The sequence below is a fragment of the Devosia sp. WQ 349K1 genome, from assembly GCF_016595685.1.
Taxonomy (GTDB): Bacteria; Pseudomonadota; Alphaproteobacteria; order Rhizobiales; family Devosiaceae; genus Devosia.
Genome location: NZ_JAENGO010000006.1, coordinates 225,252 through 282,922, shown reverse-complemented (window position 1 = coordinate 282,922; position 57,671 = coordinate 225,252). Strand labels below are relative to the sequence as shown.

49 protein-coding genes, 1 tRNA gene and 1 pseudogene (2 of these 51 cut by a window edge) are annotated in these 57,671 nt (G+C 57.8%); 24 read left to right on the top strand and 27 right to left on the bottom strand.

Annotated elements, in window-relative coordinates:
- The 3 genes in view from JHL21_RS13720 to JHL21_RS13710 are tightly spaced (at most 57 nt apart) and all read left to right on the top strand, a layout consistent with a single transcriptional unit that may run on beyond the window.
- Window positions 1-318: the 3' portion of a hypothetical protein gene (locus tag JHL21_RS13720; protein ID WP_200214067.1), read on the top strand. It extends 231 nt beyond the left edge of the window; 318 of the gene's 549 nt are visible here — the last part of the coding sequence; the start codon falls outside the window, past its left edge; it ends in the stop codon at window positions 316-318.
- Between the two features lie 4 nt (window positions 319-322).
- Window positions 323-619: a hypothetical protein gene (locus JHL21_RS13715; protein WP_200214066.1), complete on the top strand. Its 297-nt coding sequence runs from the start codon at window positions 323-325 to the stop codon at window positions 617-619.
- A gap of 57 nt (window positions 620-676) precedes the next feature.
- A complete protein-coding gene (locus tag JHL21_RS13710; protein ID WP_200214065.1) occupies window positions 677-1,459 on the top strand; it encodes a succinate dehydrogenase iron-sulfur subunit in 783 nt (260 codons plus the stop codon).
- Window positions 1,460-1,532: 73 nt separating this feature from the next.
- Here the strand turns inward: JHL21_RS13710 and JHL21_RS13705 are convergent, their stop codons facing one another.
- The 4 genes from JHL21_RS13705 to JHL21_RS13690 form a co-directional block, all read right to left on the bottom strand.
- Window positions 1,533-2,873, bottom strand: a complete 1,341-nt coding sequence (locus JHL21_RS13705; protein WP_200214064.1) for a hypothetical protein — start codon at window positions 2,871-2,873, stop codon at window positions 1,533-1,535.
- Window positions 2,874-2,941: 68 nt separating this feature from the next.
- Window positions 2,942-3,883 (bottom strand): DMT family transporter, encoded by a 942-nt coding sequence (locus JHL21_RS13700; protein ID WP_200214063.1) that lies wholly within the window; start codon window positions 3,881-3,883, stop codon window positions 2,942-2,944.
- Window positions 3,884-3,944: 61 nt separating this feature from the next.
- Window positions 3,945-4,874 carry a tyrosine recombinase XerC gene (locus tag JHL21_RS13695; RefSeq protein ID WP_200214062.1) on the bottom strand — a complete coding sequence of 310 codons (930 nt, stop codon included), beginning with the start codon at window positions 4,872-4,874 and terminating at the stop codon, window positions 3,945-3,947.
- Window positions 4,875-4,915: 41 nt separating this feature from the next.
- Window positions 4,916-6,031 (bottom strand): FUSC family protein, encoded by a 1,116-nt coding sequence (locus JHL21_RS13690; protein ID WP_200214061.1) that lies wholly within the window; start codon window positions 6,029-6,031, stop codon window positions 4,916-4,918.
- A 247-nt stretch (window positions 6,032-6,278) separates the two neighbouring features.
- Between JHL21_RS13690 and JHL21_RS13685 the strand changes: the two genes are divergently transcribed.
- The 6 genes from JHL21_RS13685 (at window position 6,279) to JHL21_RS13660 (ending at window position 13,711) form a co-directional block, all read left to right on the top strand.
- A complete protein-coding gene (locus JHL21_RS13685; RefSeq protein ID WP_200214060.1) occupies window positions 6,279-8,447 on the top strand; it encodes a primosomal protein N' in 2,169 nt (722 codons plus the stop codon).
- A 282-nt stretch (window positions 8,448-8,729) separates the two neighbouring features.
- A complete protein-coding gene (locus JHL21_RS13680; RefSeq protein WP_169196526.1) occupies window positions 8,730-9,290 on the top strand; it encodes a F0F1 ATP synthase subunit delta in 561 nt (186 codons plus the stop codon).
- Entirely contained in the window at window positions 9,291-10,826 is a 1,536-nt protein-coding gene (gene atpA, locus JHL21_RS13675) for a F0F1 ATP synthase subunit alpha (RefSeq protein WP_169196525.1), read from the top strand.
- Window positions 10,827-10,847: 21 nt separating this feature from the next.
- Window positions 10,848-11,735: a F0F1 ATP synthase subunit gamma gene (locus tag JHL21_RS13670; RefSeq protein WP_169196524.1), complete on the top strand. Its 888-nt coding sequence runs from the start codon at window positions 10,848-10,850 to the stop codon at window positions 11,733-11,735.
- 21 nt (window positions 11,736-11,756) lie between these two features.
- Entirely contained in the window at window positions 11,757-13,196 is a 1,440-nt protein-coding gene (gene atpD, locus JHL21_RS13665) for a F0F1 ATP synthase subunit beta (RefSeq protein WP_169196523.1), read from the top strand.
- Window positions 13,197-13,288: 92 nt separating this feature from the next.
- Window positions 13,289-13,711 (top strand): F0F1 ATP synthase subunit epsilon, encoded by a 423-nt coding sequence (locus tag JHL21_RS13660; RefSeq protein ID WP_169196522.1) that lies wholly within the window; start codon window positions 13,289-13,291, stop codon window positions 13,709-13,711.
- 80 nt (window positions 13,712-13,791) lie between these two features.
- Here the strand turns inward: JHL21_RS13660 and JHL21_RS13655 are convergent, their stop codons facing one another.
- The 16 genes from JHL21_RS13655 to rplU all read right to left on the bottom strand — a co-directional run bounded on the left by JHL21_RS13655 (window position 13,792) and on the right by rplU (window position 27,037).
- Window positions 13,792-14,478 (bottom strand): aspartate/glutamate racemase family protein, encoded by a 687-nt coding sequence (locus JHL21_RS13655; protein ID WP_200214059.1) that lies wholly within the window; start codon window positions 14,476-14,478, stop codon window positions 13,792-13,794.
- On the bottom strand, window positions 14,475-15,008 hold the full coding sequence (locus JHL21_RS13650) for an RNA pyrophosphohydrolase (protein WP_200214058.1): 534 nt from the start codon (window positions 15,006-15,008) through the stop codon (window positions 14,475-14,477). Before JHL21_RS13650 ends, JHL21_RS13655 begins: the two co-directional genes overlap by 4 nt.
- A gap of 9 nt (window positions 15,009-15,017) precedes the next feature.
- Complete coding sequence (locus tag JHL21_RS13645) at window positions 15,018-16,172, bottom strand: divergent polysaccharide deacetylase family protein (protein ID WP_200214057.1); 1,155 nt, start codon at window positions 16,170-16,172, stop codon at window positions 15,018-15,020.
- Between the two features lie 86 nt (window positions 16,173-16,258).
- Window positions 16,259-17,671 carry a S41 family peptidase gene (locus tag JHL21_RS13640; RefSeq protein ID WP_199532602.1) on the bottom strand — a complete coding sequence of 471 codons (1,413 nt, stop codon included), beginning with the start codon at window positions 17,669-17,671 and terminating at the stop codon, window positions 16,259-16,261.
- Between the two features lie 8 nt (window positions 17,672-17,679).
- Entirely contained in the window at window positions 17,680-19,089 is a 1,410-nt protein-coding gene (locus JHL21_RS13635) for a murein hydrolase activator EnvC (protein WP_200214056.1), read from the bottom strand.
- A gap of 117 nt (window positions 19,090-19,206) precedes the next feature.
- Entirely contained in the window at window positions 19,207-19,692 is a 486-nt protein-coding gene (gene rlmH, locus JHL21_RS13630; RefSeq protein ID WP_169196516.1) for a 23S rRNA (pseudouridine(1915)-N(3))-methyltransferase RlmH, read from the bottom strand.
- 6 nt (window positions 19,693-19,698) lie between these two features.
- Complete coding sequence (gene rsfS / locus JHL21_RS13625) at window positions 19,699-20,088, bottom strand: ribosome silencing factor (RefSeq protein WP_248306085.1); 390 nt, start codon at window positions 20,086-20,088, stop codon at window positions 19,699-19,701.
- Between the two features lie 181 nt (window positions 20,089-20,269).
- Window positions 20,270-20,905 carry a nicotinate-nucleotide adenylyltransferase gene (locus JHL21_RS13620; RefSeq protein ID WP_367948194.1) on the bottom strand — a complete coding sequence of 212 codons (636 nt, stop codon included), beginning with the start codon at window positions 20,903-20,905 and terminating at the stop codon, window positions 20,270-20,272.
- A gap of 62 nt (window positions 20,906-20,967) precedes the next feature.
- Window positions 20,968-22,254, bottom strand: coding sequence for a glutamate-5-semialdehyde dehydrogenase (locus JHL21_RS13615; RefSeq protein ID WP_200214055.1), 1,287 nt, complete (start codon window positions 22,252-22,254; stop codon window positions 20,968-20,970).
- A complete protein-coding gene (gene proB / locus JHL21_RS13610; protein ID WP_200214054.1) occupies window positions 22,251-23,384 on the bottom strand; it encodes a glutamate 5-kinase in 1,134 nt (377 codons plus the stop codon). The genes JHL21_RS13615 and proB overlap by 4 nt, the downstream gene beginning before the upstream one ends.
- A 115-nt stretch (window positions 23,385-23,499) precedes the next feature.
- Window positions 23,500-24,537 carry a GTPase ObgE gene (obgE, locus tag JHL21_RS13605; protein ID WP_169196512.1) on the bottom strand — a complete coding sequence of 346 codons (1,038 nt, stop codon included), beginning with the start codon at window positions 24,535-24,537 and terminating at the stop codon, window positions 23,500-23,502.
- Complete coding sequence (locus JHL21_RS13600; protein ID WP_169196511.1) at window positions 24,534-25,061, bottom strand: GNAT family N-acetyltransferase; 528 nt, start codon at window positions 25,059-25,061, stop codon at window positions 24,534-24,536. Before JHL21_RS13600 ends, obgE begins: the two co-directional genes overlap by 4 nt.
- Window positions 25,062-25,066: 5 nt before the next feature.
- Window positions 25,067-25,621, bottom strand: coding sequence for a GNAT family N-acetyltransferase (locus tag JHL21_RS13595; RefSeq protein WP_200214053.1), 555 nt, complete (start codon window positions 25,619-25,621; stop codon window positions 25,067-25,069).
- Window positions 25,618-26,145: a GNAT family N-acetyltransferase gene (locus tag JHL21_RS13590; RefSeq protein ID WP_200214052.1), complete on the bottom strand. Its 528-nt coding sequence runs from the start codon at window positions 26,143-26,145 to the stop codon at window positions 25,618-25,620. The genes JHL21_RS13595 and JHL21_RS13590 overlap by 4 nt, the downstream gene beginning before the upstream one ends.
- Window positions 26,146-26,263: 118 nt before the next feature.
- Complete coding sequence (rpmA, locus tag JHL21_RS13585) at window positions 26,264-26,530, bottom strand: 50S ribosomal protein L27 (RefSeq protein ID WP_169196508.1); 267 nt, start codon at window positions 26,528-26,530, stop codon at window positions 26,264-26,266.
- A 12-nt stretch (window positions 26,531-26,542) separates the two neighbouring features.
- Window positions 26,543-27,037: a 50S ribosomal protein L21 gene (rplU, locus tag JHL21_RS13580; RefSeq protein WP_169196507.1), complete on the bottom strand. Its 495-nt coding sequence runs from the start codon at window positions 27,035-27,037 to the stop codon at window positions 26,543-26,545.
- A gap of 504 nt (window positions 27,038-27,541) precedes the next feature.
- Between rplU and JHL21_RS13575 the strand changes: the two genes are divergently transcribed.
- The 6 genes and pseudogenes from JHL21_RS13575 to JHL21_RS13555 all read left to right on the top strand — a co-directional run bounded on the left by JHL21_RS13575 (window position 27,542) and on the right by JHL21_RS13555 (window position 34,727).
- Window positions 27,542-27,631: transfer RNA gene (locus tag JHL21_RS13575), tRNA-Ser, on the top strand.
- Between the two features lie 11 nt (window positions 27,632-27,642).
- Window positions 27,643-27,909: pseudogene (locus JHL21_RS18045) on the top strand (DUF6538 domain-containing protein); the annotation flags it as partial.
- A gap of 69 nt (window positions 27,910-27,978) precedes the next feature.
- Window positions 27,979-29,403: a tyrosine-type recombinase/integrase gene (locus JHL21_RS13570; protein ID WP_200214051.1), complete on the top strand. Its 1,425-nt coding sequence runs from the start codon at window positions 27,979-27,981 to the stop codon at window positions 29,401-29,403.
- 685 nt (window positions 29,404-30,088) lie between these two features.
- Window positions 30,089-31,033, top strand: a complete 945-nt coding sequence (locus tag JHL21_RS13565) for a hypothetical protein (RefSeq protein WP_200214050.1) — start codon at window positions 30,089-30,091, stop codon at window positions 31,031-31,033.
- A gap of 370 nt (window positions 31,034-31,403) precedes the next feature.
- Window positions 31,404-32,678 carry a hypothetical protein gene (locus tag JHL21_RS13560; protein WP_200214049.1) on the top strand — a complete coding sequence of 425 codons (1,275 nt, stop codon included), beginning with the start codon at window positions 31,404-31,406 and terminating at the stop codon, window positions 32,676-32,678.
- 81 nt (window positions 32,679-32,759) lie between these two features.
- Window positions 32,760-34,727 carry an AAA family ATPase gene (locus JHL21_RS13555; protein ID WP_200214048.1) on the top strand — a complete coding sequence of 656 codons (1,968 nt, stop codon included), beginning with the start codon at window positions 32,760-32,762 and terminating at the stop codon, window positions 34,725-34,727.
- 575 nt (window positions 34,728-35,302) lie between these two features.
- Here the strand turns inward: JHL21_RS13555 and JHL21_RS13550 are convergent.
- The 4 genes from JHL21_RS13550 to JHL21_RS13535 all read right to left on the bottom strand — a co-directional run bounded on the left by JHL21_RS13550 (window position 35,303) and on the right by JHL21_RS13535 (window position 38,612).
- Entirely contained in the window at window positions 35,303-35,920 is a 618-nt protein-coding gene (locus JHL21_RS13550; protein ID WP_200214046.1) for a hypothetical protein, read from the bottom strand.
- Between the two features lie 8 nt (window positions 35,921-35,928).
- Window positions 35,929-36,687, bottom strand: a complete 759-nt coding sequence (locus JHL21_RS13545) for an ABC transporter substrate-binding protein (RefSeq protein ID WP_210338904.1) — start codon at window positions 36,685-36,687, stop codon at window positions 35,929-35,931.
- A 105-nt stretch (window positions 36,688-36,792) separates the two neighbouring features.
- Window positions 36,793-37,593 carry an ABC transporter permease gene (locus JHL21_RS13540; protein ID WP_200214044.1) on the bottom strand — a complete coding sequence of 267 codons (801 nt, stop codon included), beginning with the start codon at window positions 37,591-37,593 and terminating at the stop codon, window positions 36,793-36,795.
- 17 nt (window positions 37,594-37,610) lie between these two features.
- Window positions 37,611-38,612, bottom strand: a complete 1,002-nt coding sequence (locus tag JHL21_RS13535) for an ABC transporter ATP-binding protein (RefSeq protein ID WP_200214043.1) — start codon at window positions 38,610-38,612, stop codon at window positions 37,611-37,613.
- Window positions 38,613-38,914: 302 nt separating this feature from the next.
- Between JHL21_RS13535 and JHL21_RS17915 the strand changes: the two genes are divergently transcribed.
- The 9 genes from JHL21_RS17915 (at window position 38,915) to JHL21_RS13490 (ending at window position 53,948) form a co-directional block, all read left to right on the top strand.
- Window positions 38,915-39,340: a c-type cytochrome gene (locus JHL21_RS17915; RefSeq protein ID WP_367948196.1), complete on the top strand. Its 426-nt coding sequence runs from the start codon at window positions 38,915-38,917 to the stop codon at window positions 39,338-39,340.
- Window positions 39,341-39,400: 60 nt separating this feature from the next.
- Window positions 39,401-41,188, top strand: a complete 1,788-nt coding sequence (locus JHL21_RS13525; protein ID WP_200214039.1) for a PQQ-binding-like beta-propeller repeat protein — start codon at window positions 39,401-39,403, stop codon at window positions 41,186-41,188.
- A 90-nt stretch (window positions 41,189-41,278) separates the two neighbouring features.
- Window positions 41,279-42,118, top strand: a complete 840-nt coding sequence (locus JHL21_RS13520; RefSeq protein ID WP_200214038.1) for a transporter substrate-binding domain-containing protein — start codon at window positions 41,279-41,281, stop codon at window positions 42,116-42,118.
- On the top strand, window positions 42,087-43,562 hold the full coding sequence (locus tag JHL21_RS13515) for a hypothetical protein (RefSeq protein ID WP_200214037.1): 1,476 nt from the start codon (window positions 42,087-42,089) through the stop codon (window positions 43,560-43,562). The genes JHL21_RS13520 and JHL21_RS13515 overlap by 32 nt, the downstream gene beginning before the upstream one ends.
- Window positions 43,563-43,564: 2 nt before the next feature.
- Window positions 43,565-47,815, top strand: coding sequence for a VWA domain-containing protein (locus tag JHL21_RS13510; RefSeq protein WP_200214036.1), 4,251 nt, complete (start codon window positions 43,565-43,567; stop codon window positions 47,813-47,815).
- A 56-nt stretch (window positions 47,816-47,871) separates the two neighbouring features.
- Window positions 47,872-48,897 (top strand): MoxR family ATPase, encoded by a 1,026-nt coding sequence (locus JHL21_RS13505; RefSeq protein ID WP_200214035.1) that lies wholly within the window; start codon window positions 47,872-47,874, stop codon window positions 48,895-48,897.
- Window positions 48,894-49,772 (top strand): DUF58 domain-containing protein, encoded by an 879-nt coding sequence (locus tag JHL21_RS13500; RefSeq protein ID WP_200214034.1) that lies wholly within the window; start codon window positions 48,894-48,896, stop codon window positions 49,770-49,772. The genes JHL21_RS13505 and JHL21_RS13500 overlap by 4 nt, the downstream gene beginning before the upstream one ends.
- 278 nt (window positions 49,773-50,050) lie before the next feature.
- The gene (locus tag JHL21_RS13495) at window positions 50,051-51,979 is read left to right on the top strand and encodes an ATP-dependent endonuclease (RefSeq protein WP_200214033.1); all 1,929 of its coding nucleotides are present in this window, start codon (window positions 50,051-50,053) and stop codon (window positions 51,977-51,979) included.
- Window positions 51,963-53,948 carry a UvrD-helicase domain-containing protein gene (locus JHL21_RS13490; protein WP_200214032.1) on the top strand — a complete coding sequence of 662 codons (1,986 nt, stop codon included), beginning with the start codon at window positions 51,963-51,965 and terminating at the stop codon, window positions 53,946-53,948. The genes JHL21_RS13495 and JHL21_RS13490 overlap by 17 nt, the downstream gene beginning before the upstream one ends.
- A 144-nt stretch (window positions 53,949-54,092) precedes the next feature.
- Here the strand turns inward: JHL21_RS13490 and JHL21_RS13485 are convergent, their stop codons facing one another.
- The 3 genes from JHL21_RS13485 to JHL21_RS13475 all read right to left on the bottom strand — a co-directional run.
- Window positions 54,093-54,725 carry a tyrosine-type recombinase/integrase gene (locus JHL21_RS13485; RefSeq protein ID WP_200214031.1) on the bottom strand — a complete coding sequence of 211 codons (633 nt, stop codon included), beginning with the start codon at window positions 54,723-54,725 and terminating at the stop codon, window positions 54,093-54,095.
- A 168-nt stretch (window positions 54,726-54,893) separates the two neighbouring features.
- On the bottom strand, window positions 54,894-55,286 hold the full coding sequence (locus tag JHL21_RS13480; protein WP_200214029.1) for a hypothetical protein: 393 nt from the start codon (window positions 55,284-55,286) through the stop codon (window positions 54,894-54,896).
- Window positions 55,286-57,671, bottom strand: partial view of a hypothetical protein gene (locus JHL21_RS13475; protein ID WP_200214027.1) — the 3' portion only. It continues 791 nt past the right edge of the window; the window shows 2,386 of its 3,177 coding nt (coding positions 792-3,177); its start codon lies off the right edge, out of view — the gene reads right to left on this strand; the stop codon is at window positions 55,286-55,288. Before JHL21_RS13475 ends, JHL21_RS13480 begins: the two co-directional genes overlap by 1 nt.

Here is a 57,671-nt window from a genome sequence, read left to right as displayed (position 1 = left end):
AGCGATGGTTCGTCCTCGTCCTTGTTCGCGCCGATGGGTACTTGGTACATTCGCGACGAATTTGCCCGCAGCTGCCAGGTGTCGTTCGGCAATGGCTCCTTAAGCGGCAGTGCTGGTGCCAAGGTGCTCGATCAGACAGGTTTCTGTTCGAGTGACTTTAGCGATGCGCGCGGCTGGATGAGTGCAGGGACTGGCTTTGCGCTGACCAATGCGTCGGGACGGATTATTGGCCAGTTCGCCAGCGATGGTAACGACAGTTATGCGGGCACGATCGACTCCATGTTCGGTCCCCGTCCTGTAAAAATTACACGTAGGTAAGCGCATGAATAAGCTCACTATTGCAGGTGCCGTGTGCATGAGCCTCGCTTTGGCGGTTCCCGCTTATGCCGCCACTCCGACGGCCGCACAAAAGCAGGAGTTCTTCGAGGTGTGCTTAAACATCTCGAAGAACCAAGAGCTGTGTGCGTGCAAGGCCGATGCGGCCATGTCGTTGATTGATGAGCGCTTTATGGCTGTCGTGATTTCTTCGATGAAGGGCGGATCGCCCAAGTCTGAAGACTATGTCGCCTACAATGCCTACGTCGCCAAATCGAACCAAGTGTGCAAGCCGAACTACTAATCGGGCTTTTACGGTTTTCGCGCCGAGTTGAGCGGCGTGTCGAAAGGAAGTTGAGAAATGGCCGAACTGACCCTGCGCAAGGCAGACCAGCCGCAGAAGGGCAAAACCTGGCCCAAGCCTGAAGGCGCGACGCGTCTGCGCGAATATCATGTTTATCGCTATGACCCGGACAAAAACGAGAACCCGCGGATCGACACTTATTTCGTCGATCTCGACAATTGCGGCCCGATGGTTCTCGATGCGCTGCTCTATATCAAGAACAACACCGATCCCACGCTGACGCTGCGCCGCTCTTGCCGTGAAGGCATCTGTGGCTCGTGCTCGATGAATATCAACGGGCTCAATACGCTGGCCTGTACCAAGGGCATGGACGATTCCACCGGTCCGGTGAAAATCTACCCGCTGCCGCACATGCCAGTGGTCAAGGATCTGGTTCCCGATCTGACCAATTTCTATGCGCAGCACCGTGCCATTGAGCCTTGGCTCAAGACGACCTCGCCAACGCCGGAAAAAGAATGGAAGCAGTCGGTTGAAGACCGCTCCAAGCTCGATGGTCTTTACGAGTGCATTCTGTGTGCCTGCTGCTCGACCTCGTGCCCGAGCTATTGGTGGAATGGTGAGAAGTATCTTGGTCCGGCGGCGCTGCTGCAGGCCTATCGCTGGCTCATCGACAGCCGCGATGAAACCACCAATGCCCGTCTCGATAATCTTGAAGACCCGTTCAAGCTGTATCGCTGCCACACCATTATGAACTGCACCAAGGTTTGCCCCAAGGGTCTCAACCCCGCCAAGGCCATTGCGCAGATCAAGAAGATGATGGTCGAGCGTCAGGTCGCCTAATAGCGCAATCGCTATACTGAAATGAAAAACGGCGGGGTTTGACCCCGCCGTTTTTTGTTGGCTGCCAGAGAGATTACTCGGCGTCGATCAGCATTGCCTTGCCGGTCTCATAGGCCGACTTGCAGTCGGTGGCGTCGGCGCGTGTATCGCTTTCAAACACGGTGCCTGCGACCCCTGGCCCTTCAAAGCGCGGATCATCGCACTGGCCGTCATTGGCATAGCTTGAGGTGTCGTCACCAAAGTCGATCTCGCTGCTATCATAGGGCGCGCCGAGGGCATATTCGGGCGTGTAGACCGGCTTGATGGTGACACTGCCTGCGTTAAACTGCGCCTCGCAGTCGCTGGCGTCGCTCATAATGTCCTCGAACAGCATCTTCTTATTGAGCCCTGTCCCGGCAAAACGCGGGTCATCGCATTCCCCGTCATTGGCCCAACGCGAGCTATCGTCGCCAAAGTCAAAGGCGACGTTGAGCTGGTCGACTGTCTTGAACGAAACATCGCCTGCCAGAAACGCTGCGCGGCAGTCGCTCGCATCCGCCGACCGTGTCCCGCCATCCGTCAAATTCGACGCGCCAGGCCCGAAAAAGTCTGGGTCATCACATTCGCCGTCGTTGGCCCACTCGCCGCTATCGTCCCCAAAATCGATGCGTCGCGCGATGGCCTCAAGAGACGCAGTCGCCGCGGCGGATCGAACCGGCGTTGCCGCTTCGTCCTCGCCTTCGCCGACCAGGTGGATGGTCCCGTCTTCATAGGCTTCGCGGCAGTCAGAGGCGTCAGCCTTTTCGTCTTCCGGCAGCAGGGCGCTGTTCATGCCTGGACCGGCAAACCGTGGGTCATCGCATTCGAGGTCATTGGCCCACTGCGAAGAATCATCGCCAAAGTCGATGTCGTCGATGCTTGTGCGTTCGAGGCTAGCGTCGCCGCCGTCATCTGCGAGGGTGATGTCGCCGGCGTCAAACAACGCCTTACAATCCGTCGCGTCTTTTAGAGCATCTTCGGGAAGAAGCTCCGTCGCCATATTTGCGCCGGTGAAGCGAGGGTCATCGCATTCCCCGTCATTGGCCCATTGGGAGCTGTCGTCGCCAAAATCAATTTCAGCATCGGCGATAGCCTCTGCGCGTGCCACGGCTCCAGCAGCATCAGCTTCGTCTGCTGTTTCCGCGAGGGTGATCTTGCCCGCATCGAACAGTGTCTGGCAGTCGGTCGCGTCTTTTAGAGTGTCGGCGGCTTCCAGTTCCTCGGCCATGTTTTCGCCGGTGAAGCGAGGATCATCGCATTCCCCGTCATTGGCCCATTCGGAAGTGTCGTCGCCAAAATTTACCGACGTGTCTTGCGCTGATGCTGGCAATGTCAGGCCGGCCATCAGTGCTGCGATCAGGAGGGAAGAGCTCAGGCCCTTGCTTGATGTTCTCATAGTCGTCTTACCCCAGATGCACTTGAATTGGTTCCAAGCCTAAGGCCGTTTCGTATGGGAACCAAGCGTCATGCGCTTTTGATTTTGTACTGGCGCTCCTTTTTGGCAAAGAGCCATGAACCTGAAAGAACCAGTGCAGTGCCTAACGCGTGATAAGGGGTGAAGGCTTCACCTAAAATGACAACGGCGAGCAAAATCGTCACGATGGGTCCAAAACTGGCGGTCGACGAGGTGGCGCGGGCGCCAATCCGCGAGATTGCCGTGTTCAGCAAGAACGACGGCAGCACCGTGCCAAAAATCCCAAGCATGAACGCAAGAGACCAGATGTAGCTGTCATACTGGGCATAGGCAGCGACACCGTCGAGCACGGCAGATTGGCCGATGGCCAGCACAGCCGCTGTCGCCATGCCGATGCAGGTGAACAGCCCTGAGCCCAGAATCAGCATTTGGCGCTTGGCTAAGTGCTGGTAGAGCGCGAACGTCAGCGCAGACCCCAAGACCAAAAGCGTGCCCTGCAAAAGCCCATCGGGCGACACGGTGAGGTTCCAGACAAAGATCACCAGCAGTCCGGCATAGCTCACCAACATGGGCGGCACCAATTGCCAGATCATCCGGTCACCGAAAAACCAAACGCCAAAGAGCAGCACAAAGAACGGATAGGTGAACAGCACGAGCCGCTCATACTGGGCTGAAACGAAAGCCAGCCCTGCGAAATCGAGATAACTTGAGAGATAATAGCCCAGCGCCCCGACCGCCATTGAGGCCGCGAGTGTTTTTGGCGTCAGCAGCGCCTTCAGCTCCGGTCGGCGGGAGAGCAGCATCGCCAAAATCACGAGGTAGACGGGCAGGGCCACCAGCATGCGCAGCGCCAGCGTGCCCTCGGTTGTTACCCCAGCAGCAAAGGCGAGCTTGATGAAAACGCCCTTGGTCGAGAACAGTGCCGCCCCCGCAAAGGCAAGGCCATAGCCCAAAAGGTCACTGCGCGGCGCCGGGGAAATTTGTGTGGTCATGCAAGAAGCTTAGACGCTGATTTGGACAGCGCGAAAGCCCAAAGCCTGCAAATTCGTCCAATTAGCCGCGCGGGTGCGCCAGGGCGTAGCTTTCCAAAAGCCGCTCTGTGTCGACAGCCGTATAGATCTGCGTTGTCGATAGGCTGGCATGGCCCAATAGCTCTTGGATGGCACGCAGATCGCCCCCTTTGCCGAGCAAATGGGTTGCAAAAGAGTGGCGCAGCGCGTGCGGTGTTGCCGTTTGCGGCAGGCCAAGGGCCGAGCGCAACAATTCCATTCGCGCTTGGATTGGTCTGGGGCCCAGAACACCGCCGCGAATAGCGCGAAACATGGGTTCGTCTGTGTTCACTGCAAAAGGCAAAAGGCCAAGATAGCTGTCGATAAAAGCACGCACGGAGGCGATGAGGGGCACCATGCGAACCTTGCCGCCCTTGCCGGTGACGCGCAGTGTTGTGCTTTCCAAATCGGCTTTCCGCAGCGCCAAGGCTTCCGAAATACGCAAGCCCGCCCCGTAGCAGAGGGCAATCACCGCCATATCTCTTGCCGCGACCCACGGCCTGTCCTCAAGTTCGCCCGCCATGCTCACCGTTTCCTTGGCCTCAATAACAGTGAGGGCCTTTGGCAGTGTTCTGGGGATTTTGGGGCTGCGGATGACGTTGAGGGCTTCGGAGGTAACGATCCCCTCGCGCTCTAGGAATTGAAAATAGCTGCGCAGCGACGACAGGACCCGCGCCAGCGAGCGGGAGCCCAAGCTGTCATTGCGCCGCTCGGCCATAAAGGCGCGAATATCAGCGCCGCGCAGGTCTTTTAGAAAGGCGAGCGTCACCGCTCCGCCCATATGGCCAGACAAAAAGCTCATGAACTGGCCAATGTCGCGCCCATAGGCTTCCAGCGTTTTGGGGGCGAGACGCTTGATCGAGCCCAACTCTCTGAGCCAGTTCTCAACGCTATCGCGGACAAAAGGATCGGTGGCAAAGGCGCTATCGGTCATAGGGAGACCCTAGCGCCGTTGCATGAATAAACTCTAGCCGATTAGCTCTTGTTGCCCTTGGCAGCTTTATAGGCGGCCAACTCTAGGCGGTCTGGTTGTGATGAGAGCAATATGGCGAGCACCAATCCAATCGCCGCTCCGATCAGCGTGTCCCAGATACGCTCGCTCGCCATGTGAAATCCCGACACGCCCGGCATGCCGATCACTGTCATCAGCAGCGCCATGGGCGTTACCAGCATTTGCCCAAGCGCATAGTTCGAGCCGATGATGATTTCGGTGATGATCTGGAGCCCGACGATGAGCCCCATCATCTGCCAGACATTGGGTTCGAATATCAGAATCACGCCAGCAATGGCGGCCCCAATCACGACGCCCAAAAGGCGCTGAACCCCACGATGGAGCGCATGATAGAGGTGTGGCCCGGTCATTGCTGCCATCGCCCCCATTGCCGCCCACGAGGGGTGGGAAGCGCCGATCAGCTGGGAGGCCGCCGCTGCTAGAAACGTCGCGAGCGTAATAGAGAGCGCTACTTCAATGCGCCGCTTGCGGGGCAGGGCGGGCTCACCGGGCACGAAGGCCGATGGGTCGTTGCGGAATTTCTCCGTGAGAAAACAGATTGCCCAAGCGAGCAAACCAACGAGCATCACCGTCAGGCCACGTTCGATGATTTCGACAAAGCGCACGGGCGTGTCGAAGGATGCCCCTGCTGCAAATACCATCAAAAGCGCTCCCGGCGCGCCCATCTTGACCGTCTGTTGAACGAACATCAGTCCGCCGCAGCACAGCGCCAGCACGATCAGCATGACAAGGTTTGGGGCGCCCAGCCAAGCCGCGGTCGATGTGACCAGAACCACAGCGGTCTGCGACAGCATGCAATAGAGCAGCAACCAGTTCCTTCGTTGCGCGGGCGCAAAACGCCCATAAAGGGCGACAATAGAGCCAAGTGCGGCAAAGCTGAGGAGATGGGCGAAGGGCGAGATATAGATCAGCGGCATGGCAATCGCGCCGGTCATCGCCGCTTGTACCCCGGCCATTGCTGAGGCGCGAACATGCGGCTGAGGGGCTATCCTCATGCCGTCGCGAAGGGTGTGCGGGTGCAAAATATGTTTAGCGGCGTCGCGACGGCGCGGGCGGTCGCTCGTTGGCGGGGTGTCCATAGGCAGCAGACGTGAGTGAGGATGGGGCCATTGGGCCAGACGGTCCGACGGGACCGGATAAGTTCGCGTTCTTAAGGTATTCACTAGGGGCGGCGGAGCCCCGACTTTGGTTCTAGCTGCCCTGCGACAACGGCTGTGGATTGTAAACGAGGTCTTAACCTTCTAGAACATTGAGCGAACAAATTTCGCGCTGACAGCTTGGCCCTCGGCTCTTGTCACGCCTGCGCTCTCATGCACAAAAGGGCTCATGTTAGATCGCCCAGACATTGTCGCCGTCATGGTCGGGGTCGCCGTAGAGGGGCCCTATAGCTATCGCGTGCCTCACGGCATGAGCGTTGAGCGTGGCTCCATCGTGTCTGTGCCCTTGGGGCCGCGTTTGGTTTTGGGTGTTGTCTGGGGTGTGCCCAAAGACAGTTTTGCGCATAATCGTCTGCGCGATATCGCCCTGGCCTATGATGTTCCCCCGCTCTCTGACGAGCTGATGCGTCTGGTCGATTGGGTCGCACGCTATACGATTACCCCGCCGGGTCAGGTTTTGCGCGGCGTTCTGCGCTCCCCCGAAGCGTTGGATGCGCCCAAGCCGACAACTGCGTTCCGTCGCACCGGCGTTGTGCCTGATAAAATGACCAGCGCGCGGGAGCGCGTGCTTGAGATTTTGGCCGATGACATGGCTTGGCCCAAGCCTGCACTCATCGGCGCGGCCGGGGTGTCAGCCTCAGTGGTGGAGGGATTGGAAAAGGCGGGTGTGGTTGAGCGAATCGAATTGCCTGCCGCTCCCATCGTCCAAATTCCCGATCCTGATGCGGCGCCATCCACGCTCAGCCCGGAACAACAGAGTGCGCTCGATCAGATATTAGAGACGGGCGCCCACAATTTTGGCGTTGCTCTGCTCGATGGCGTCACTGGTGGCGGCAAAACCGAAGTTTTCTTTGAAGCGGTGGCCGATACTCTGCGTGCCGGGCGTCAGGCGGTGATTCTGCTGCCCGAAATCGCCCTCACCAACACTTTCATCGATCGCTTTACCCGTCGTTTTGGGACGCGCCCCGCAGAATGGCACTCGGATTTAACGCCGGCGCAACGCGCCAAGATCTGGCGTGGCGTCTTGGATGGCACGGTCCGGGCTGTCGTTGGCGCGCGTTCGGCCCTGTTTTTGCCCTTCCGCGAGCTGGGGCTGCTGGTGCTCGATGAAGAGCACGACGGCGCATATAAGCAATCAGAAGGCTTTACCTATCACGCCCGCGATATGGCGATCGTACGGGCTCAGTTTGCTAAGGCACGCGTCATCCTCTCCTCGGCCACCCCTTCGGTCGAATCGCGCAACAATGCCAACCAGGGGCGCTATGCCCATGTTCGGCTCACGTCGCGCTTTGCCGAGGCGGCCATGCCCAATATCACTGCGCTCGACATGCGCACCGATGGGCCGGAAAAAGGAGAGTGGATCGCGCCCACGCTGGCCCGCGAGATTTTTGCTGCCTTGGATCGGGGCGAACAGGCGCTTCTCTTTCTTAATCGTCGTGGCTACGCGCCGCTCACCCTCTGCCGCTCCTGCGGGCATCAATATAAATGCCCCGATTGCTCGGCGTGGATGGTGGAACACCGATTCCGTGGTGTCATCATGTGCCACCACTGCGGCCATGAGATGAAAACGCCCAAAGTCTGCGGCGAATGTGGGGATACCGAAAGCCTAACAGCCGTTGGGCCGGGCATTGAGCGCGTGGCTGAGGAGGCTGCGGTGCGATTCCCCGACGCGCGTCGCGTACTGCTCTCCACCGATATGGGCTCGCATACACAGTTGCGCGACCGATTCTCTGAGGTCGCGCGTGGCGAATTTGATCTCATCATCGGCACGCAGCTGGTGTCCAAAGGTCACCATTTCGAGAAGCTCTCTGTTGTTGGCGTGCTGGATGCCGATCTCGGGCTCGCTCACGGCGACCCCCGCGCCTCGGAGAAAACCTTCCAGATTCTCACGCAGGTTGCCGGCCGGGCAGGCCGAGCCTCTCAGCACGGCAAGGCGTTCTTGCAGACCTACCACCCCGATCATCCGGTGATGAAAGCCATGGTGAGCGGGGATCGAGAGGCCTTCTACGCTTCCGAGCTTCATGCTCGGGAAGCCGGTGGCATGCCGCCTTTCGGGCGTCTTGCGGCGCTAATCGTCTCCTCAGGCGAGCAGGCGCTGGCCATGGCTCATGCCCGTATGCTCCTCACCTCCGCGCCCATGGCCGATGGGGTCCGGCTCTTTGGGCCAGCGGACGCTCCTGTCTCTATGATAAGGGGGCGTCACCGCGTGCGTCTTCTCGCACAGTCTGGGCGAGACTTTGATTTGTCCGGTTATGTGCGGTTTTGGCTGGCGAGTGCAGAAAAAGCCAAGGGTGATTTGCGTGTCCAAATCGACATAGACCCCGTCAGCTTCATGTAAATTTCTGTCGGAGCAGATTTTCCCTGTGAAAAACCCGACCGTTCTCGGCGCGAAAAGCAAGTCGTGCTTGGAAATTTATCCCAATAAAAAGCGCAATCGGGCCTGCGACACTTTCGCAACGACTGAATCCCATGCGCAAGCCTTGCAGTGCCTGCTTTTCCTGTGTTAGAGCGGGCGCGAATTTAGGGGTCCGGCTCGTGGCCCGTTTCCGAGCACGTCCAAGCGTTCATATTCCGCCCCGGGTACCCATCCGGAGACGGCCAATTAGAGGGTGAAGCAGCATTGGCAGCGCAGAACTCAGTGCTTACCCAGATCGCGCGGCCATATGCGTCGGCGCTTTTTGACCTCGCCCGGAGCGAGAACCAGATGGCTCAGGTTGAAACTGGCCTGTCTGACGTCTCCCGGCTTATCGGTGAAAGCGAAGATTTTTCTCGCTATCTCCGTTCTCCAGTTCTCTCCAGCGATGTGAAAGCATCCGCGCTCAACGCTATTCTTGAGCGCGCGAAGGTCAATCAGACCGTTGCTAACTTCCTTCGCGTGGTGGCCCAGAATGGTCGCCTCTTTGCTCTCGATCAGATCATCACGGCTTTCCGTGAACTGGCCGCAGAAGCACGTGGCGAGACCACGGCAGACGTGACCTCTGCCGCTCCGCTGACCGCGGAACAAGCAGCAGCTTTGGCGGAAACGCTCAAGGCCAAGCTTGGCAAGACAGTCACGCTCAATCAATTCGTCGATCCCTCGCTCATCGGTGGCCTTCAGGTCAAAGTCGGTAGCCAGATGATCGACTCTTCGCTCAAGACAAAACTCGCCGCGATGAAAGTCGCCATGAAAGAGGTCGGATAAATGGACATCAAAGCCGCGGAAATTTCTGCGATCCTCAAGGACCAGATCAAGAATTTCGGCCAGGAAGCCCAGGTTTCCGAAGTTGGTCAGGTGCTCTCCGTCGGTGACGGTATTGCCCGCGTATACGGCCTCGACAACGTTCAGGCTGGTGAGCTCGTTGAATTCCCAGGTGGCGTTAAGGGCATGGCTCTTAACCTCGAAACCGACAACGTCGGTGTCGTGATCTTCGGTTCCGACCGTCAGATCAAGGAAGGCGACGTCGTTAAGCGTACCGGCGCCATCGTGGACACCCCAGTTGGTCCAGGCCTCTTGGGTCGCGTTGTCGACGGTCTGGGTAACCCGATCGACGGCAAGGGTCCAATCGACCACACCGAACGTCGTCGCGTTGACGTTAAGGCTCCTGGCATTCTGCCACGTAAGTCGGTTCACGAACCAATGTCGACCGGCCTCAAGGCTATCGACGCGCTGATCCCAATCGGCCGTGGCCAGCGTGAATTGATCATTGGCGACCGTCAGACCGGTAAGTCCGCGATCATTCTCGACACCTTCCTCAACCAGAAGCCAGCTCACGACGCAGGCGCTTCGGACACTGACAAGCTCTATTGCATCTACGTTGCAATCGGCCAGAAGCGTTCGACCGTTGCTCAGTTCGTGCGTCAGCTCGAAGAATCCGGCGCCCTGCCGTACTCGATCGTTATCGCTGCGACCGCTTCGGACCCAGCACCGCTCCAGTACATCGCACCGTTCACCGGTTGCGCGATTGGCGAATGGTTCCGTGACAATGGCAAGCATGCCGTTATCGCGTATGACGATTTGACCAAGCAGGCTGTTGCTTACCGCCAGATGTCGCTTCTTCTGCGTCGTCCACCAGGCCGTGAAGCTTACCCAGGCGACGTTTTCTACCTCCACAGCCGTCTTCTCGAACGCGCTGCGAAGATGAACGAAGCCAATGGTCTTGGCTCGCTGACTGCTCTGCCAGTTATCGAAACCCAGGCAAACGACGTTTCGGCTTACATCCCGACCAACGTGATCTCGATCACCGACGGCCAGATCTTCCTCGAAACCAACCTCTTCTTCCAGGGTATCCGCCCAGCCGTTAACGTCGGTCTGTCGGTTTCCCGCGTTGGTGGTTCGGCTCAGATCAAGGCGATGAAGCAGGTTGCTGGTTCGCTTAAGGGTGAACTCTCCCAGTACCGCGAAATGGCTGCATTTGCTCAGTTCGGTTCCGACCTTGACGCTGCAACCCAGCGCCTTCTGAACCGTGGTGCGCGTCTGACTGAGCTGCTCAAGCAGCCACAGTTCAGCCCGCTCAAGACTGAAGAGCAGGTTGCGGTGATCTTCGCTGGTGCGAACGGCTACCTCGACTCGATCCCAGTTTCGCAGGTGATGGATTTTGAACAGCACACCCTGTCCGCTCTGCGCGGCAAGTATGCTGACATTCTCGCCACCATCGCGAAGGACAAGGCTCTGAGCGACGACACCCGTGCAAAGCTCAAGTCGGCTCTTGATGATATCAAGAAGACCTACGCGGCCTAAGCCCGAAGGAGACGACAGGCTATGCCGTCGCTAAAGGACCTAAAAAACCGGATCGACTCGGTCAAATCGACCCAGAAGATCACCAAAGCCATGCAGATGGTCGCGGCCGCAAAATTGCGCCGCGCACAAGAAGCGGCTGTCGCTGCCCGTCCATACGCTGAGCGTATGGGCGCGGTGCTCTCCTCCCTGGCCGCCGTTTATGACGGCCAGGCAGATGCTCCGGTGTTGCTCGCTGGTAACGGCCGCGACCAGGTTCATCTGCTGGTGGTTGCCACTGGTGAGCGCGGCTTGGCTGGTGCTTTCAACTCGTCGATCGCACGTCTTGCGCGCGATCACGTCTTGAAGCTTCAGGCTGAAGGTAAGACCGTCAAAATTCTTACCGTCGGTCGCAAGGGCCACGACATTCTGCGTCGTCAGTTCGCTGATCTGATCGTTGATACGGTCAGCTATCGCGAAGTGAAGACCGTTGGTTTTGCTCAGGCGTCTGAGATCTCTCAGCGTCTGCAGACCATGTTCGCAGCTGGTGAATTCGATATCGCCACCCTGTTCTTTGCTAAGTTCAACTCCGTGATCAGCCAGGTGCCACAGGCAGTCCAGCTCATCCCGGCCAAGATCGAAGCTGTTGAGGGTGCGGGTAAGGTCGATAACTCGACCGTACTTTACGAATATGAGCCCAGCGAAGAAGCGATCGTCGAAGACCTTCTGCCACGCAATATCAGCGTGCAGATCCTTCGCGCGTTCCTCGAAAACAGTGCTTCGTTCTACGGTGCGCAGATGTCCGCAATGGACAATGCTACCCGTAATGCGGGCGACATGATCGGCAAGCTGCAGCTGAGCTATAACCGCCAGCGTCAGGCTCAGATCACCAAAGAACTTATCGAAATCATTTCCGGCGCGGAAGCGCTCTAACCCCTCAGCGAGGACGAACAAATGGCAGATAAAAAGGCCGGTCGCGTATCGCAGGTCATTGGCGCCGTCGTTGACGTGGTGTTCGACGATCACCTGCCCGCAATCCTGAACGCGCTTGAAACCACTAACAATGGTCAGCGTCTGGTACTCGAAGTAGCTCAGCACTTGGGCGAAAACGCAGTACGCACCATTGCTATGGACACGACCGAAGGTCTCGTCCGTGGCACCGAAGTAACCGATCTGGGCACCGCTATCCGCGTTCCAGTTGGTGAAGGCACCCTCGGCCGCATCATGAACGTTATCGGCGAGCCGATCGACGAAGCTGGTGCGATCGAATCAGAAGGCCTGCGTGAAATTCACCAGGACGCTCCAGCATTTGCTGAACAGAACCCTGCTTCCGAAGTGCTCGTCACCGGGATCAAGGTTGTTGACCTGATCGCTCCATACGCTCGCGGTGGTAAGATCGGTCTGTTCGGTGGCGCCGGCGTTGGCAAGACCGTTCTGATCCAGGAACTGATCAACAACGTTGCTAAGGCACACGGTGGTTACTCGGTGTTCGCTGGCGTGGGTGAACGTACCCGCGAAGGCAACGACCTGTACTACGAAATGATCGAATCGGGCGTGAACAAGGACCCACATGAGAACAACGGCTCTGCCGCTGGTTCTAAGTGCGCTCTCGTGTTCGGCCAGATGAACGAACCACCAGGCGCGCGTGCTCGCGTTGCTCTGACGGGTCTCACCATCGCGGAAAACTTCCGTGACAAGGGCCAGGACGTTCTATTCTTCGTCGACAACATCTTCCGCTTCACTCAGGCAGGCGCTGAAATGTCGGCTCTGCTCGGCCGTATTCCTTCGGCAGTGGGCTATCAGCCAACCCTGTCGACCGACATGGGCGCGATGCAGGAACGCATCACCACCACCACCAAGGGTTCGATTACCTCGGTGCAGGCCGTATACGTTCCAGCGGACGATTTGACCGATCCGGCACCAGCAACCACCTTCGCTCACTTGGATGCGACGACCGTTCTGAACCGTGCGATCTCCGAAAAGGGTATCTACCCTGCAGTGGATCCACTGGCTTCGAACTCGCGTATCCTTGACGCGAACGTTGTTGGCCAGGAGCACTACGATACCGCTCGTCAGGTTCAGTCGATCCTGCAGAAGTACAAGGCTCTCCAGGACATCATCGCCATCCTCGGGATGGACGAATTGTCGGAAGAAGACAAGCTGACCGTGGCGCGCGCTCGTAAGATCGAACGCTTCATGTCCCAGCCGTTCGACGTGGCAGAAGTGTTCACCGGTTCGCCAGGCGTGTTCGTTAAGCTCGAAGACACCATCAAGGGCTTCAAGGGTCTCGTGAACGGTGATTACGATCACCTTCCAGAACCAGCCTTCTACATGGTTGGCACCATCGAAGACGCTGTTGCCAAGGCACAGAAGCTGGCCGCTCAGGCAGCCTAAGCTAAAAAACGGTGTGGGCCGCCCCGGCGGCCCACCCTTTTCGTCAAGGGGCCCGGATCCATTTCGGGCTTCATTGCCAAAGGACCAAGAGAATGGCTGAAGGCCTCAAGATCGAGATCGTGTCGCCAGAGCGGCTTGTGCTGTCCGAGACCGCAGTGTCTGTCACTGCTCCGGGCACCGAAGGCTACTTTACCGTCATGCCCGACCATGCGCCGTTCATGACCACCCTCCGTTCCGGTTTCATCACCGTGACTCCTGTCAACGGCAAGGCATCGATCTATTTCGTGCGCGGCGGCTTTGCTGACGTTTCGCCGAGTGGTTTGACCATTCTCGCCGAAGAATCGGTTCCTTTCAGCGAATTCGATCATGAAGGTCTCAAGACCCAGATCGCTGCTGCACAGGAAACCCTGAAGAACGCTAAGGTCGAAGAAATGACCTTCGCGCAGGAAATCGTCACAGGTCTCGTGAACCTGGCTGCGGAAGCTGCTCAATTGAACGGCACGCACATCCACTAATCCCTGCGATTAGTACTGATATAAAAGAAGGCCGCCTCTCAGAGGCGGCCTTCTTGCATTTGAGCTGGAATAGTTTCGGATTACGCTAGGGCCGCGTCGACAAGCGCCTGGGCATGCAGTTCCGTGGTGTCATAGCAGGGCAAAGCGCTCACGCTGTCATCGACCAGCATGCCGATCTCCGTGCAGCCCAGAATGACCGCCTGCGCGCCGCGATGGGCCAAGCGCTCAATAGCGTTGAGATAGATATTTCGCGACTCCTCGCGAATGATGCCCTTGCACAATTCTTCGTAAATAATGCCGTTGAGATTGGTGTGGTCGACGTCTGGGGTAAGGGGCGTCAGGCCACGAGCCGAGAGGCGATCCTTATAAAATCCCATCTCCATGGTGAACCGCGTGCCTAAAAGCCCAACCGTATCATAGCCATCAGCCAGTAGGGCATCAGCCGTTGGGTCGGCGATATGGATAAAGCGCGCTGAAACGCCCTCTGTGACCTCTGCAGCGACAAGATGCATCGTATTGGTGGCCAAGCCCAGAACTTGCGCTCCAGCCGCCTCAAGGGCTTTGGCAGCGCCATTGAGCACGACGCCGGCCTCATGCCAACGACCTTCGGCTTGCATGGCGGCGATTGGCGCAAAGTCGACGGAGTGAATGATCACGGGCGCTGAATGGAGGCCCCCGAGACGGCGCGCCGTTTCGGTGTTGAGAATGCGGTAGTAGTGAGCGGTCGATTCCCAGCTCATGCCGCCAATCAGACCAATTGTTTTCACGAAAAATACCGCCGAGGAATGTCAGCAAATGCGTCGACGACTTTGTCGTAAGCATCGCGTTTGAACGGGATGATCAATTCGGGAGCCAAGGTTAGGTCCTCCCAACGCCACGCGTTGAACTCGGGCTTATGCTTGCCTTTTGCAGGGGCCAGAACATTGATTTCGCTCTCATCGCCTGTGAAGGCGAAGGCATACCAACGCTGCCGCTGGCCGCGATACTTGCCCTTAAAACCCTTGCCTAAGAGTGCATCCGGTAAATCGTAAAAAATCCACTCAGGGGCCTCAGCGAGGAGGCTCACTGAGGTGACATTTGTCTCTTCATATAGCTCACGCAGAGCAGCCTTGAGACTGTCCTCGCCCTTGTCGATGCCGCCTTGCGGCATCTGCCAGGCAAAGCCCGAAGAACTGGATTTTTCTGGGTCGCCTTCCGAGAGACGATGGCCAAGAAAAACCTTGCCTTGGGCATTAAACAGAGCCACCCCAACGCAGTCACGATAGGGCAGGCTCTCACGATCTGGACGATCGGACATTGATAAGGCCTATTTCATCAGTGCGCTGGCGGGGACCAGGACGATCCCTTTGGCGTCTAGCTCCTGTGCCCATTCCGACACGGTCTGCACCGAGATGGGCAGCGCACTAATAATACCAATCGCCGAGCCAGTTTCCATGGCCTGAGCTTCAAGGCTGGCAATCGCTGAGAGAATAGCAGGACGAGATGGGTTGGCGTCGAGCATTGTCGTGGCGCGGGTAAAAGGCACATTATTGGCCTCTGCCAGCTGCCCAGCCACCGAGCGGTTCGAGGAGCCGTCATCGAGATAGCCCAAGCCGCGCAGGCCCAGCTCTTCCATGACTGGGCTCATGTCTCCGGCCGAAGCGGTAAACCGCGCGCCCATATTGTTCATCACGCTGAAATAACCGCCGAAGCGCGACATCAGCCAAAACAGCTTGTCGAGATTTGCGCGCGGTGTTTCGCCGGTCAGCATCGTGTGCGGGCCGGGATCATTTTGCGGATAATCAAAGGGCTCAAGCGGAATTTCCAGCATCACTTCATGTCCGGATGCCCTTGCGGTATTGACGGTGCCCACCAGCGAGCGGCCATAGGGCGCAAAAGCGAGAGTGATGTCAGCCGGGAGCTGATCAATGGCGTTCATCGACCCCTGCTCGTTAATGCCGAGACCGGTCACGACAATGGCGATTTTGGCCAGATTTGGCGCAATTTCATCGACCGGACGCCGGTAGGCGTCGAATGGGCCAAGGCCCGTGGGCGACATGCGCGGGATGATGCCATTGACGGTTTCTTCCGCCAATTCAGGCAGAACGCCTGTGCCGATCAAACTCACTTCCAGCGATGGTCGTGGTGTGGTTTCGGCAGGCTCATAAGGAACGAGGGGGACTTGCCCTGCAGGAAATTGCTGATCGTCTGCGGTGATTGTGACGGGTGAGGTCGCACCGGTCGATGCGTTCGGCACGGCGACAGCATTTGCGACCGCATTGGCGTCACGCGTCGAGGTGATAGCCACCTCAGCCATTGGGCGGCCGCCGAGCGGGTCGTCCACCAAGACGATGCGCCCAAGGGCGCCCAGCAAGATAACGATACTGACCCCGAACAATGTGCGGGCCAGCGGGAAATGATGCCGGCCGCCATCGACCCGATGTTTGCGCCCTCTCAAAGGCGTCGAAAGGTCATTGGCCATATCGTTGCGCTCGTGCCCACTGGGGTAGTTCAGTTGTCAGGATGCGGCGCGAATCACGCCGCATCACAAGTTTAGTGCGAAAACCTTTATTCCGCCTTTGGCGGGAAGGCTTCGTGGGTTTCTTCACCGGTAATCAGCTTCACCGCATACTGGAGCTGTACGTCCTCTGCTGCATCTTGCGGCACGTAAACCGACGAGCCGACCGTAGCCTCTTCCTGGCCTTCGATCTCGATATGGCCTTCGAGTGCAGCTTCGCCGATGATCTCGTCACGACCCTTGATCTCGTCAGGAACCTTCTGCAGCACTTCAATGTCGGGCGTGATGCCGAGTGCCTGAATGGAACGGTTTGATGGCGTGTAATAGCGCGCGGTTGTGATCCGCATTGCGCCATCGGGACCAAGCCCGATGATCGACTGCACTGAACCCTTGCCGAATGAGCGCGTGCCAACAACGGTTGCGCGCTTGTGGTCTTGCAGAGCACCGGCGACGATTTCCGAAGCAGAAGCCGAGCCACCGTTGACCAGAACAATCATCGGAATGTCTTTGAGGCGACGATCCAGCGGATCGGGCGCTGCGTCATAGCGAGCGCTTTCGCGTTCGGTGCGGCCACGGGTCAGCACAACAGCGCCGCGTTCAAGGAAGGCGTCCGCAACATAGACCGACTGATCGACCAGTCCGCCTGGATTGTTGCGCAGGTCAAGGATGATGCCCTTGGGCGCCTTGCCGTCACGTTCTTTCCAGATATCGTCCACGGCCTTTTCGATGCCGACGAAAGCCTGTTCGGAGAAGCGCGACAGGCGCAGAACCGCGACTTCGTCATCCCCTTCCATGCTCCAGCGCACGGCGCGCATCGAAATGGTGCCGCGGGTCAGTTCAAACTCGAGAGGCTCGTTCACGCCTTCGCGGGCAATGGTGATTTTCACCTTGGTACCGACCGGGCCGCGCATTTTGCCAACGGCTTCGTCCTGGGTCATGCCCTGAACGTCGTCGCCGTCGATCTCGATGATAAGGTCATTGGACAGAATGCCAGCCTTGGCAGCCGGGGTGTCGTCGATGGGCGAGACCACTTTAATATAGCCGTCTTCCATCTGGATCTCGACGCCCAGACCACCGAACTGGCCCGAGGTGTCTTCGCGCACATCGTCGTAATCTGCAGGCGGCAAATAACCCGAATGCGGATCAAGCGATGTCAGCATGCCCTGAATGGCGGCGCGGATCAGCTCCTGCTCATCCGGCGGATCAACATATTCAGCGCGAATGCGGTCGAAGATTTCGCCGAACAGATTGAGATCGCTATAGATCTCATCATCGCTCCGCGGCTCAGCCTTGTCCTGCTTGCTGGGCTCTGGCTCTTCCCCGCTCGGGTTTGGTGCCTCCTCAGCGGGTTGCTCAGTGGGTGCAGGATCGGTTGGAGCTGCGTCTTGCGCCAGAACCAGGCTGGTGGAGGACAGGAGCAGGGCCGCACAGACTGCGGCGACACGGTGCTTAGGAGGATGCATAAATGTGTTTATCCAGTCTGTTCGATAGTGGCCCACCAACCGTTCGGGTCGAAAGGCTCGTTGTCTCTTCTCAGCTCAATATAAAGCGTTGGTTCGTTGTTACCAGCACCTGTGGTGACTGTTCGTCCAATGGTGCGCGATCCCATCGTCCCGAGGGGTTCGCCCATTTGAACAAACTGGCCAATCTCAGTCGTAATGGATTCCAAACCGGCGAGGAGCGTGGTGTAGCCATCCCCGGTATTGAGAATGATGATTTCGCCGTAATTGAGGTAAGGGCCCTTATAAAGCACCCAACCATCTGATGGAGCGAGAACCTGCGCGGTCGGACGGGTGATCAGATACTGACCTTGCGATACGCCGCCTTTGCCGTCATTGGCCCCCCAATCGAGCGCCAGTGTTCCATTGGCTGGTTGGGTCAAATACCCGCGTGCCAGTGGGAAGGGCACTGCAGGTTGCGTGCGGCTGGTGTTGGCAAAGGCCAATTGTACAGCCTCTGGCGAGAGGCGCGGCAGGTCCTCGTCAGGCGAGGCGGGACGCGTTGAGGCATTGGCGCGGTCGGAGAGGGCGCTAATCAGTTCGCGCAGCGTCGCGGCCTTTTCAGCCAGGGCGACAGCCGCTTCCTCTTCCGCCTGCAATTGGGTGGTGCGTTGGTTGATACCGGTCTTGCGTGCCGTAATCAGGGTCGCAATGCGCAATTGTTCTTCTTCGAGAACGTCCTGATTGGCGCGTAGAGTTTCCTCTTCGGCCATGGCCGCGACCTTAATATCGGTCAGCTCTTTAAGGTCTGCCGACACAGAATCCGCCTTGGCGCGCAATTGCGGCACGATCGCTGAGATCAGCACAGCCCCACGCGCCGAACCCAAAGCATCGCTCGGATCGACGATGAGTGCCGGAGGTGGATGGAGCGATATGCGTTGAAGCGCTGCCAGAACATTGGCCACCTCAGCGTCAGCGCCATCAAGACGCCCGCGGACGTCCATCTCTTTGACGATCAGCTCGGAGAGGCGCTCTTCCACATCGGCGATTTCGATTTCCGCCAATTTGACCCGCTGCGCCGCGCCAATGAGCGCTGCATTTTGCTGGGTGCGATCGCCTTCCATCGCTTCGATCTCGGCTTTAAGCGCATCGATGCGCTCCCGCGAGATGGTCAGCGAGGCTTCAACCTCTTCCAGATTGCCGACATCGAGCTGCGGCTCTTCGGGCGGCAGGACCTCGACCGGGGGGGTCACAGGCTGTTCAGTTGTTAGGTCGAGACCGGCCTCGCCAGCAGGTTGGGCGACGTCGAGTGCCGGACGGAGTTCCGCCGCCGGATTTGGAATAGGTTCCGCGTCTTGCGAGAAAATAGGGAATACGCCAAGGCCTGCCAGAACGGTGCCGGCAAGCAGGGTCTTAACGGTGCGGGCCGGCCGCAGAGGCATGGCGTCTCCTCGAGGGATAAACGATCCCGAATCAATTCAGCGGCAATTTAGCAAGCCTTCGGACAATCGCCCGTTAACTCTGCTTAACCATCACAGCGGCGAGACTATGGCGAAAGCCTAGTCGCCGCGATGATAGGGATGGCCCGAAAGGATTGTGGTTGTGCGATAAAGTTGTTCAGCCAGCATGATCCTAACCAGCTGATGTGGCCAGACCATGGGTGAAAAGCTCACCACTAAATCGCATTGTTTCACCAGTTCTGGATCAAGTCCGTCAGCGCCGCCGATCATGAAGCTCACTGACGAGCGGCCATCGTCGCGCCAACGACCGATTTGCTTGGCAAAACTTTCCGAGGTGATGGCTTTGCCGCGCTCATCGAGCGCCACCAAAACCCCGCCCTCGGGCAGAGCGGCGCGGAGGCCTTTGGCTTCCTCGCTCTTGCGCGCAGGCGCCGACCCGGCCCGGCTTTCATTGAGTTCTGATACGTCAAAGCCGGTCAGAGCCAATGGTTTGCCGCTGCCCTGAGCGCGCTCAAGATAACGGGCCACAAGCTCGCGCTCTGGCCCGTTCTTCATCCGGCCAACGGCCGCGATTGCGATGCGCATGAGATCTTAGTGCTGATCCGCCGAGAAATCGGCCTGCCACATCTTTTCGATGCTGTAGAACTCGCGCACTTCTGGGCGGAAGATGTGAACGATAACGTCGTCCGCATCGATCAGTACCCAGTCGGCCTGCTGCAGGCCTTCAACGCGTGGCTTACCGAAACCGGCGTCGCGCAGGGCGATGACCAGCTGGTCAGCAACAGCGGCGACGTGACGGTTCGAGCGACCAGAGGTCACCACCATGTAATCAGCAATCGAGGATTTGCCTTCGAGGTCGACAGACACAGTGTCTTCGGCCTTGGCGTCGTCGATCGTGTTGAGGATAACCTCAATGAGAGTTTTCTTCTGTGCCACTACGTCGTCTCGGGAAGCAGGGGCGGTGTTTTCGGGCGTGGCCATTAGCAAAGGCCTTCCGCCCATGCGCGTGCATGGGTCATGCGAGGGATATCGATCCTAAAATTGTTGCTCGGAATGTCGCGGCGACGTGAATACGGCAAGCCGTCATTTCCTGTTCCGGTGAATTCACCATTGGCCCTAAAAATACGCGTTTACCGAGGATTTCGCAAGGTCAGGCTGAAAATCAAGATACAGCAGGATTTTGACCTGCTCGAATGGCGCTAGACGACAGATTTGATTGCCTGCCTTGGAGATAAACCCAGGCTGGCGTTTGCGCGCCGACGATCAGGGCCGGAGCGTCTTCATCACGTTTTGCGTAGTCAAATGTGGCAGAGGCTCGGCTGGCCAAGGCTTTGCGCGCAGCACCGGGACGCGCATAGACGGCAATCGGCGTGGTCGCAAAAATTTGCCGCCAGCGCTCCCACTTGTGCATGTCAGCGAGGCTGTCCGCGCCCATGATCCAAACAAAGCGTCGGTCGGGCAGGGCTGTGACAAGATGGTTCAGCGTCTGCCAAGTGTATTTTATCCCGAGCGCCGCCTCGAACCCGGTGACTTTGATGCGCGGGTCGCCGATGCGCGCCCGCGCTGCCAACACCCGCTCTTTTAAGCTCGGTAGGCCCGCGTTGTTCTTGAGCGGATTGCCCGGTGTCACCAAAACCCAGAGCGCATCAAGCTGCAACCGGCGGAGGCTTTCCTCCATGACAAGGAGGTGCCCGTCATGCAGCGGATTAAAACTCCCGCCAAAAAGCCCAATGCGCATCCCCGATCCCGAAGGTGGGATTTCGGTGATACCCGCAATCTTGAGTTTTGGCCGGAGCACTCTTTACCTCGCCCCTAGGGGGAGAGGTCGACGCGAAGCGGCGGGTGAGGGGGGCTTCAGCATCAAGGCCGCAATTGCCCGTTGCCGCGCACACGATATTTAAAGCTCGTCAGCTGCTCTACGCCCACCGGCCCACGAGCATGCATCTTGCCCGTCGCAATACCGATCTCGCCACCGAACCCAAATTCACCACCGTCGGAGAACTGGGTGGAGGCATTGTGCATGATCACGGCGCTGTCGATCTCGTTGAAGAATTTTTCAACCGCCTCACCATCCTCAGCGATAATCGCCTCGGTGTGATGGCTCGAATAATGCTCGATATGGGCGATGGCGGCCTCAACACTATCGACGATTTTCACCGAGATGATGGCGTCTTCATATTCGGTCTTCCAGTCCTGCTCCGTCGCCGCGATGGCGTCGGGGATCAAGCTCATAACCTGCGCATCGCCACGGATTTCGCAGCCTTTTTCGATCAACGCTGCGATAATCGGCTTGAGATGGGTGTCCACTACGTCCTTGTGAACCAGCAGGGTTTCAGCCGCGCCGCAAATGCCCGTGCGGCGCATTTTGGCGTTGGCCGTAATCGCCACGGCCTTGTCGAGGTCAGCGCTTTTATCGACGTAGACGTGCACCAGCCCTTCAAGGTGGGAAAACACCGGCACCCGCGCTTCGGCCTGTACGCGCGCCACCAGCGATTTGCCGCCTCGTGGCACGATCACGTCAATATTGCCGTCGAGACCCTTGAGCATTTCGCCCACGGCTGCACGATCCGTTGTTGGAACCAGCTGCACGCATTCAACCGGCAGGCCGGCCAGATGCAGCCCATCGAGCAGGCAATCAACCAGGGCGCGCGACGAGTGGAAACTGTCCGAGCCGCCGCGCAAAATAACGGCGTTGCCGGACTTGATGCAGAGCGCGCCCGCGTCAGCAGTCACATTCGGACGCGATTCAAAAATCACGCCGATCACGCCGAGCGGGGTGCGCACGCGCTCGATATGAAGCCCGTTGGGACGATCCCATTCGGAAATGACGGTGCCAACGGGGTCAGGCAGTTCAGCAATGGTTTTGACCGCTGCAATAATGCCGTCGATCCGCGCATCATTGAGCAAAAGCCGATCGAGGAAAGCGCCGGAAATGCCCTTTTCCGTTGCGGCTGCCATATCGAGTGCATTGGCCTTCAAAATGGCTTTGCGATGCGCGTTGATGGCGCCAGCGGCAGTGAGCAGGGCCGTGCGCTTCTGTTCGGCCGTCGCGATCTTGAGGGCACTCGCGCCCTTGCGTGCGTTGCGGCCCAGCTCGGCCATGATCTGAGGCAGTGAGGCGTCCGCGGTCATTTCTGCTGCGCTCATACCAAAGCCTCCTCGTCGATACCGATCATAACCAGATTGTCGCGATGAACCATTTCCGAGCGGTTGCCCACGCCCAGAAGTTCGCCCATGCGATCAGAATTCTTGCCCATCACCAGACGGGCGTCTGCACTGTCAAAGCTCGACAGACCACGCGCGATTTCGCGCCCGGTGTCATCGAGAATAGCAATCGTGTCGCTGCGCTCAAAATCACCGGTGATCTTGGTCACCCCAACGGGCAGCAGCGATTTTCCCTGACGCAGCGCACGTACGGCACCGGCGTCGAGCTGCAGCGTGCCTGCTACCGAAAGCGTGCCCATAATCCAGCGTTTGCGCGATTGGGCGCGGCTGGTGGCCGCTTTGAATAGGGTGTGTAGGCCGCCCGTGTTGAGGCGGGCCAGCGGGTGCGCTTCTGTGCCCTTGGCGATGATCATCGCGGTCCCTGCCAGCGTTGCGATCTTGCCCGCTTCGACCTTGGTGGTCATGCCGCCTCGCGAGAGGTGGCTGGCAGCGCCCCCGGCCATGGATTCGATTTCAGCCGTGATGCGCTCCACAACCGGAATATGGGTCGCGTTCGGGTCTTTGGCGGGAGGCGCGGTGTAGAGTCCATCAATATCGGAAAGCAGCACAAGCAAATCTGCTTCGATCATCGTGGCGACGCGCGCCGACAGGCGATCGTTGTCGCCATAGCGAATTTCAGCCGTCGCCACCGAGTCATTCTCGTTGATGATCGGAATTGCGCCTAAGCCGAGCAGGGTGCGGATGGTTGTGCGCGCATTGAGGAAGTAGCGGCGCTCTTCGGTGATATTGGGCGTGATCAGAATTTGCCCGGTCACAATACCATGCTTGCCCAATGCCTCTGCCCAGGCCTGGGATAGCGCAATTTGCCCGGCACTGGCGGCCGCTTGCGATTGTTCCAGCGTCAGCGTCAGCGCCGATAGTCCCAGTAGCCCACGACCGAGCGCAATCGCGCCTGAGGAGACGATGACGATCTCCTTGCCTTCGCCTTTCAAGCTCGCCACGTCTTGAGCCAGCTGCGCCAGCCATTCGGCGCGCAATTTGCCAGCTTTGTCCACCAAAAGGGCCGAGCCGATCTTGATGGTGATGCGGCGGTAGGAGGCGAGGGCGGTCATCTGTTTAGATCCGATTGTGGGTCTTTGGTGCGCCAGAGCCTGGTTCTCAAGAGGCGCGTGGGTCGTCGGAAAAAAGGGGTTCTCAACACAGCGAGAACCCCCAGATTGGGTTATATTATGGTGTCCACGGAACGTGGGCGGTCTTGCCAGCGTCCTCGGCGGCCTTTTCTGCGTCGAGCAGGTTCAGCACGTCGTAAAGAACCTGATCAACACCCTTGCCGGTCGCGCCGGAAACGAGGCGGATTTCAGCGTCGGTCACTTCCTGAATGGCGGCGACCTTTTCGGCGATCTCTTCTTCGGTCAGAGCGTCGATCTTGTTGAGAACGACAATCTCTTCCTTCTCCGCCAAAACATCCGCATAGGCGCCAAGCTCATAGCGCACCGCTTCATAGACGTGTGCAACGTCTTCATTGGTGCCATCGATCAGGTGGATCAGAACCTTACAGCGTTCAATGTGGCCGAGGAAACGGTCACCGATCCCAATGCCTTCGCTTGCGCCTTCGATCAGGCCCGGAATATCGGCCAGAACGAATTCACGCTCGCCAATGCGCACAACACCAAGGTTGGGGTGCAGCGTGGTGAAGGGATAGTCGGCGATCTTTGGCTTTGCCGCCGAAACAGCCGCGAGGAAGGTCGACTTGCCCGCGTTTGGCTGGCCGACGAGACCCGCGTCCGCGATCAGTTTCAGGCGCAGCCAAATGCCCTTTTCAATACCTTCCTGGCCAGGGTTCGCGCGGCGCGGTGCCTGGTTGGACGAGGTCTTGAAATAGGCATTGCCGAAGCCGCCATTGCCGCCCTGCAGCAGCACGACGCGCTGGCCGATTTCTGTGAAGTCGGCGATCAGCGTTTCCTGATCTTCTTCAAAGATCTGGGTGCCCTTGGGCACGCGCAGCACAATGTCTTCGCCGTCGGCGCCGGTGCGGTTCTTGCCCATGCCGTGTACGCCGGTGTCAGCGCGGAAGTGCTGCTGATAGCGGAAGTCGATGAGCGTGTTCAGCCCTTCGCAGCATTCAGCGATAATATTGCCGCCGCGTCCGCCATTGCCGCCATCGGGGCCGCCGAACTCAACGAATTTTTCGCGCAGGAAGCTGACAGCGCCAGCGCCACCAGCACCTGATTTGATGTAGACCTTGGCCTGGTCGAGAAATTTCATGCCTGTCGTGCCTTCCAGACGCTGTGCGTCAATATGGTATCGATATGCTCTACCTCAGCGTCTCGTGCAAGGCAGTGCAAAGTGGAACGTTCCATCTCGGTAAACCCGAGCCGTTTTTGCACGGCCAGCGAGGCATGGTTGAAATGGTAGACGCCCGAGTAAAGGGCTGGAGCCTGGGTTTGAGCAAAAAACCACGCGACAGCTGCCGTCGCGGCCTCACTCATGATCCCTTGGTTCCAAAAGGGTTGACCCAACCAATATCCCAAAACGGGACCGGATGGACCAGATTGATAGCCGATATGGCCCACATATCCCCGTCCGTCGAGATCAATTGAGAAATTGACCTCGTCTGCGACACTGGGTGGGCGCAAAGACCGCAGCCAAGTTTCGGCATAGCTGCGCTCATAAGGGTAGGGAACGCGCGCCAGATTGCCCGATACCTCAAAATTATTGAGATAGCGGGTAATCAGCTCGGCGTCGGCCAATATTGGCTGACGCAGCGTCAGGCGCGCGGTTTTGATCATCGGGCTCAGCATTCCAGCACGCGTCTGTTATCCTCTTGCGGTTCGGCGAGCATCTCTCGTCCCACCCAAGCACTGCGCGTCAGCTGGGAGATCACATGCTCCACATTATGCTGCAACGCATGAGAGAAGCGTCGGTCGCGATCAATGGGCAAAAACCCCAGTTTCTCCTGCAAGCGGAGCGATGCCAGATTGTTGACCTGCACCGCCGTGGTGATGGTGTCCCGTTCGGATGAGGCAAAATACCAGTCGAGTACGGCGCGCACCGCCTCGGTGCCGAGGCCGCGTCCCCAATGGCTGCGGGTTATCCCAAACCCCAGCTCAGGGGTGATGGTCACTCCGCCCACCATGATGCCGTGCTGTTCAACGACAAACATGGTGCGCACTGAGCTCGGTGCGATCACATCGGCCAGCCAATCGCGCGCCATGCTTAGGGTAAACGGCCACGGCAGGGGCGTCATCCAGCGCGCCACATCATAAGAGCCCATGGTCAAAACAAAGGCTGGCGCGTCATCAAGGCTTGGCGGCCTTAGGGTCAGGCGTTCTGTTCTGAGCGTGGTCATCTTATGAGTTCCAATCTCATATAAACGACGGGCTGTCCGATCAGATTGCCTTCGAGGTCAGGGCCTTCCCCCACTTCGATAAAGCCAATTTTACGCAAAACCCCGCGCGAGGCGGTGTTCTCGGCCAAGGCGCGTGACCGAAGCGATGCGGCGCCTGTTTTGCGCGCCGCGGCCACCAAGGCCTCGGCGGCTTCGCTCATATAGCCGTTCCCCCAATGCTCTTCCGCCAGCCAGTAGCCCAGTTCTGGCTCCTGTCCGCCTTCAAGACGAAAGCCGACGATGCCGATCAGCGCTCCCTCGAGATAAATGCCGAGCACGTGCTCGCCATCACTGGGAACAATGTTTTCGATAAAGAAGCGGGCGTCGTCTTCGCCGTATGGGAAGGGCAATCGCGACATAAATCGATGCACATTTCGATTATTGCACGCGCGCGCGATAGCTTGGACGTCATTGAGGGTCGGAGTGGCCAGAACCAGGCGCGCAGTGGTGATCGTGGTTGGCAGCAGGTCTTTAAAGCTGGTCATGGCGAAAACTCCGAAATGAAAGAAGGGGAACCGGTTTCCCGGTCCCCCTTCATTTTCGGTGTGTCACCAAACTTGCCGGGAGACCTAGGGTCACCGGCAAGATTGTCAGCTTGCCGGATTATTCGGCTGCTGCTGCCGGGATGACAGACACGTGTACTTTGTTATTCGCGCGGGTGCGGAACGCAACGTTGCCGTCTACGAGTGCGTAGATGGTGTGGTCCTTACCAAGACCAACGCCGGTGCCGGTTGCCCACTTGGTGCCGCGCTGACGGATGATGATGTTGCCAGCGATAACAGCTTCGCCACCGAACTTCTTCACGCCAAGACGACGGCCAGCGGTATCACGACCGTTGCGGGATGAACCGCCTGCTTTTTTATGTGCCATCTCTAGGGCTCCTTATTCCTGATCGGCCTTAGGAGCTGCCTTCTTGGCAGCGGCCTTCTTTGCTGGCTTTTCAGCAGCAGCGTCGTCGGTTGCAGCAACCTTCTTAGCAGCTGGCTTCTTAGCAGCCTTTGGTGCTGCAGCTTCATCAGCAACAGCAGCTGGGGCTTCAGCCTTAGCAGCAGCCTGAATGGTCGGCTTTGCGCCGCCGGTCAGGATTTCGGTGATGCGAACAGTGGTGAGCTGCTGGCGGTGACCGTTACGACGACGCGAATTGTGGCGACGACGCTTCTTGAAGATGATGACGGTCTTCTGCTTCTTGGTTTCAACCAATTCAGCAGCGACCAGAGCGCCTTCCACCAGCGGAGCGCCGACGGTGTCGCCAACCATGAGGACTTCGTCGAAGGTGACGATGTCGCCTGGAGCTGCGTCCAGCTTTTCGATCTTGATGACGTCGTTAGCAGCAACCTTGTACTGCTTACCGCCCGTCTTGATAACGGCAAAAGTCATATATAGTCCGATTGGGTTTCAATCGGTCCCTTGTTGTCGCGCTCTACGGCGCCGCAAACCCTTTTGGGATCGGCGGTCTTCGCGATTGGCCAAATCGAGTTTGACCCGTAGCCTCGAACAGCGTTTTCAAACGAAACAAACGCTCTGGTTAGACACCAGTGCGCAAGTTGCTCGGCTTATCGAGGGAAATGGCGCCAGAGTCAAGGCAAAGCCCCTGAAAAACCGGGCTTTGCTCGTCGGTTCTGCTGAACTGTGATCATGGTGTTTTCCACAATCGCCTCTCTGTCCAGCAAAATTGCAAAGCGACTGCTCTTAGCCCTACTGAAGGCGTGGGTTTGCGGGACTTCCCCTTGTGTTTGGCCTCGGTCTGCGGGGTGAGGCGGAAAACATGTCGCAATATCAGCGAGGAAATCTTGGGGCGGGGGAGTTGCAAGGGTAAAAAGCCTATGTCATAAGCCGCCCATCAACCACGGCGGTCTTGGAAAAGATCGCTGAAGACCTCGCGGAGAGGTGGCAGAGCGGTTGAATGCACCGCACTCGAAATGCGGCATAGGGGCAACTCTATCGGGGGTTCGAATCCCCCCCTCTCCGCCACTTCTAAGTCATTGATATTGCTAGAGTCGAATCCGAATCAAAATACGGATTCTGTCACAGCATCCCGTCACAGTGATGGGAGTGTTTGTTCCTTGCCAAGTTCCATTTCATCCTTTGTTCACCGGCGAGGTCCGGTCTACTGGTTCCGTCGCTCGGTTCCGGTTGACCTGATCGATCGCCTTGGCAACACGGACATCCGCAGGTCATTGCGTACGTGCAATAAGCGGGTGGCCCGGCAAAAAGCGTGGACACTGGTTTTGCTGGTTGAAGAGGCTTTCGCGATACTCCGCGACGCTGGGCTCAAGCCGGGCGCACGCGATGCGTTGAATGTCGTCCTGGGCCGTGTGATGGACGACTTTGACCGCGACAGCCGGGCCTGGGCAGAGCGCGCAAAATATCGCATGCTTCTCGACAGCCTGAATGCCGGGATCAATGATGAGGCTTCCGTTGGCAAGATCGGGCAAGACACCATTGATGCTGCGGTGGCTGCACCGGCTCCCACGCAGTGTATGATCGACGGTCAAAAGCCTGCCGATATGGCTCCCTCATCTTTCGCATTCTCAACGGATCCTGCGCGAGCAGCATCTCCCGTGCCGGCCATTAGTAACCAGACGCCAGAGGCACTGGCGCTGGCAGTTGCGGAAGCGATGCGGCTGGGGACACTCCATCCTGAAGCGAAGAAGCCATTAACGGCGCATATTGAAGGACATTTTGCAGATTTGCTCAGGAAGCGGAGGTCCCCGAAATATCTGGCTGAAATCCGCACGAAGCTGCAAATCTTTATTGCCACCATGGGCGACAAGCCGGTCTTTCAGTACAAAAAGGAGGACATGCTGCGGTATCGGGATTTGATCGATCAAATGCCCGTTGATGCTATAAAGCATCTCAAGACCGATGATCCGATGAAAGCCATCGCTCTGAACGCCAAGCGTGCAAGTCCGCTGCCGCCGATCAGCTCCACAACTGTCGATGCCAAATATCTGAGCACGATACGCGGCATATTCGACTATTTGATCCGGAAGGGGTACCTCGAGAGTAATCCCGTTGCCAATGTCCAGTCTGAACAAGAGGCGGATGGAGAGGATCTTCTGGACGTCGAAGTTCGTCTACCCTTCACGCCCGAAATCGAACACGCAATCTACCGGCTGACCAGCAAGAAGCCGAAAATGTCCGCAGACTATTGGTGGCCGCGTTTCACGTGCCGGCAGGGCCTGCGATTGCACGAATTCACGCAGCTCTGCGTATCGGATTTTCGTGAGTTACATGGTCGGTTGTGCGTGGACTTGCTGCATTTTGATTTCGATGGCGACGAGCACCACGCCCTACGGCGCTCTCAGCTGCAACTAAAATCCAATTCAGCGCGCCGTATCTTTCCGGTGGCACGGGAGCTTCTCGATGATGGTCTGCTGGACCTCATAGCCAGGCGCCGCCGGGAAGATGGACCCAATGCACGCCTTTTCCCTGACGAGACCGCTGACCAATACGGCAACAGCTCCTCAGCACTCTCAAAACGTGCGAACCGATTGGTGCGCGGCATAACGCCGGATCGGCGCATTGTCGCCTATAGCGCTCGCCACACTTTCGCGAAGCGTTGTGATGATGCCGGGATCCCACTTGCTGTCCGAAATCTGTTTATGGGTCACGAGCAGGGGCAGGGCAGTGACGACAATGCGCAGAGTAAGGCTCGCGGTAAACACGTCTCGGCCCGATATGGCTCTCCGCTCCCAACTGCCGAAGAGCTCGCCTGGTTCGACAAGATCCGCTTCGATTAGCCAAGACAATGGAGTGGCACTGCGCGGTTGGTAACATCAAATCCGCATCAAGTAACACTTTTCCCGCAAACCTATCGTCATTCTAGAAAGGGTTCTCCGGCACGCACGACGCGTTATCGGCACCTCATTCTTGGTCGCAAATTTGGTCCGTGCCAAACCGTGACGCAGTGCCGGTTCGACCGAAAATTCCGACGAGTAACGGGCAAATGGGCATGGAAAATCGGGTTGCTGGTCTGGGGGGAGGTGACACGTGAGGTATCGCCGGAGGCGGTGTGTGGCAGCGTGTGATGACTCTATCGCGTCGTGCCAGGACGGCGATTGTTCGAGTAATGATGCTGTTTGAGATCGTGGATTGCGTCTGCTCATCGGATGGAGAATTCGCCTAGTAAGGTTCGCGGTAAGAACGCTTTTGCCCGATATGGCTCTCCGCTCACAACTGCCGAAGAACTCTCTTGGTTTGACAATGTCCGCTTTGATTAGCGAAGGCGTTGGAGTGGTGCCCCGCGGCTGGTAACACCAAATCCGCATCAAGTAACACTTTTCCCGCACACCGGTCGTCGTTCTAAAAGGGGTTCTCCGGCACGTACAACGCGTTTCCGACACCTCTTTCTTGGTGCCAATTTGTTCCTTGCCAAACCGTGACGCAGTGTCGGCTCGACGGAAAATTCCGACGAGTAACGGGCAGATGGACATGGAAAATCGGGTCGACGGTCTGGGGGGTGAGGTAACACGCGAGGTGTCGACGGAGGTGCTTTATGGCAAACGTCTGTTGACCCTAAAGCGACGTACCAGAAAGGCGATTGGTCGCGAAGCGACGCTTTTTGAGATCGTGGATTGCTTCTGTTCGGCGGATGGAGAATTCGCTCCCGCCACTATTCGCAATTATGCCGCGGCGCTGAGTTTTGCGATTTCCTACGTCGAAGGCAAAGGCCGTATCACGGTCGAGGTAGCGCAGGCGTGTCGGAGGCGATTGGCGGACCGCCCTATGCCTCGTCCGAAAAATGCCGAAAAACGTACGTCTGCCAAAAAGGCGAAATCAGTTCCGACGCAGGTTCTGCGATTGGTTTGTAGCAAGCTACGCCGTCGCGGCCGCAAAGACGATCGCCTGCTCGTGCGCCTCCTCGTGCAAAACGTCACATTCGGACTGCGTCCGTGTGAGTACCACGGCGCGAAGGTTGAGGAATTCTATCTTGTCGTGCCGTGTGCCAAGGCGACCAACGGCCGTTCCCTCGGTGAGACGCGAGAACTGGGATTGGCCGGGCTTCCAGCCGAGCAAGTGCAGAACCTCAAAACCCTCATCGCGGAAATTGAAGGGGCGGCGAAGGGCGATGTGGCCGCGCTCATCGACCGGCTTGGGGGCCGTTTGCGCCGCGCTTGCAAGAGCCTTCAGGTCCCTGTCTTTTCGCTCTACACAACGCGCCATCAAGCGATTGCCAACAAAAAATCGACCTCTTCGGATGAGCAGGTCGCCGCCTTTGCTGGGCACGTCAGCATCTATACAGCGCAAAAGCATTACGCGCCCAAGGGCAAGGCTTGGAAAGTCGATAGCACCGCAAAGCCGTCACCCCAGATGGTCCAGCGTGTCCGGGACCGTAAGGTCGCCGATGCTGGTTACCGTCCTCGCTTCTGATCCGCTCAGATACCTCGGCATAGGGGACGCGACGCTTAGGCCATGATCATCGCGCCAGTGCCAACTGTCGAAAATGACAACAGGGGCCGGATCCAGCGGGTGGTTTTCGAGCTTCGGCTCATCCGGAAATCTGGATTCGGCGACAGCGCCAGGTTGCGTTCGACGGCAATTTCTCGGAGCGTTAGCAGGAACTAACCAAGTTTGCGATCCAGTGTAGACGCCGGCGATAATGTTCCGGTAGTCTCACAGAACGGTGCCGATTCCCGGCAACGATTGGTTGGAACCGCTCTCTGCAAAAGAGCGGCCGACGGAAGGTCTGCAAACCCGCCGTCGACCTGACCACAGACATACTGCTGGAGGCAGTAAGACTATGGCTAAAGCCACTTCTAGCGGCCGTGCGGCTGCGCGCAACCCCCATTCCTATGCCATCGACAATCTTGTGCCGAAGGATGCCGTTCCCGTGCATCCCGGACTTGTTGCCCATCCGCTGTTAACGCCCGGCGTACAGGTGCAGATCCTATCGGTGGTGGATGCCACTGGCTCGGCCAGCATTGGCGACCTCATCGCCGCGTTGCCAGAGCATGCTGATCCGGTCGGTGCAATTTTCGCTCTGATTACCAGCAAGGTTCTCAAGGTGATCACGCCTGGCATTATCGATGCACACAGCATTGTTGTGCGTTGCCAGAGCGGCGGTGAGCATGGCGGTGTTGGTGGCGCACCGGGTCCCTTTGGGAGCAATGGAGGAGATAACGTCGCCATTGACACGTTGTCGGCTTCGATGACCAGCATCCTGCCAGCCGGTTTGAGGTCGGTGACGGCAGGCCAGTTGCGGCCTCAGATCATCGTCGGTTCGGGTAAGCAACGCGCTGACTTTGGGCGTGCTGCCGATTTGCAGCGCCCCGGTGTCTACATCCTCCTACGCGGCCACGACGCTTACGTCGGCTACGGCTCCAATGTCGGGGCCCGGATTGCCGCCGGCCGCCAGATGCCGGAAGGTATGCCTGAGCGCATCATCACCATCACCATTACCGACGCCGACGACCGACTGAGCGAGAATGACGGCAAAGCCCTTGAGCGCATTCTGTGGGCGCGCGTGGCCGCGGATGCTGACTTCGTGGTCGTCAACGGCCTGCCCGATGGCGCAGTGGTTAAACCGGAGCGCTACGACCAGTTGTCTTTGTTTGTCGGTCAAGTGGCGCTGGCCTTGCGTCAAGAAGGTTTCATGTTTCAGGCAAGCTCAGCGCGCGCGGCAATTGCAGGCCCTCGGACGGAAACGGGGAGGCTCGGAGCACCTCGTCGCCTCGATGACCTGCCCGATGGTCGGGTGATGGAGCTCAATTACTGCGGGCTCACCGCTCTGGCGGCTGAGCGCAAAGATGGTTCATGGGTGCTGCTCCGCGGCTCGGACGTGCGCCTTGAGACTGTCGCCTCAGCCAATAGTACCGCTGCCTTTCAGCGTGCAGCTTGGCAGCACGCAGGTCTGCTCGTGCCGGCCGCTGATAATTCGTGCTACGTGGTGATGCGCGACCTCATGTTCTCTTCGGGCAGCGCCGTCAGTCACTTTGTCTCCGGGTCCAAGGGTTTTGGGCGCGCTGGCTGGAGGCCGATCAATGCCGATGCGGAGCTGACGCTCCCCCTTCGCTAACACGGCGATCCTCTCACCCTTCTGTCATCCCCTTTTATATGTGGCGCGGCCTGCCATTGGCCGCTGCCCGGGAGACCTTTTATGTCCCTTCATAACCTCGCAAATCGTGCGCCCTCGGTTGATGACGACAATGACTGCCCAACCGACAATTCCCCTGAGACCAAACGCCCGCTCCGCACCAGCGACGCCTTGGCTGAAACCATGCTCGACGCTGTCCTCACACCGCCCCAGCGTCGTCTCATGGCATCCCCGCCACGCCTGATCCTTATCAGAACGGTGGATAGTGCCGGTGCAGAGTTACTCGCGCGCTATCTGAGCCGATTCCGGCAGGGCATGATGGTGGAAGCGGTCAACGCACTGGCCAAAAGTGGCGGCAAGTCGGAACCGCGCGACAGCACAAAGCTTGCTGGCCTCGAATTTGGCCGCACAGTGATCCTAATCTCCCAGGATCCGGGTCGATACCTCGTTCCGGAAGCTTTGAACGGCGCGGATGCCGTCATTGAGGTTGGTGCGCCTAATGTCGCCGTCATCCGCAAAACCATATTTTTGGTCACCGGCAAGCGGGTCCGTGGCCTCACGCCAGCTGATATTGAAGGCTTGGGGACTACCGATTTCACTACGGCAATTCGTCCCAAGCTCTCGCCGCAGGAATGCCTCGCGAACCTGCGCCGCGCTGTTGCTGCGCGGAGGACGCCGTCGGACGCCAACATCGCCGTTTCCCTCAAAGACCTCGCCCTGACCAAGGTTGTTGCGGACTGGGCGCAGGACACCGTCAATCTGATGGGTAAAGTGGCCAATGGCGAGCTGGACGCTGCCGCCTTGCGTCATACTTGCCTTGAGGGCCCGCCTGGAACCGGTAAGACAACGGTTGCTGCTGCCCTCGCGGTTTCTGCCGGATGGACATTTAACAGCTCTTCTGTCGGAGCGTGGTTTGCCGAATCCGGTGGCCATCTCGGTGATGTCATCCGTGCCGCAAGAAAGTTCTTTGACGAGCTTGCTCTAAACAAAGGGCCGGTCGTGGGGCTCATTGACGAGATCGATGCTTTGCCGAATAGGGCGACTATGGGGCGAGATGACGCCTCTTGGTGGACGCCGGTCATCAACTTCGTCCTCACCGAGATCGACCGCGTGCGCAAATCCGGTCGACCAGTGCTTCTGATCGCCGCCACCAATCATTTTGGGAAGCTAGATTCTGCTCTCATTCGCCCCGGGCGCCTCGAGCGTCGCGTCAGCGTGCTGCTGCCTGACGGGGATGAGCGTCGGGCTATGTTCCGTAAGGTCTTGGGCGATCGCATTACGGCTGAGGGCATCTGCATCTTAGCGCGCCTCTCATCCGGAGCTACCCCAGCTCAAATCGAGAGTTGGTGCGAGGGTGCTTTCGCCACGGCTGCAGCTCAGAAACGTGCTCTGGCACTGAGCGACCTTATCGCCCAAATTGCACCGCCAAGTCTGCGTTCGCCGCAGATGGACCGTGCTGTTGCGCTGCACGAGGCAGGCCATGCCATTGTCGCCCATGAGCTTGGCGTGCCGGTGCTGGAAATCTCTATCATCGGCTCCGGCGACGTAGGAGGCTGGGTTCATACCAAGCCAGATCACACGTTGCTGACCCGCGATTTGGTTGAGCGAACCGCCACACTGATGTTGGCTGGGCGCGCAGCCGACATGGTACTGGGTGGTGGTGCCCATGCAGGCGCGGCTAACGACCTCGAGGCCGTCAACAGCTTGCTGCGTTCGGCGATGCTCGAACTCGGGCTCTATGGTTCACTGACCACACCGAGCAACACTGACCTGCGACACTATCAGGGCACCACGTTCTGGGCGCGCATCGGTGCCGAAACAGACCGGCTACTAGAGCAAGCCTGCGAAATCGTCGACCGTCGCCGCGACGATATCGGCAAGCTTGTCGAAGCTCTGCTGGTCGACCGTGTGGTAACCGGCGAGCGGCTCGCTGAACTTCTTCTCACCGAGATCAACGAGCCGTTCGAAACTATCGAGTATTCGAACGCCGATGGGGACATGGTCGCTTCCTTACCGTCGGGGAGAGTTTGATCACGGACGCCGACGCAATCCACATCGTCGCCTACGACCGGATGTCTACGAAGAAGCTGTGCCTGCGTGCTCGGGCGATCAGTCCCGAGCACGAAACACTCATCGCAAATGCCAGCAAAGCTGCACTCCTCTCAATCACTATCAGCATGCTCGGGGGCGCCATCAGGAGGAGGAGGCGCGTGATCTGGTATTGCCCCAAGCCCAAGAGCGCTAAGCTGAACTCGCTAGGCGACTGGGGCAGGTGGAGCTGGTGCTGGCGCAGCGTCCGACATTTCATTTTACGGCGGATTAGGGGCCGATAGGGGACTGACTGCTTTTGGCGGCTGCCTCCGGGTAAGCAGACATTCCGGTCCTAGACTTCCTGAAGTGGCAGGGTAGGGGGCGGAAGCGGACAGTTTTCTTTGCATGAAAAATCGTGAGAACCGGACTATCTGCTTGCAGGTGTATGAATGGCCATGATTGGACAATTCGGTTGGTGCGGAATGCACTTGATGGCTTTCTTCCGGTGATTGTTGTCGAACAATCTAAGCCATCTCAATAGGCGTTGAGCTGGGGACCGCTTCAGCACCAAAATTTCACCGTATTACTTGAGCTGCGATCCAGTCATGGATTGGGCGAATTGCTGGATCCAGAACACCGGCGATAATCAGTACCACGAGTAGGCCTTTAAATAAGTCTTGTAGGCGAGCAAAGTGGTCGTGCAGCGAGGGGAAGACGGCGAAAGCCAGTAGTGAGCCAGTCATCAACGGAATGGGTAGCCAGTTCAACGCTACGAACCAAACCGCCATGTCCGCGACATGCACTAAGGTGTTCACAATACTCAGTGCAAGGCCACGGGGCGCAGACGCTAGGACAAGAGGGTGGAGCATGTATAGGCTGGGGACGATTGCCAACGTTCCTAACAGTGCGCAGAAAGCGGCGAGTACGAGGGACCAACGCCCCCAGCGCAGATTTTCTGGCCGAATTTTAATCGGATTGATCCAGAGCATTTGCGCGACTAAAGCGGTGACGAGGGCCAGTAAGGAGGCGTGTGATGCGGGGTTAGGGGTTAGCCGGCCGGTGTACTGGGCGGTCTTGTCTCCTAACAGCCGCAAGCAAGCGGCTAGAAGGAAGCCGTGTACACCGATCACCACCAGGGCACCCAACAACCGGGTGAAAATAAGCGTGATGGTTAGTTGATTTAGAAGGGCCATAACTCGTCCTACGCACCGAAGTCTGCGGTCATATCAATAGGTATAATCCCATACCGATGACGAAGGGATTCTAGCGTTCCGTCGGTCTGCATCGATCGTAGCGCGTCAACTACAGCCCGCTTGAGAGTCAAATCTCCCTTCCAAAGGCCAATGCCCAAGTCAAAGCGATCGAGAGTATTCCCGAGCCAAGCGACGCGCCACTCCGGATGGCGCTTCACCAACTGTCCAGCCCCCAGAGCTTCTGTCACAACGGCGTCAAACTCGTCATTGAGCAACCCCGCCTCAAGCGCCTCAAGGTTTGGCCGGAGTATGCCTTGTGCTCCATTGGCACGCAGATAATTGCTTAATCCAAGACGGTCGAGCCCGCCCAGGCCGGGAAGAACTCCTATCTGCGTATCTGCCTCCAAGACGGCTCCGGGTTTGAGGACCACGGCCCAACCTGTTTTCACATCCGTGCTAAGCGTTTCCAGAAACGACTTTGTGGTTAGCGAACTTACTACGCCTCCCGCCAATATTTCGCACTGTGCGCGTGTTACGCGCCAATTTCGCGGATTAAAATCTCGACCCATCTGGGAAATCCGCGTCAGAGTTATGCGTAAGTCTAAGCGCTTCGCCAGCTCTTCAAGCAGGCTAACATCATAGCCGGGATTTTCGCCATCAGTGGTGACAAGAGAGGGGTAGCTGTGCGGGATGCAGACTTTCAAGTTGCCTGTTCGTTGCACCTCTTCCAGCGAAGTGTCAGCGGGCAACGTTGCGATGAAGGCCATGAGGCCAAAAATCAAAATGAGACTTAGCAAGTCTCGCCGAACTGTTCTGTTCGATTTCATTCTTGACCCGGTCCTCTTGGCGAGTTTGGCATGCATGGACACCGGTCAAGCCTTTCTAAACTCCCACAGCGCAATACCAAAGAACACCAAAGCCATTGCCGCAAGGACGAGTGGGCCCAAAAACGGATTGAACTGGTTGAAGTTCAGGATTACCCCGCGCAAGGCATCGTTGGCGTAGGTGAGTGGGTTTATTTCGACTAAACTCACCAGCCATTCGGGGTAGACGACACGAGTTTGCGCGCGGGTCAGTGAAGGATCAAGTGGAAAGACCGAGCTTGATGTAAAGTAAAGAGGAAGAATTACGGCGTTTGAGAAAACTCCAAACCCTTCAAAAGTTCGGATGCGATTTGCGATAATCACGCCAAACGACGTTAGTGAGAATGAAAGCATAAACATCAAAGCTAACGCGTGGGTTAGGTCAACCCAAGACAGTGACACATCAGCGAAGCGCGCCAGCATCAAGACAAGGCCGCCATGCATCATGGCCACAGTAGAGCCTCCGAGGATCTTAGCGAAAAGCACCGCACTGCGCGGCATGGGTGACACCAGCACTTCGCGCAAGAAACCGAATTGTCGGTCCCAAATCAAAGAAACCGCAGACTGCACAGAGGTATACATGATGTTCAGCACAATCACGGCGGGAAAGATAAACTGGAGATATGTGTAGGGGACAACGAACTGAACTTCGCCGTACACCTCACCGCGAAAATATGGGTTTAGGCCTATCCCCATAATAAGTACCCACAATAGAGGACGGCTAATCCCACCTATCAGCTGTCCCCGGTCGCGTAGCGCCCGTTTCACTTCTCGCAACCAAATAGCGTATATTCCGCCAAGCAGCCCCATGCAGTTATCCCCTGTGCTTAGCGAGCTAATTTGCTGTCACGATTTCCTGCGGTCGGAGCTTTTTCTTTTCCGTCCGCCGGTTTGTCACGCAGTTCTCGTCCAGTCAAAGCAATGAAGACACTTTCTAAACTGGCGGAATCGACGTCGAGGTGGCGAACGCGCGTGCCAAATTGGTGCAGAAATCCGTCGATCGTTTCAGGGTCGGCTGACTGCAGCAGCAATTGTCCGGAGTGAATGCGTGTAATATTGGGATAGAGTTCCAGTATTTCTGCTTCAGCTCTATCATCTCGAGGGGTGAAACGGAGCAATTGTTGGCCGTGGGACTTTTTTAGAAAGTCCGGAGTGCCCTGCGCGATTACAGAACCCTTGTCGATAATGAAAATCTGATCGAAACCCTCAACTTCTTCTATGTAGTGAGTGGTTACGATGACGGTCAATTCCCGTGTCCGCCGAAGTTCTTCAAGGTACTGCCAGATCCGTGCCCGGGACTGCACATCGAGACCGACGGTTGGTTCGTCCAGCAAAATTACTCGAGATTCATGCATCAGAGCTCGGGCAATTTCCAATCTGCGTTTCATACCCGCTGAAAGGGACCGAACGATCTCGTTTCGCCACTCGCTCAACTCAACCAAGTCCAGAACTTCATCGATACGCTTACGCCTAGTCCGCCACGGAACCTGATATACTAGGCCGTGGAAGTCCAGATTTTCATAGACACTCAACCGGTCGTCAAGGCTTGGCTCCTGAAAGACCACGCCGAGATGCTTACGCGCTTTCATGGGGTGCCGCAGGAGGTCAATGCCAGCAAGCTCTGCCGATCCGCTGTCTGGTGTCAGGATGGTACAGAGTATGTGCAGCAAGGTAGTCTTGCCTGCACCATTTGGTCCAAGTAGCGCTACAGTCTGGTTTGCGCCAATTTCGAGGCTGATGGAGTCAAGCGCCAGAGTCTCCCCATAGCGCTTAGTAATCCCACGTAAGCTCACGGCGCTTTTATCACTGACGCTTCCTGCTGAGTGCACCTAATTCTGTCCTTCGATGCTCACGTTCGCGAGTATTGATGACGCTGATTCTACGCTGGGCAGAAAGTAGATCATTTCGCTATTGCATAAACATTTTAAGCGCTATGGCGTCAAAATTTTTTTCAAATATACTACTAAAGTGCTATGGCGTCATATTGTCCTAGCTACATAGTCTGGCCCTTGGTTCCTGCTGTGTTCGGCGCAGCATTGGCGTCTATTTCTGCGCGGAAAACGGGCCGCTACGCTGCGTTAGCTGGTGTCTCGGATGGAGATTTTGATTGTTTAGTTATTTGAAGCGCTCTGTGAGGGGCTTGGGGTTCGGTTTTGCTCTGTCGGTCACGATCGTTGCGGGCAGCGTAGCCCAAGATGCTGTGGCGCAGGTCACTACCGCAACGCCTGTATTTACGCAGGCGCAAGCTGACGCGGCGAAGTCAAACTATGCCCGTACATGTGTGTCGTGCCATGGCGATAAGTTGCAAGGGAGTGGCAACGCGCCGCCGCTGTCCGGCTTGGCATTTACTTCATATTGGAACGGAAAGCCCATGAGTGGTCTAATGGAGGCTTTGCAGCGCATGCCGGCTGATAGTCCGGGGAGCATGACAGAGAAGCAGAACGCTGAACTGCTGGCTTTGATCCTAGAAACGAATAAGGCCCCTGCTGGGGATGCTGAATTGCCCTCAGATATGGCTGCTCTAGAGGCGATCATATTTGAAGCGCCTGCTGAATAACCATGGCGCAAAGGCAATTGTGTGCTTGGGGTAAAACACAATAATTTTGAGGAGATTACAATGAGACTGCATCATGTAGGCCTGAGCCTACTGGCCTCGGTTGTGGCAGCGGTGAGTTTTTCACCAGCAGCATTTGCACAGACAACCAACGCATTGCTTGAAAAATACACACCGGTCACTGAACAAGACCTGCAAAATCCTGCAGATGGCGACTGGACTATGTGGCGTCGCAACTATGCGAACTGGGCCTATAGTCCGCTGGATCAGATCAATGCAGACAACGTTGATCAGATGGCCCTTGCTTGGACTTGGACACTTGAGCCAGGTCGACAGGAACTCACGCCTCTTGTGCATGATGGCGTAATGTTCCTTATGCAGGCCTGTAACTTCACCCAAGCTGTAGATTCTACGACCGGGGATCTGCTTTGGCAGTATCGCCGTGAAGTTGTGGAGCATCCTGCCTCGTTGGCCTGCGGTAACCGCAACGCTGTACTTTACGAAGACAAGCTGATCATGGCGACCCATGACGCGTTCCTCGTTGCGCTCGACGTGAAGACCGGTCAGGTCGCGTGGGAGCATCAGGTGGGTGATTGGCAGGTTGGGCACCACTATTCGGGTGGTCCGGTAATCGCCGATGGCAAGATCATTGCGGGCATGTCGGGTTGCTATCACTATAACCCAGGTGGCTGTTGGATTTCTGCCCACGACGTAACCAGCGGGGAGGAACTGTGGCGCACTTATACCATTCCGCGTGAAGGTGAGTTCGGCGACGAAACTTGGGGAGACGTCCCAGTCGAGAGCCGTTACGGCGGTTCTGCATGGAATACGGGCGCTTATGATCCAGAGAGCAACACTCTCTATTATGGTATCGCAGTGCCGATTCCATGGGGTACCGACCAGCGCGGTAGTGGCGACGGTGATGTACTTTATACCAACTCGACTCTTGCTCTCGACGCCTCGACCGGCGAGATCAAGTGGTACTTCCAGCATATGCCGAACGAGCAGTGGGACCTTGACCATCCGTTTGCTCGATTGATTGTTGAGACAGACGTAATCCCGAACGCTGATGAAGTTAACTGGATCGCTCCGGGTCTTGAAAGTGGCGTGAAGCGCAAGGTCATCACTGGTATTCCGGGCAAGACAGGCGTTGTTTGGACGCTGGATGCGGCAACTGGTGACTTCCTTTGGGCGCGCAACACAGTTGAGCAAAACGTCATGACCGGCGTCGATGCTGAGAAGCGTATCGGTATCGTCAACCCCGAAGTGCGTTCGGTTATCGGCGAAGAAGTCTACGTCTGCCCTTATCTGCTCGGTGGTATCAACTGGCAGGCGACAGCTTATAATCCAGACACGAATGCCATCTATGCTCCATTGAACAACCTTTGCATGGACTTCACTCTCAACGAAGTTCAGCCAAGCATTGGCGCACACCACGGTTCGGCTCGTTCTAAGCCGGTGATCGCTGAGGCAGCAGATGGCAATGTTGGTAGCTTCACCGCCATCAACGCCGCGACCGGTGAGATCATGTGGCAGTTTGACCAGCGCGCTGGGTTCCCCGGCTCTGCACTAACCACTGGTGGCAACCTTGTATTCGCTGTCGACGACAACCGTCGTCTGCGCGCCTTCGACGCTACCACAGGTGATGTGCTCTGGGAGCAGGTGCTCAACAATCGCGCTACAGGTTTCCCGATCTCGTACGAAGCCAATGGTCGTCAGTATGTTGCAGTCCCGGCCGGTTCGTCGCTGTCCTACACTTCTGTAACGCCGGAGATCCGCGTCCCTAGCGGTGGCAACATGCTCTATGTTTTTGCACTGCCGGAAGGGCTAGGCAAAACTGCTAGCAACTAACATTAACTAATGTTCCGCAGGCGGGATGTATCCCGCCTGCTTTTTTTCATCCGACGTCCGGCATGCCCGAGAGCGTTAGAAAGATTTACCGTGCTGTTTCGTGTAGTTTCTCAGTTGGTCCTTATCGCCAGCTTCTCGAGCATGTGTAATGCGGCTAATGCCATTAGCCTTGATCTTCCATCGTTGTCATCTGAGTTTTTGAGGACTGAGACACTACTAGATGACGACACTATCAAGTTCTGTATTTACGGCGGGTCGGCCATCGGCGCCTACGATCGCAAAGTAGGTCAATTGCTCGGCGACAGCCTGTTCCTCAATGTTGAGTTCCACGAGGTAGAACCCCCGATTGTGATCCCGGGAATGGATACAATCCCAATTTCGCTAGACGACCTGTTCCTCATGCTGACCAACGAGTGCGACGCGTTTATGGGTCTTGAACTGGCGTCGAGCGTCTATCCACCATGGATGAACCTGACCCGCGCCTATCTCAAAGCTCCATATGTGACTGTCGTGCGCGAGGGCGAATATGTAGACCTTAGCGGGCTTCCGGATCAGGCCAAGGTTGCCACGCAAACGCTCACCAGCGGCGACATTATGTTTAACGCATATCGCGATACGCAGCCCGAGGCGCAGCGATACCGGCGTATTCCCTATCCCACCACGACCCTGCAGTTCGAGCGATTGAGAGAGCACTCCGTTGAGGCAGCTATCGTATGGGAGCCCTGGTTTAGCCATGAACTGATGAACACGACTGGGCTGGAGATCGTGCCGAATGGCGTCGTACGCCTTCCCCACCGTGAGATCGGCATTGCAGTGCGCTCGCGCGACGACTTCATTCGGTCGTCGCTCGATCAGGCCATAGAGATGCTTGAAGCGGATGGAACGCTGGCGGAAACCTATGCCGCCAGCCTCGCGTCCAACGCGCGTTAAAATGTCGGACACAGTGCTGCCCGAACACGCGGCATCCAGCCCCACCACAAGCCGCACGAGTGGTCAGACAATCGTGACCCGCCTTGAGCAAGTGCGGCAGCGCTATCGGTGGGAGGCGGTGCTTGTCGTCGTCGCAGCGCAGCTGCCAGCACTCATCGCACTTGCCTGGACCGGAAGTTGGTCGACGCTTACCGACATCAGCCGCCCAGTGGGACTGCTGATCTGGTGTGGCATCGCTCTTATTCTATCCATTGGAGCCTTTTTATTCTGGCGCATTCCGGATGTTGACCGTGTGGCGCGCATTGCCGACACGCAACTTGGCACCGCAGAGCGCTTGAGCAGTGCGCGCCCCATGTTGGGCGATATGTCGAAAAATTTAGGGCCTTTGGGGCCTGCACTGTTGGCCGATGCGGTCCGGTACAGTGAGGGCCTCTCCCGTGTGCGTGTAGGTCTGCCAAGAGCCGCGCTTGGCGCACTGACTGTGCTAAGTGTGACCCTTTGTGCAGCCGTTATCGGCTGGGGAGAGGCGCCATCTCGTCTTGACCTCCCAGCAGCGCCCGCCCAGACAGCGGAATGGGAAGTCCTTGAGGCGTTGCCGGCGGAGCAGGTCGACCAACTTCGAGAATTGATAGAGGCGGACGCAAAGCGGCGGAACAGTTCCTATCTCGAAGCTGTCGCCAATTCCCTTGAGCAGTTCCAACAGGATGAGCCAAACATGTCCCAGCAAGAGCGGGCAGAGAAGCTCGCCGGCCTGCTAGATCATGCAGCGTCTGCTTATGGTTCATCTCGTCCGGGATGGCTTCCTCAAGACACCGCCAACATGGCTGCGCTCTCGGCGAACCTTGAGCGGCACGCCATATCTTCGTCACTGGCCGCTAACAGCTCGCCCACCGGTAGCGTGCCCTTACCTGACGAATGGGATCCGAATGCCGCCGATCCGGCGCTGCGCAGCGCTGAATCGCTGCAGGATATTCTCGCTAACGCGGGCGCCGCAGGTTCAGTTGGTCCGCTCATCATGGGAGAGCCAGGCCAACCCGTTGGTACGCCACCACCGTCCAATCCCTTCGAGCTGCGCGCTTTGGACCCGGCCAAGCTGATGGCTGCGACGCCCGCTGGCGCTTCACTCAATGCCGATGAGGGGGCAAGCGCGAGCGCTGGGCTTGGCAGTCAGGACCTTGAGGGCGAGCCAACTCAGATGGCAGACGTCTCTATTGGGACACAAATGGGCCTTTCCTCTGACATCCCTGGGCAAGGCAATCTAGTTCGCATCGAGGTGGCGCCGAAGACGGCCCATACTGAAGTTGACGGCACGGTGGTGAGCGCAGCAGCACCGGAACAGCGGCCACTTTTACCCGTCTTTCAAACGGCGGTACAGCCTTGGAACCGAGGGATTGTGGCGCGGTATTTCACCGATGATCTTCCAGCACCAACGGGTGGAAAGTAGTCATGGGTTTTTCTGCCCCCGCCTTTCTGTCACTGCTCCTATTGGGCGTTGTCATCGGCTTGTTCCACGCGCGTCGCCAGCGGGTGAAGACTGTCGCGAGCGTGCAGTTGTGGAAGACGATTGCCAGCAGCGGTTCAAAAGCCAAATCAAACTGGCAATTGCCAAAGCCGTCCGTAGCGCTGCTATTGCAATTGGCCATTCTGACCACTCTTGTCCTCGCTCTGGCAGGCCCATTCTTGAGCAATGGGGCTAAGGGTGAGCACTGGATTGTTGTGGTCGACGCTTCAGCCAGCATGCAGGCCCAAGACATTCAGCCCACACGCTTTGAGATGGCAAAATCGCGTCTCGCAGCGCTGCTAGCAGATACGAACGAACACGCGCTTGCAAGCTTCTCCCTGATCAGTGCCGGGACCCAGCCCCGCCTTCTCGCTGCACGAATAGAGCATACCAGCGGTGGCTTTGAACCGTACCTTGCGCAAATGTCGCCAAGCGCTGCGCCGGCTGACTGGGGCGCGGTCGCGACATATGCAGAGGCACTTATTCGGGGTGGAGAGACCACGCGCATCGTTCTCTTCACGGACGGCGACTCTCTGGGCGAAGCAATGCTGGCAAGGTTGCCTGCTGAACTCACTGTTTACCGGTTTGGTACTGCCACTCTCAACGCCGGAGTGATTGCGTCATTGCGCGAAGGTGAGATCGGACCCGGTAAGGTGGGCCAGATCCTTTCCGGTGAAGTGCTGATTGCGGGCATCGAGAAAACCACTCTTACGATCGAGTTCACTTCGACATCGAACTCCGACCCACTGTTGTGGCGTACGCTGGAGATTGTAGCGCCGGAAGGGTCAACCGACGAGGTTAAGCGGGTACCGTTTTCGGTTAGGCTGGAAACGCCGGAGGCGGGCATTCTCACGGCTCGCCTGCCGGAAGATTCGGCTCCATTCGACGACGCCGTACACTTCCAGTTCCGCACGACGCCCGTGCCCTTCAAGATACTCTATCTGGGTGCGGGCAACTCGCCGCTGCTCAAGGCATTACAAGTAATCGAAGGCGCCGAGCTCTTCGAAGCTGACGGCCTGCCACAAAGTGTTGAGCAGTTCCGTCTGGTTGTGGCTGATGACATTGTGTTGCCGCGTGAACCGGAGACGAACGTGCTGTTTGTTGGCGGCGGACGATTTGCCAACGAACTGGCTCCTGAAGCACTCGTGCCGGCGGCACCGTCATGGTGGGATGGCGAGCACCACCTAACGCGGGGCATTGATCTCGGCGCTTTGACGGTCTCGCACGCCGTTCGCTTCCCAAGCGATGAGAATTGGCAGCCGCTCTTGCGGGCCGGGGAAGACACACTGCTACTGGTCCGAGACGCAGAGCACGGACGGCACCTTCGTCTCGCATTTGCTCCTGCCAATTCGAATTGGCCAGATCTCGTTGATTTTCCGATGTTCGTTGGAAATCTGGTGAACTGGCTTGGGCCCATGCCCGGGCTGACACTGCCGCAGCCCTGTCAGGTCGGTCTGCCGTGTGCCGTTCCCGCCGAGAGGCGCATGCAGATCATTGCGGGGCCAACTGACCAGGTCCAAGCACTCGATGAGACTGAAAGTGGAGCGCCTGCTTTTGTCCCAGACTACCCCGGAATTTATCGCATTGGCGCCGACGGCGAAACGATCGTGGTCAACGCGATGTCCTTCGAAGAGAGCGCGGATGTTTCGAGAGCATTCGATGGGAGTGCCGAACCGTCCGCGCCGGCTAGCGTCACGGATTGGACCAAAGCCCTTCTCATCTGCGCTTTAGTCCTTCTGCTCGTCGAGGCAGGGTGGCATCTGAGAAGACCCACTACAGCGACCCGCCGCCCCAACGTCATTTCCAAAATAGGTCAGTTCGCGCCGTGTGTGGTGACCGCCGCTGTGGTCCTCGTTACAATTCTAGATGTCGACCTTCCGTACTGGACCGAGGCGATAAATGTAATCGTTGTTGGGGCGGAGGGTACTGTCACCCAACTTGGCAGCGGAATTGTGGGCAGCGCCGCAATTGGAGCGGTGTCCGTTTCATCTTCTCCTGCGGTGCTCAGCGATCTTGGTGGCGAAATTTCGCCTGAGCCCGACGCGGTTTCGGGAGCAAATGTTGAAGCGGCCATCCGGCTGGCCAGCGCTATGCTGCCGGCGGGCGAGCCAAGTAGAGTAGTGCTGATTACTCCGCGCCGCGCATCGATAGGCAATCCCTCCAAGGTAATATCAGAGCTTCACGCGCGACGGGTTGCGGTTGACGTCGTGATGGGTGATGAGACGCCAGACGCAGTGGCCATGCTGAGTGTGAAATCAGGTGGTCGAATTTTTGCTGGCGATGACATTCCCCTCACCGCACTCGCATTTAGCGCTGCACCACGATCCGCAACGCTTCGCATTAAGCATGGTGCCGAGGTCGTGACCGAGACGCCGATAGATCTGCAGGCTGGATATAACCGGATCGAGACCTCGATTTCAGACCCAACCGATAGCGGCGAGACGGTTACGCTGATCCTTGATGTAGACGACGACATCCCTGAGAACAACGGCGTTCGATACACGCCGCGCGATAAGCCTGCACCGCGGCTCCTTTTAATGTCGCCGCAACTGGAGCAGGCGCAGGCTCTGGCGGACCTGCTGGCAGTCCACCAGATGGACGTGACAACCGTCGAGTCGCGCCGCGCTCCCTGGCAGCTAGAGGAGTATCTCAGTTATGACGCGATACTTCTTGCGAACGCCCCGGCCATTGATTTGGATACGCGTCAGCAGGAGCTGATCGAACGGGCAGTGAGCGAGCACGGGCGTGGTCTCGTCATCTTTGGCGGTGAGAACAGCTTTGGGCCCGGCGGCTATCTTGAGACTCCATTGGAGCGCCTATCGCCGCTTTCGAGCAAAGTTCCGCGCGAAGCCCCCGAAGTCGCACTCGCATTCGTACTCGATCGATCTGGCAGCATGAGCCAGAAGGTGAGCGAGACGACCCGGCTTGGGATCGCCAAGCAGGCAACCCTTTCGGCAATCGAACTTCTGGGCGAGGGCAGCCAGGTTGCCGTTGTGGTTTTTGACAGCCAAGCGTTGGTGCCGGTGCCGCTTCAGTCGGCTGCCGTTAATGAAGGTATCCTTCTGGCAATGGACACGGTCGATGCTGGCGGCGGCACTGCCATTGTTCCCGGGCTGGTCGAAGGGCTGCGCCAGCTTTGGGGCGTTGAGGCGCCGGCGCGTCACATCGTGCTGATGACGGACGGCTTGTCCACGCCGGGTAATGTCGACGCCATTATGGACGCAATTGTTATAGAGGGGATCACGGTCTCTTCGGTGGCGATCGGAAACGGCGCTGACGTCACCGAACTCAGGCGCATTGCCAATATCGGTCGCGGCAGCTTCCACGCCACGACTGATTTTCAAGCGCTACCTGGCATCCTGTCGCAAGAGGCCATGCTTCTCTCCGGAAGCCCTATCGAGAAGGGTATAGCGCAACCGCAATGGACCGACCCGCGCGCCTCAGAGTTACTGTCTGGCCCGATCATCTTCCCGGCCATTGGCGGGTTCGTGCTGGCAACTCCGAAGGACAAAGCCGACATCTGGCTCACGGTCCCTGATCAGGAGGGTGAGATTATGCCCTTGCTGGCCAGCTGGCGATACGGCAACGGCAAGGTTTTCGCACAGACGACTCATGCTGCAGGAGGCTGGACGGAACAGGCGCTGACGGGAAGCACCTATCCACGTATGCTTAGCCAGATTGTGCGAAATGTCCTCAGCCCATCGCGTGACCACGGGCTGGTTATCGATCTCGTCCGCAAGCGCGACGAAGTCACGGTCTACCTCGTCGCTCAGGAGCCTTCAGGCGAGCCGCGCGCTGGTGCTGCTGTGTCAGCTGAGTTGACCAGATCGATAGATGGAACCGAGGTGGTTGAGGCCGTTCCGCTGGTCGAGATCGCGCCCGGAGAATTTGTTGGCTCATTCGTCGCCAGCGAGCCTGGTACTTACAGCGTCTTGGCATCAACAGGTGAAGCCACTGATGTGGGCCGGCTGGAGATCAGCTATGGTGATGTCTATAGTCCTGAACCTGACGATTTCACGCACTTGGCTCTAGCGACTGGTGGGCGTGTACTGACCTCGCTCGACGATTTCGAAATGCTGCGCGTGGGCCGCTGGGCGCAGATCCCTGGCATGCCATTTTTGGGGTTGATTGCCCTTGCTCTGTTCATCGCCGAGCTAGCGTTGCGATACCTGCCTATGCGATCGCGACGGAGTTGATGTTGCGATGAGACCCAATCCATTTTTTAGCCCTTGTTTGCCGAAGGATCCATTTGATGTCTGACGTCGTTCCGCTCCCCCAGTCAGGTACGCCGGTCGAAGCGGCTGAGATCAGTCGTCTCGTGGCGGGGTTACGAAGCACCGCTGACGAGGTGAGCAAGGTAGTCCTTGGGCAGTCCAGTGCCGTTGAGCATCTGGTGATTGCGCTGTCCTGTGGCGGACACGTTTTGCTTGAAGGCTTGCCAGGGCTGGGCAAGACCCTTCTGGTCCGCACAATCGCTGATGCCACCGGCCTCTCTTTTGCGCGCGTTCAGTTCACGCCCGATCTCATGCCAGCAGACATCACGGGTAGTCTCGTGCTCCAGCCCGACCTCTCCGGGCACGCACAACTCACGTTTCAGAAGGGCCCCGTCTTCAGCCAGATGCTGCTCGCAGACGAGATCAACCGCGCTACGCCTCGGACCCAGTCCGCTCTTCTGGAGGCAATGCAGGAGCAAACGGTTTCCGCGGCGGGCACCACCATGCGCCTGCCGGACCCATTTTTCGTACTTGCCACCCAAAACCCCATCGAGATGGACGGTACCTATGTCTTGCCGGAAGCTCAGATCGACCGGTTTTTACTCCGTGTGGACCTGCCTTTCCCTTCTGTAAGTACTCTTTCTAATATCCTTGCTGCTACCACTGGGACGGAGAAGGTTGGGGTCAAGCCGGCGCTGTCGGCCGACGATATTATCGAGATTCAGAAGCTGGTCCGGTCTGTGGTTCTGGCTGATCACGTGCGAGACGCGGTGGCACGGTTTACTCTCATGACGCAGCCGCATTCGGGCGAGGCGCCGGACCCAGTGCGTCGCTTTTTCCGCTTTGGTCTAAGCCCTCGTGGCGCACAGGCGCTGGTCCTAGCCGCGAAGGGGCACGCATTCCTTGCTGGTCGATACAATGTCAGCTTCGATGACCTGCGCGCCATGCTGCTCCCTACAACACGCCACAGGGTACACATCAACTTTGAAGGACGGGCTACAGGGACAAGTCTCGACAAGATGCTACTAGATTTGTTCGAGGCAAGCGTGAGGCACAAGGGGTGAAGCCCGATCCTGTCCTACTCGAGCGTCTTTCGGTATCGCGCTTCATGCCGCGCCAGTCCAGACCATCAGTTGGCACTGGCGAACGGCCTTCCAATGTGCACGGCGTGGGGCTCGAATTCGGCGGACACCGGCCATATCGAGAAGGCGACGATCTGCGCCGCCTTGATCCGCGGGTGCGAGCACGGCTTGGGCAGGATTTTGTGCGTGTCTACGCCGAAGATCGTCAGCTGCCGATCACGATTGTTCTCGATACCAGTCAGTCTATGCTCGAGGGTGGAGCAGAGAAGCGGGAGCTTGCCGTCTCGATAACCCAGCTGCTCGCCTTCATTGGCATGGCCGGTGGAGACCTGGTTCGCGTCGTCACGGTCTCGGCAGAGGAAAAGCGTTGGTCGCCACGCTGGCAGTCTTTAGCTAAGTCAGAGGAAATGTTTGCGTGGATCGCTGAGGCCGAAGCGGAAGGCATGGTACCATTTGGAACTGAACTTGCCGCGATCGCAGATCAGATCCCTCCCGCAAGCCTGCTCCTTGTCGTTAGTGATTGGTGGACAAACAATCTGGAAAACGTTGTGCTCGCGACGGCAAAACATGGCCATCAAGTTGTGGCTCTGCACATCGAAGCTCCAGAAGAGAGCGACCCCTCCCTGATAGGCGAGGGACTGGTCCATTTTGTGGACAGCGAGAACAATGAGGTCGTCGACATTGTAGTGGATGATTTGACCATAGAGGCCTACCGTGCCGCTCATGCCGAACGGATTGAGTGGTTGCGTTCGCAGTTTGTTGCAGTAGGCGGGCAATACGTGCGTGTCGTCTCCAATGCCGCCTCTCCGAGCGAATTGTTCTTGGCTATTTTACGGTCAAATGGAGTAATTTCCTGAGCGCCAGGCACGCATTCCCTCGTAATTTGTGCCTATGTTGAGTCTAGAAAACATTTTCGATGGTGAGAGTTTAATCTGAGATTATTCCCGCCACCATACATTGTCCTCGTCGGGGCCGGAAGCGGAATGGCGGCTTTTGGTGAGAAGTTTGTCGGCAGCGGACGTGAGCGTGCGAGCTTGGGGACAGCAACATGGCTTTGGGATCAGACGACGTCATAACCATTGCCCTAGTATTGATATCCTTGCTCTAGTTGTGAACAAGGATTCGGGGGCGCCCTTTGTTTATTTCAGAAATTTATGCGAGCGGATTTCGCTGCTTCTCAAACTCATCACCTCTGGCAATTAGCCTGTCCCCGGGTCTCAATATCTTGGTTGGTCCCAACGATGCGGGCAAAAGCGCTATCGTAGATGCCGCACGGTTTGCTTTGTGGACCCGGGGAGATGACTATCTCAGGCCAGACGAGCACGACTTTCACGTCGACGGAGCTGGCACGAGGGCCTCAGAGTTTCTGATCCGATGCACCTTTGATGGGCTTACTGCTGATGAAGAGTCGAGGTTTCTCGAATGGTGTTCCAACGAGAAAGGCAAGCTTCGGCTCCACGTATGTGTTCAAGCGACGCGTCGCGCCTCAGCCGGCGGCGGTACTATAGTGTCGAGCCAGCATCGATCGGGCGCGGCGGCAGACGGATTGCCGCTAGATGGCGATATCCGGGAGTATCTGAAGGCTACCTATCTCAAGCCACTGCGCGACGCGGAGCGAGAGCTGCGCGCCGGCCGCAAATCGCGACTGTCTCGGATCCTCGGAGCCTTGCCGGCAATGGGCGAGCAAGGCAAGAATGCGGTCGGCGGGGCCCCGCCTACTTTGCGCGACACACTGGATCAAACCGACGCTGACGTCCGAAGCAACCCTGCAATCCTTGCAGTGGCAAGCAGCGTGAACAAGAATTTCCTAGGTAAGTTGTCGTTCGCCAGTGATCCACTGAATGCCGAGCTGGACCTTGGGGCTGGAAGCTCGTTCGATCAGATACTTGAGCGCTTCGAGCTTTACCTCAGTGGCAAGACGCCGCTCGGGCGGATGCAGCGTGGTTTGGGCTATAATAACCTGCTGTTCATGGCGGCTGAACTGTTGCTGCTAGAGTCCCATCCCGATCAGGTACCATTTTTGCTGATCGAGGAGCCCGAGGCACATCTGCATCCACAACATCAAACTCTGTTCATGGAAGTTCTCGCCGATAGAACAGCCACTAGGATCGGTGATGCCCCGCAACAGGGTGTCCAGGTATTGCTCACCACGCATAGCCCGCAGTTGGCTGCCGGCGCTGACTTGGAGGCCATGACGATGGTCGTGGGGCACCAGACTTTCCCGTTGGGTGCAGAGCACACTCGCCTTTCGGTCGATGACTATGAGTTCCTAAAGAGGTTTCTCGACGCGACGAAGGCAAACATGTTCTTCGCTCGAGCGCTGATTGTCGTCGAGGGGGACGGGGAACACCTTCTAATGCCGGCGATCGCTGAGAAGCTCGGCCTCCCGCTCAGTCGGTATGGCGTATCCATTGTGAATGTGGGCCACAGAGGGCTGTTCCGCTACAGCAGAATATTGCAGCGGCGATCGGGCAACTCGGTGAGCGTGCCGGTGGCACTTGTCCCTGACCGCGACATTCCGCCGGCTGAAGCCAAGTGGCTTGTTGGGGAAAGGAAGACTGAGGGCGAACTAAGAGGCGAAGAAATATCAACGCTTATGGCCACGCTCCGCCGAGACGTCGGCGATCCCGTCGATGCATTCATTGCTGATTGCTGGACCCTTGAGTTCGATCTCGCGATGCAACCTGAGCTGGCTGAAAGTGTGTACCAGGCAGTTCTCCTTGCCAAGACCACCACACGGAAGCCCGAGCGTCTGGCGAAGATCGTAAAAAATGCGAGCGATCAGTACTTGGAATGGAAAGGCGAAGGCCTGTCAGCAATCGAGATCGCCGTGAAAATCTACGAACCGATCTTCAAAAAGGAAGCTTCGAAGGCACAGATGGCTGAGCAGCTCGCGTCTATTTTCAGAGCGCGCAAAGATACGCCCGAGGAAATGCGGGCGCGGTTACCACAATATCTGGTCAGAGCAATCGATTATGTAACAAGTCCACATGTCCCAGGATTTCCTGCTTTTCCAGACGAGGAAGAGGACGGCGCCGACAAAGTCGATGACCTTGATGTTTGAGGTCCCACCACTGTCAGAGGCATTGCTAGCCGAACTTGGCGCAGAGCTCGGTGGGTGCGATTTTTCCCACCCGAGCCAGCAGGCCTTTCTGAGCCAGAAAGGCCCGTGTGACGTGCAGGCTGCGCCTGGGAACGGAAAGACCACCCTTTTGGGTGCCAAGCTTGTCTTGCTATCCCGCTCCTGGCAGGCCAGGACGCAAGGCGTGTGCGTGATCTCTCATACCAATGCGGCCAGCACTGAAGTCGAAGGGCTGATAGCCAATCATCTTGTCGCGCGCCGCATGATGAACTACCCTCACTTCGTGGGTACGGTCACTTCGTTTGTCCACCAGTATATAGCTCTGCCGTATCTGCGGGGGCTAGGTTGGACGGTCCGCCAAATTGATGATGACGTTTTCGCCGCTGAGGCCATGCGGCGCTATCCTTCGTACTGGGCGTTGACAAATCACGCCGCCAAAGCTGGGAATCAAGTTACTGAGTGGGTCTCGAACCTAAATCTGGCTCCCAACTTTTCCGATACGGCCACCAGACCAGCTTCGCTAGAGGTGCACAGGCGCCCGAGGCAGCACGGCGCTGACAAAGATTGCGGTAAGGCACTGTCCAAGTTGAAGGCCAGTATGGTCAGAGACGGTCTCTACCGTTATGCCGATATGATCGCCCTCGCCGAGCGAGCCCTGGACGATACCCCTGACCTCGCTGATCGGCTCAGGAATCGATTTCCATTAGTGATCCTTGACGAAGCCCAGGACACGCACGGCGCTCAAATGCGCCTCCTAGAGCGCATCTTCAAGCATAACGACACCGCGTTTCAACGGTTGGGCGACAACAACCAGACGTTATATGAGGACGATAACCCTAAGCCCGAGTATTGGTCTCCCGGGGCTACCTCAATACCGCTCAATACATCCCGTCGGTTTGGCTCCGACATAGCAGCGTTCGCGAGTCGTCTTACCTCGCGAACAGAACAGATCATCGTGGCCGAAACCGAACGGGCGTCTCGCCGCGTCCTGTTACTCTTTGACCAGGCATCCATCGAAGCGGTTTTGCCGGCGTTCGCAAGGGAAGCGGCAATTCATTGGGGTCAATCGGTGAGATCTCGGGACATATGGGCGGTGGCGTCGCGGCACCGATCGGCCGCGCATCGGGGCATCTGGAAGCCGCGAAGCCTGGCAGACTACCATCCGGCCTATGTCAGCGACGGGGGTGCGCGCGAGAAAAGCGACCTGATGTGTCGTCGGCTTAGAAGGGCCATGGTCCTGCACGCTGCGGAGGGAACGCCTGCGCAGGTTGCGGAGATCCTGGCGGGCGCTGTGGCCGGTGTCGCCCGGTTGTACGAGTGGCAGACAACGCACGGAAAGCCCGTCGCTGCCCAGAATGTATGGGCGGCGTTGGCCGCCCATGGTGAGCAGATTCCTCGGCGGGTTAGGCGGTTGCTCAGAGACCACGTCTTGCTCGGAGAGGCAGTCTGGGAACCGTTAGCTTGGTCTGCATTTGTAAAGGAATTGACGGACATTTTGGGCGCGTGGCCAGAGGCAGCCAAAGCTGCTATGGAAGCGCACACGGCCTTTGTTCCAGGCGCCAAGCCGGTCGCATCCAATGGCAGAGCCAAGTCCAACAAACGCGCCAATTTTGAAGGTGTTCCGCTTTCCTTGGGGTCAATACATTCGGTCAAAGGAAAAAGCGTTGACGGGATATTGGTAGTGGAGAGTGAAGTTTGGAAGGGACATGCCGCCACAGACAAGTGCAGCGACCTTTCGACAGTATTGCCCCGCGCTTTTGGCGTCACAGCTGTGGGATTCGAGGGCATCGCTGTTGCTGCCGCTACAAATGTATTTGTCGGTGTAACGCGGCCTCGAGAGTTGCTGGGGCTCGCGCTTCCCAAGTCAACGGCTTCAGAACTGATTGGGCCAGCAAAGGAACAAGGCTGGTTGGTGATCGACTTGGTCGCCGAGGGGGACGCCCCCCAATGAACCTTGGCTCCTGCTCGACTAGACTGGTCGCGTGGTAGGCAGGTATGACATGGCTGCTTTCGGGGTGGCTGAGGCAACCCTTGAAGGGCAGAAGTGAGGGCGCTTCGCCGACGGCGAGAACATCCGCCGGCGAAGACAGCGTTGTCAAATTTCGGTTGCCTCCGATAAGGAGAGGGCATCATCAACATCTACCCCGAGATATCTGACTGTGTTCTCTATCTTGCTGTGTCCGAGTAGGATCTGGATGGCGCGCAGGTTACCCGTGGCCTTGTAGATGATTGAGGCTTTGGTACGACGTAAAGAATGCGTCCCGTACTCCGCTGCAGCCAACCCAATTGCCGTCACCCACTCGTCTACAAGTCTGGCATATTGTCGGGTACTCAAGTGACCATCGGTGTAAACTCGGCTAGGAAAGGCGAAGTCATCGATCGTGCCGCCGCGTCGTTCAAGCCAGGCGAGTAGCGAAGCCCTAGTATCAGCGGAGATCTCGAACTGGACCGGTCTGCCCGTCTTCTGCTGGATCACCATCGAGCGGGAACGAATAGAAGGTCCAGAGACAAGTGCGCCGATCTTAATCTTCACCAGGTCACACCCGCGAAGCTTGCTGTCGATAGCGAGGTCAAACAGCGCTCGGTCTCGCATTCGACCTTCTCGATCAAGAAAGAACCGGATCGACCAGATCTGCTTGACTTTCAAGGCGCGCTTGGCACCAACTTGCTTTCCCGCATTCCAGGCTGGTCTTCCTGCTGCTGCAGGATCGTACTGTGAGATACCCATTACGTTTCTCCATTGGCCGAGGTGGCCGATGGAGAAACGATTATTGGACGCGCATCAGCTAAGTCGGGTATCTCATAGGCGCAAGGGAAGGGGCGTTGCACCAAAGCGGTCACAACCCGTCACTCGCCGTACGGCTTGGCGCCGTTGCCAGACACGGCCAAGGCCGCCTCACGACGACCCAAACTGCTTGCTTATGTCGCGGAACGTGCAGGTTCGATCCACAAGGGTAAGCATTGTCTTTGTGAACTGCATCGGCACAATCCTGTCGGTCACGAGCGCGGATCTCAGCTTGATGTCTGCGACAGGAATCTTTGTGACCTTAGCGACACCTGCGAGGTTCGCCCGCAGGAAATCGACGCGATCGAGGTGTTTCTGGATGGGGGTGCGCTTCTTGTTCCGGGTGCCCCGCGTCGTATAATCGGCGAGGCGTTCGCCGATCTCGCCAATCGTCCGATCGAGAAGCAAACGCTTGCATTCGATCGCCCACACGGTGCCGGTCTTCTTGTCCCAAGCCAGTACGTCGACGTCTCCCAGGTCCTTCTTCCCGCCGAACAACGTCATCAGCTGGTCCGGCTTGGCCTCCAAACCGATTGCCTTGAGCTTGGCCGCGACGGAATGGTTGAAAGCATGGCCACGCTCGTTGACGATCTTGCCAAGCCAGCGATCAACCTCCTTTGTGTCGAACATCTCGGCACCCAAACGGCCGTCGACGAGACCAAAAAAGCGCTGAACCACCTTAGAAACCAGTGCCGAAGGGACGATGACTTCCGGATCGTCGGTCTGTCGATCTGTATCAGCGGGCGCCGCGTCAGGGACAGTTTGCGGTTCATGCGCCAAGGCTGCCAGTCTCGCGCCGAGGCCTTTTGGGGGGTGCGCTCGACCCACTCCGCTCGCGGCAACAGCGTGAGGGCGTTGTACGCTCGCTCTGCATCGACGGCGACATCCATCTTGTGGAAAAAGTCGAGCACTTCGCTTTTGCGCATGCTGAAACAGGCATCTCCGCTTTCGTATGCCATTTGAGCCAGGCCATGTGAGGTCTCGACGAGATGTTCTAGATCCATCCCAAACTCGGCCCGAATCGCGATTTCGAGGTCGGGGTCGATCACTGGAGCCGGCGCGTCAGCAGCCGGCATGTCGAACGCGTCCGCGTAGGAGTCCGCGGCGTCATGGAACGCGATATCGCCTTGGGCGGACATGTAGGGCAGATGAGTATTCTCGCCGAAACCCCTGTCGAACTGGAAGTCGCCGTTTGGTGCGACGCTGAGTTGGGTCGTGGCGAGCCCATAGTGGTGCGCATCGGATTGACCAGCACAGTCCAGCATCGCCGCGACATCGCCGATCAGGTCGTCGAGGTCGATGTCCGTGCATGGGCGACCGCCGCTCGTCGGCGAGGTGCAGATCACCATCTCGGCCAGTGCACGGCTTGCAACCCCGGGTGCCCCTCTCTTGAGTTCGGCCTTGTTGTTTGCTTCGAGCACATCGGCCTGGTCGTTGTGGAGTGCCCGCAGCGCGGCTGCGGTCTGCTGCCACTCGCGCCGATCCCTGTCGATAGCTTCGTGGTTCAACGAGGCGCGGACAACTAGGGAGCGCCGGTCAAGCTTCTCGAGTTTGCCCTTAATCCGCTCCCAGATCTTGAACACCGCATCATTCAGCAGTTTCCCGGTGTCTTCTGGCGCGATCTTGCCTGCCGTCTTGGCGCCCGCGTCGAACGCCAGCCCCAGGTGAGCCCAACTGCGGTCTTCATCGAACACGAAACGAGGCCTCGGCAGTTCCAGGTGCGATCCGACGATCTCGGTAATGTCGCGTGCAGTAAACGCATGCACGAAACGGGCGTCGGGGGAACCTGTCACCTCTGTGACGAGATTTTCCGCCCACTCTTCGGTCTGAGGGGAGCCAGCCAGCTCGGCGGCCGCGTGGGCCATCGATGCGAGCAGTTGGCGTTCCGCGATATTGGTCGCGTTCCTGTAGCCACGCATCGAAGACAAATTGGATCGTATGGCAATAGCGCCATCGACCAGCTCGAATTGCGGTCGCTCCGGCGGCGTTGTATCTATGAGCGCTGCATCGGTCAGCTGATCGATGTCCGGAAACTCCAGCCGGAAATGGATGGTTGGCCCTGGCAGGTTGGGAAGCTGCTCCTCTAGCCGCGGCGCGAGCCGAACGAGCCAGCGCTGCGCAGCGTCCCATATCTTCGCTGCGAACGATCGCGATGGCCCATCGATATCCGTTAGCTCGACCCACCAGGCGCGGTGCGGCGTTTCCACTACCGCAAGAAATGTGCCGGCGAGAGCCTCAAACGGCGCGACGTAGAGCGGCAGATTGCTGACTTCCTTGAAGTACGAACTGGTGGAGCGCCGCTGCACCTCGACGAACCGGCTGATGGTCGGGTCGATGACCAGATGATAATCGAGTGCGCTGCGGATGCGATGGCGCACGTTCGCCGCGTAGTCCGTCGAGAGCATTGCCATAGCGCCCTTTGAGATCTCGGCTTGTACAGGATCGAAGCCTTGGTTTTCCAGGTAGCCATAGCGGTTCACGAAGTCGCCGACGCTATGGATCTGATACCCACGGCCGCCTAGTTGTTCTTTTTGGGAAAGCAGCTTCCAAATCCGTTTGGCGTCGAACTCCCCGTCCCAACTCATCCGCAGCGCATCGCCAAGCCCGATACTGACTCGATGCCACTCGGCGGGGTTTTCGTCAAACCTCATGGCGATACCGCGCCCGACCCCGCCGTTGAGGATCAAGGTCATGCCTCGACGAAAATCAGGTGAGGCAGAGTGCTGCCTTTCGAGTTGTGCGACCGCCGAGGCGCCTCGATCGAGATCCTTGTCATTCATTCCCTGTAAGCCAGTCGCCATCGCTTCGGAAAGGTCGTCACCGATGAGGACGATCAACGCGTAGCCGCCAAGATCAAACTTCCCTTGGACGACCTTCAGCTTGGGTTCG

What these genes read in the sequence shown, in the direction of transcription:
- JHL21_RS13715 (WP_200214066.1), top strand. Translation starts at nt 323, where the DNA reads ATGAATAAGCTCACTATTGCAGGTGCCGTGTGCATGAGCCTCGCTTTG.
- JHL21_RS13710 (WP_200214065.1), top strand. Translation starts at nt 677, where the DNA reads ATGGCCGAACTGACCCTGCGCAAGGCAGACCAGCCGCAGAAGGGCAAA.
- JHL21_RS13705 (WP_200214064.1), bottom strand. Translation starts at nt 2,873, where the DNA reads ATGAGAACATCAAGCAAGGGCCTGAGCTCTTCCCTCCTGATCGCAGCA.
- JHL21_RS13700 (WP_200214063.1), bottom strand. Translation starts at nt 3,883, where the DNA reads ATGACCACACAAATTTCCCCGGCGCCGCGCAGTGACCTTTTGGGCTAT.
- JHL21_RS13695 (WP_200214062.1), bottom strand. Translation starts at nt 4,874, where the DNA reads ATGACCGATAGCGCCTTTGCCACCGATCCTTTTGTCCGCGATAGCGTT.
- JHL21_RS13690 (WP_200214061.1), bottom strand. Translation starts at nt 6,031, where the DNA reads ATGGACACCCCGCCAACGAGCGACCGCCCGCGCCGTCGCGACGCCGCT.
- JHL21_RS13685 (WP_200214060.1), top strand. Translation starts at nt 6,279, where the DNA reads ATGTTAGATCGCCCAGACATTGTCGCCGTCATGGTCGGGGTCGCCGTA.
- atpA (WP_169196525.1), top strand. Translation starts at nt 9,291, where the DNA reads ATGGACATCAAAGCCGCGGAAATTTCTGCGATCCTCAAGGACCAGATC.
- JHL21_RS13670 (WP_169196524.1), top strand. Translation starts at nt 10,848, where the DNA reads ATGCCGTCGCTAAAGGACCTAAAAAACCGGATCGACTCGGTCAAATCG.
- atpD (WP_169196523.1), top strand. Translation starts at nt 11,757, where the DNA reads ATGGCAGATAAAAAGGCCGGTCGCGTATCGCAGGTCATTGGCGCCGTC.
- JHL21_RS13660 (WP_169196522.1), top strand. Translation starts at nt 13,289, where the DNA reads ATGGCTGAAGGCCTCAAGATCGAGATCGTGTCGCCAGAGCGGCTTGTG.
- JHL21_RS13650 (WP_200214058.1), bottom strand. Translation starts at nt 15,008, where the DNA reads ATGTCCGATCGTCCAGATCGTGAGAGCCTGCCCTATCGTGACTGCGTT.
- JHL21_RS13645 (WP_200214057.1), bottom strand. Translation starts at nt 16,172, where the DNA reads ATGGCCAATGACCTTTCGACGCCTTTGAGAGGGCGCAAACATCGGGTC.
- JHL21_RS13640 (WP_199532602.1), bottom strand. Translation starts at nt 17,671, where the DNA reads ATGCATCCTCCTAAGCACCGTGTCGCCGCAGTCTGTGCGGCCCTGCTC.
- JHL21_RS13635 (WP_200214056.1), bottom strand. Translation starts at nt 19,089, where the DNA reads ATGCCTCTGCGGCCGGCCCGCACCGTTAAGACCCTGCTTGCCGGCACC.
- rlmH (WP_169196516.1), bottom strand. Translation starts at nt 19,692, where the DNA reads ATGCGCATCGCAATCGCGGCCGTTGGCCGGATGAAGAACGGGCCAGAG.
- rsfS (WP_248306085.1), bottom strand. Translation starts at nt 20,088, where the DNA reads ATGGCCACGCCCGAAAACACCGCCCCTGCTTCCCGAGACGACGTAGTG.
- JHL21_RS13615 (WP_200214055.1), bottom strand. Translation starts at nt 22,254, where the DNA reads ATGAGCGCAGCAGAAATGACCGCGGACGCCTCACTGCCTCAGATCATG.
- proB (WP_200214054.1), bottom strand. Translation starts at nt 23,384, where the DNA reads ATGACCGCCCTCGCCTCCTACCGCCGCATCACCATCAAGATCGGCTCG.
- obgE (WP_169196512.1), bottom strand. Translation starts at nt 24,537, where the DNA reads ATGAAATTTCTCGACCAGGCCAAGGTCTACATCAAATCAGGTGCTGGT.
- JHL21_RS13600 (WP_169196511.1), bottom strand. Translation starts at nt 25,061, where the DNA reads ATGATCAAAACCGCGCGCCTGACGCTGCGTCAGCCAATATTGGCCGAC.
- JHL21_RS13595 (WP_200214053.1), bottom strand. Translation starts at nt 25,621, where the DNA reads ATGACCACGCTCAGAACAGAACGCCTGACCCTAAGGCCGCCAAGCCTT.
- JHL21_RS13590 (WP_200214052.1), bottom strand. Translation starts at nt 26,145, where the DNA reads ATGACCAGCTTTAAAGACCTGCTGCCAACCACGATCACCACTGCGCGC.
- rpmA (WP_169196508.1), bottom strand. Translation starts at nt 26,530, where the DNA reads ATGGCACATAAAAAAGCAGGCGGTTCATCCCGCAACGGTCGTGATACC.
- rplU (WP_169196507.1), bottom strand. Translation starts at nt 27,037, where the DNA reads ATGACTTTTGCCGTTATCAAGACGGGCGGTAAGCAGTACAAGGTTGCT.
- JHL21_RS13570 (WP_200214051.1), top strand. Translation starts at nt 27,979, where the DNA reads ATGGACGACTTTGACCGCGACAGCCGGGCCTGGGCAGAGCGCGCAAAA.
- JHL21_RS13565 (WP_200214050.1), top strand. Translation starts at nt 30,089, where the DNA reads ATGGACATGGAAAATCGGGTCGACGGTCTGGGGGGTGAGGTAACACGC.
- JHL21_RS13560 (WP_200214049.1), top strand. Translation starts at nt 31,404, where the DNA reads ATGGCTAAAGCCACTTCTAGCGGCCGTGCGGCTGCGCGCAACCCCCAT.
- JHL21_RS13555 (WP_200214048.1), top strand. Translation starts at nt 32,760, where the DNA reads ATGTCCCTTCATAACCTCGCAAATCGTGCGCCCTCGGTTGATGACGAC.
- JHL21_RS13550 (WP_200214046.1), bottom strand. Translation starts at nt 35,920, where the DNA reads ATGGCCCTTCTAAATCAACTAACCATCACGCTTATTTTCACCCGGTTG.
- JHL21_RS13545 (WP_210338904.1), bottom strand. Translation starts at nt 36,687, where the DNA reads ATGGCCTTCATCGCAACGTTGCCCGCTGACACTTCGCTGGAAGAGGTG.
- JHL21_RS13540 (WP_200214044.1), bottom strand. Translation starts at nt 37,593, where the DNA reads ATGGGGCTGCTTGGCGGAATATACGCTATTTGGTTGCGAGAAGTGAAA.
- JHL21_RS13525 (WP_200214039.1), top strand. Translation starts at nt 39,401, where the DNA reads ATGAGACTGCATCATGTAGGCCTGAGCCTACTGGCCTCGGTTGTGGCA.
- JHL21_RS13515 (WP_200214037.1), top strand. Translation starts at nt 42,087, where the DNA reads ATGCCGCCAGCCTCGCGTCCAACGCGCGTTAAAATGTCGGACACAGTG.
- JHL21_RS13510 (WP_200214036.1), top strand. Translation starts at nt 43,565, where the DNA reads ATGGGTTTTTCTGCCCCCGCCTTTCTGTCACTGCTCCTATTGGGCGTT.
- JHL21_RS13505 (WP_200214035.1), top strand. Translation starts at nt 47,872, where the DNA reads ATGTCTGACGTCGTTCCGCTCCCCCAGTCAGGTACGCCGGTCGAAGCG.
- JHL21_RS13490 (WP_200214032.1), top strand. Translation starts at nt 51,963, where the DNA reads ATGACCTTGATGTTTGAGGTCCCACCACTGTCAGAGGCATTGCTAGCC.
- JHL21_RS13485 (WP_200214031.1), bottom strand. Translation starts at nt 54,725, where the DNA reads ATGGGTATCTCACAGTACGATCCTGCAGCAGCAGGAAGACCAGCCTGG.
- JHL21_RS13480 (WP_200214029.1), bottom strand. Translation starts at nt 55,286, where the DNA reads ATGACGTTGTTCGGCGGGAAGAAGGACCTGGGAGACGTCGACGTACTG.